38 protein-coding genes, 1 rRNA gene and 1 pseudogene are annotated in these 40,499 nt (G+C 56.6%); 29 read left to right on the top strand and 11 right to left on the bottom strand.

What is annotated here, in order from left to right; all coding sequences use genetic code 11:
* Positions 1-4: 4 nt before the first annotated feature.
* Positions 5-193 carry a hypothetical protein gene (locus tag F591_RS32945; RefSeq protein ID WP_019536290.1) on the bottom strand — a complete coding sequence of 63 codons (189 nt, stop codon included), beginning with the start codon at positions 191-193 and terminating at the stop codon, positions 5-7.
* 651 nt (positions 194-844) lie between these two features.
* Here F591_RS32945 and F591_RS0119450 point away from each other — a divergent pair.
* Together F591_RS0119450 and F591_RS0119445 are read left to right on the top strand one after the other, a co-directional pair.
* On the top strand, positions 845-1,069 hold the full coding sequence (locus F591_RS0119450; RefSeq protein WP_019536289.1) for a hypothetical protein: 225 nt from the start codon (positions 845-847) through the stop codon (positions 1,067-1,069).
* A gap of 140 nt (positions 1,070-1,209) precedes the next feature.
* The gene (locus tag F591_RS0119445; RefSeq protein WP_019536288.1) at positions 1,210-2,973 is read left to right on the top strand and encodes a B12-binding domain-containing radical SAM protein; all 1,764 of its coding nucleotides are present in this window, start codon (positions 1,210-1,212) and stop codon (positions 2,971-2,973) included.
* Between the two features lie 138 nt (positions 2,974-3,111).
* Here the strand turns inward: F591_RS0119445 and F591_RS0119440 are convergent, their stop codons facing one another.
* The 3 genes from F591_RS0119440 to mnmL all read right to left on the bottom strand — a co-directional run bounded on the left by F591_RS0119440 (position 3,112) and on the right by mnmL (position 5,760).
* Entirely contained in the window at positions 3,112-4,077 is a 966-nt protein-coding gene (locus tag F591_RS0119440) for a type I phosphomannose isomerase catalytic subunit (RefSeq protein ID WP_019536287.1), read from the bottom strand.
* A gap of 55 nt (positions 4,078-4,132) precedes the next feature.
* Positions 4,133-4,705, bottom strand: coding sequence for a tRNA 5-(aminomethyl)-2-thiouridylate-methyltransferase MnmM (gene mnmM / locus F591_RS0119435; RefSeq protein WP_019536286.1), 573 nt, complete (start codon positions 4,703-4,705; stop codon positions 4,133-4,135).
* A gap of 92 nt (positions 4,706-4,797) precedes the next feature.
* Complete coding sequence (mnmL, locus tag F591_RS0119430; RefSeq protein ID WP_019536285.1) at positions 4,798-5,760, bottom strand: tRNA modification radical SAM protein MnmL/YtqA; 963 nt, start codon at positions 5,758-5,760, stop codon at positions 4,798-4,800.
* A gap of 195 nt (positions 5,761-5,955) precedes the next feature.
* On the opposite strand from mnmL, the gene F591_RS28535 reads away from it, so the two are divergent.
* Both F591_RS28535 and trmB read left to right on the top strand, forming a co-directional pair.
* Positions 5,956-6,414: a WGxxGxxG family protein gene (locus F591_RS28535; RefSeq protein WP_019536284.1), complete on the top strand. Its 459-nt coding sequence runs from the start codon at positions 5,956-5,958 to the stop codon at positions 6,412-6,414.
* A 150-nt stretch (positions 6,415-6,564) separates the two neighbouring features.
* Entirely contained in the window at positions 6,565-7,269 is a 705-nt protein-coding gene (gene trmB, locus F591_RS0119420; RefSeq protein ID WP_019536283.1) for a tRNA (guanosine(46)-N7)-methyltransferase TrmB, read from the top strand.
* Positions 7,270-7,323: 54 nt separating this feature from the next.
* Here the strand turns inward: trmB and F591_RS28530 are convergent, their stop codons facing one another.
* A complete protein-coding gene (locus F591_RS28530; RefSeq protein ID WP_019536282.1) occupies positions 7,324-8,499 on the bottom strand; it encodes an MGDG synthase family glycosyltransferase in 1,176 nt (391 codons plus the stop codon).
* A gap of 57 nt (positions 8,500-8,556) precedes the next feature.
* Positions 8,557-9,084, bottom strand: a complete 528-nt coding sequence (locus tag F591_RS0119410) for a phosphatase PAP2 family protein (protein ID WP_019536281.1) — start codon at positions 9,082-9,084, stop codon at positions 8,557-8,559.
* Between the two features lie 868 nt (positions 9,085-9,952).
* On the opposite strand from F591_RS0119410, the gene F591_RS0119405 reads away from it, so the two are divergent.
* The 8 genes from F591_RS0119405 to F591_RS0119365 all read left to right on the top strand — a co-directional run bounded on the left by F591_RS0119405 (position 9,953) and on the right by F591_RS0119365 (position 18,326).
* On the top strand, positions 9,953-11,185 hold the full coding sequence (locus F591_RS0119405) for a glycosyltransferase family 2 protein (RefSeq protein WP_019536280.1): 1,233 nt from the start codon (positions 9,953-9,955) through the stop codon (positions 11,183-11,185).
* A gap of 242 nt (positions 11,186-11,427) precedes the next feature.
* On the top strand, positions 11,428-11,925 hold the full coding sequence (gene infC / locus F591_RS0119400; protein WP_026326743.1) for a translation initiation factor IF-3: 498 nt from the start codon (positions 11,428-11,430) through the stop codon (positions 11,923-11,925).
* A gap of 27 nt (positions 11,926-11,952) precedes the next feature.
* A complete protein-coding gene (gene rpmI, locus F591_RS0119395; RefSeq protein WP_019536278.1) occupies positions 11,953-12,153 on the top strand; it encodes a 50S ribosomal protein L35 in 201 nt (66 codons plus the stop codon).
* 61 nt (positions 12,154-12,214) lie between these two features.
* Positions 12,215-12,574, top strand: a complete 360-nt coding sequence (gene rplT, locus F591_RS0119390; protein ID WP_019536277.1) for a 50S ribosomal protein L20 — start codon at positions 12,215-12,217, stop codon at positions 12,572-12,574.
* A 570-nt stretch (positions 12,575-13,144) separates the two neighbouring features.
* The gene (ilvB, locus tag F591_RS0119380) at positions 13,145-14,887 is read left to right on the top strand and encodes a biosynthetic-type acetolactate synthase large subunit (protein WP_019536275.1); all 1,743 of its coding nucleotides are present in this window, start codon (positions 13,145-13,147) and stop codon (positions 14,885-14,887) included.
* Positions 14,884-15,372 (top strand): acetolactate synthase small subunit, encoded by a 489-nt coding sequence (gene ilvN / locus F591_RS0119375; RefSeq protein WP_019536274.1) that lies wholly within the window; start codon positions 14,884-14,886, stop codon positions 15,370-15,372. Before ilvB ends, ilvN begins: the two co-directional genes overlap by 4 nt.
* A gap of 198 nt (positions 15,373-15,570) precedes the next feature.
* Complete coding sequence (ilvC, locus tag F591_RS0119370) at positions 15,571-16,563, top strand: ketol-acid reductoisomerase (protein ID WP_026326742.1); 993 nt, start codon at positions 15,571-15,573, stop codon at positions 16,561-16,563.
* A 212-nt stretch (positions 16,564-16,775) separates the two neighbouring features.
* Positions 16,776-18,326, top strand: a complete 1,551-nt coding sequence (locus F591_RS0119365) for a 2-isopropylmalate synthase (protein WP_019536272.1) — start codon at positions 16,776-16,778, stop codon at positions 18,324-18,326.
* A gap of 109 nt (positions 18,327-18,435) precedes the next feature.
* Here the strand turns inward: F591_RS0119365 and F591_RS0119360 are convergent, their stop codons facing one another.
* On the bottom strand, positions 18,436-19,632 hold the full coding sequence (locus F591_RS0119360) for an aminotransferase-like domain-containing protein (protein ID WP_019536271.1): 1,197 nt from the start codon (positions 19,630-19,632) through the stop codon (positions 18,436-18,438).
* 32 nt (positions 19,633-19,664) lie between these two features.
* Here F591_RS0119360 and F591_RS0119355 point away from each other — a divergent pair, with 32 nt between their 5' ends.
* The 4 genes from F591_RS0119355 (at position 19,665) to gcvH (ending at position 22,602) form a co-directional block, all read left to right on the top strand.
* Entirely contained in the window at positions 19,665-19,904 is a 240-nt protein-coding gene (locus F591_RS0119355) for a hypothetical protein (RefSeq protein ID WP_019536270.1), read from the top strand.
* A 147-nt stretch (positions 19,905-20,051) separates the two neighbouring features.
* On the top strand, positions 20,052-21,131 hold the full coding sequence (gene leuB / locus F591_RS0119350) for a 3-isopropylmalate dehydrogenase (RefSeq protein ID WP_019536269.1): 1,080 nt from the start codon (positions 20,052-20,054) through the stop codon (positions 21,129-21,131).
* Positions 21,132-21,520: 389 nt separating this feature from the next.
* Positions 21,521-22,069, top strand: coding sequence for a peroxiredoxin (locus F591_RS28525; protein ID WP_019536268.1), 549 nt, complete (start codon positions 21,521-21,523; stop codon positions 22,067-22,069).
* A 149-nt stretch (positions 22,070-22,218) separates the two neighbouring features.
* Positions 22,219-22,602, top strand: a complete 384-nt coding sequence (gene gcvH / locus F591_RS0119330; protein WP_019536267.1) for a glycine cleavage system protein GcvH — start codon at positions 22,219-22,221, stop codon at positions 22,600-22,602.
* A gap of 171 nt (positions 22,603-22,773) precedes the next feature.
* Here the strand turns inward: gcvH and F591_RS0119325 are convergent, their stop codons facing one another.
* Entirely contained in the window at positions 22,774-24,744 is a 1,971-nt protein-coding gene (locus tag F591_RS0119325; protein WP_019536266.1) for a glycoside hydrolase family 15 protein, read from the bottom strand.
* Between the two features lie 235 nt (positions 24,745-24,979).
* On the bottom strand, positions 24,980-25,255 hold the full coding sequence (locus F591_RS28520; protein WP_019536265.1) for a KTSC domain-containing protein: 276 nt from the start codon (positions 25,253-25,255) through the stop codon (positions 24,980-24,982).
* 531 nt (positions 25,256-25,786) lie between these two features.
* Between F591_RS28520 and F591_RS0119315 the strand changes: the two genes are divergently transcribed.
* The 7 genes from F591_RS0119315 (at position 25,787) to F591_RS0119280 (ending at position 35,285) form a co-directional block, all read left to right on the top strand.
* A complete protein-coding gene (locus F591_RS0119315; protein WP_026326740.1) occupies positions 25,787-26,209 on the top strand; it encodes a hypothetical protein in 423 nt (140 codons plus the stop codon).
* A gap of 296 nt (positions 26,210-26,505) precedes the next feature.
* Complete coding sequence (gene sigI, locus F591_RS0119310) at positions 26,506-27,285, top strand: RNA polymerase sigma factor SigI (protein WP_026326739.1); 780 nt, start codon at positions 26,506-26,508, stop codon at positions 27,283-27,285.
* Positions 27,286-27,313: 28 nt separating this feature from the next.
* The gene (locus F591_RS29690) at positions 27,314-29,197 is read left to right on the top strand and encodes an anti-sigma-I factor RsgI family protein (protein ID WP_019536262.1); all 1,884 of its coding nucleotides are present in this window, start codon (positions 27,314-27,316) and stop codon (positions 29,195-29,197) included.
* A 304-nt stretch (positions 29,198-29,501) separates the two neighbouring features.
* Positions 29,502-30,518, top strand: coding sequence for an aldo/keto reductase (locus F591_RS0119300; RefSeq protein WP_019536261.1), 1,017 nt, complete (start codon positions 29,502-29,504; stop codon positions 30,516-30,518).
* Between the two features lie 381 nt (positions 30,519-30,899).
* Positions 30,900-33,104: a PAS domain-containing protein gene (locus tag F591_RS28510; RefSeq protein WP_019536259.1), complete on the top strand. Its 2,205-nt coding sequence runs from the start codon at positions 30,900-30,902 to the stop codon at positions 33,102-33,104.
* Positions 33,105-33,192: 88 nt separating this feature from the next.
* On the top strand, positions 33,193-33,771 hold the full coding sequence (locus F591_RS0119285; protein ID WP_019536258.1) for a sulfite oxidase-like oxidoreductase: 579 nt from the start codon (positions 33,193-33,195) through the stop codon (positions 33,769-33,771).
* Between the two features lie 329 nt (positions 33,772-34,100).
* Positions 34,101-35,285 (top strand): DUF4272 domain-containing protein, encoded by a 1,185-nt coding sequence (locus tag F591_RS0119280; RefSeq protein WP_019536257.1) that lies wholly within the window; start codon positions 34,101-34,103, stop codon positions 35,283-35,285.
* A 266-nt stretch (positions 35,286-35,551) separates the two neighbouring features.
* Here F591_RS0119280 and F591_RS0119275 read toward each other — a convergent pair whose 3' ends face one another.
* The gene (locus F591_RS0119275; protein ID WP_019536256.1) at positions 35,552-35,734 is read right to left on the bottom strand and encodes a hypothetical protein; all 183 of its coding nucleotides are present in this window, start codon (positions 35,732-35,734) and stop codon (positions 35,552-35,554) included.
* Positions 35,735-35,916: 182 nt separating this feature from the next.
* Between F591_RS0119275 and F591_RS0119270 the strand changes: the two genes are divergently transcribed.
* The 5 genes and pseudogenes from F591_RS0119270 (at position 35,917) to F591_RS0119255 (ending at position 38,625) form a co-directional block, all read left to right on the top strand.
* Positions 35,917-36,468: a glycerol-3-phosphate responsive antiterminator gene (locus F591_RS0119270; protein WP_019536255.1), complete on the top strand. Its 552-nt coding sequence runs from the start codon at positions 35,917-35,919 to the stop codon at positions 36,466-36,468.
* Positions 36,469-36,703: 235 nt separating this feature from the next.
* Entirely contained in the window at positions 36,704-36,958 is a 255-nt protein-coding gene (locus F591_RS0119265; protein WP_019536254.1) for an HAD family hydrolase, read from the top strand.
* Positions 36,924-37,292 (top strand): annotated as a pseudogene (locus tag F591_RS31600) (hypothetical protein); the annotation flags it as partial. The gene F591_RS0119265 and the pseudogene F591_RS31600, both read left to right, overlap by 35 nt.
* 76 nt (positions 37,293-37,368) lie before the next feature.
* Complete coding sequence (locus tag F591_RS33620) at positions 37,369-37,536, top strand: HAD hydrolase family protein (protein WP_083935559.1); 168 nt, start codon at positions 37,369-37,371, stop codon at positions 37,534-37,536.
* Positions 37,537-37,752: 216 nt separating this feature from the next.
* Positions 37,753-38,625 (top strand): pentapeptide repeat-containing protein, encoded by an 873-nt coding sequence (locus tag F591_RS0119255; RefSeq protein ID WP_019536252.1) that lies wholly within the window; start codon positions 37,753-37,755, stop codon positions 38,623-38,625.
* 42 nt (positions 38,626-38,667) lie between these two features.
* Here F591_RS0119255 and F591_RS0119250 read toward each other — a convergent pair whose 3' ends face one another.
* Positions 38,668-39,351 carry a class I SAM-dependent methyltransferase gene (locus tag F591_RS0119250; RefSeq protein WP_019536251.1) on the bottom strand — a complete coding sequence of 228 codons (684 nt, stop codon included), beginning with the start codon at positions 39,349-39,351 and terminating at the stop codon, positions 38,668-38,670.
* A gap of 892 nt (positions 39,352-40,243) precedes the next feature.
* Between F591_RS0119250 and F591_RS0119240 the strand changes: the two genes are divergently transcribed.
* A 16S ribosomal RNA gene (locus F591_RS0119240) occupies positions 40,244-40,499 on the top strand; the annotation flags it as partial.

Genomic DNA, 40,499 nt, shown 5'->3' with positions numbered 1-40,499 from the left:
ACCATCAGATGGTGAAAATGGGCAGCGGGCCCGGGGCTATTTCCACGAGAGCCAGCAAATGTTGTATTTTGTACAACAAAAATGGGGGGATAACCCCTATTTGCGGCTCAATGTTGTAAAAAGTGCAACAATTCGGGCGATATTCCCGGATTTGAAGCCAACCGCCCCTAAATTGTTGCACAAAATACAACATTCTCCTTCTTCTGGGGTGAAGAGGCCGGAAAATGTTGCATTTTTTGCAGGATTTGTCGCCTCATGTGACCGGTGTAGCCCTGGGTGGGGCCGTAGTGCCGGCGCTATTTTCAAGATAGACCCCCATGACGCTGGCGCGGCACCATCAGAAGATGAAAATGTGCCGCACCGCCCTGGGCTATTTTCAAGATAGACGCCTATGACGGACCATTTCTTTCGTCATCGGTCGTTACCTTCGGTGTTGAAAATTCGCCGATAAGCTTCGTCGAATTTTCAAGATAGCTGCTACTACTATACCATGGAACCGGGCTGCGTATGAATACGGTTAGTGACCATGACTCACCATGAAGCGGTTTTATTCTCGACAAGCGTTCGTCTGCTCATAAATGCCGCCAGCTGAACTCGCCGACGTCCAAGAGCGAGGCTCTGCTGCCCAGCGGTGGCTTGTTGCCGCCTTTACCGCGGCCAGCTTGACGCTCCAATGTCGGTGACGGACACATATTTTTCATAAAATCAGGAAAGGCTATCGTTATCGAAGCATACGATGAGTTTCGGAGAGTTTTTAACGTACCGTTGATGATTCTCTAATCTTGTCTTAATGTTCCGCTGTTACCATAAAGATATCGGAACGACATGCGAAAGGAAGATAGCCGTGATTTTGTATCAGCTTGCCAAACGGATGGAGCAGCGCAAGCAGCTTCGTCAGTCGATTGAGCATTCCGAAGGAGATATCCGGTCTCTCGTCACCCAGAAGGAGCAGGTGGAAGGGCAGCTGCTGGCCCAGGCCGCCGCTTGGACCGAGGAACGGCAGGACGAATTCGTGCTTGCCTCGATGCCCCAGGAACCAACCCCCGCACCGAACCAATATACGCTATAGCCATGGAAAATGGGACTGCTCAAGGTTCCATTTTTCTTTTTTTGTAATCGTCTCCCGATCCGTGTACAATAAGAGCATTGAACACGCACATCGGGCGGCTGCCTCGCTGTACCGCCTGCGAAGAGGAATGAAGACGAGCCATGAATATTGTCTTATCGACGCTAAACGCCAAATATATACACACCTCGCTGGCGCTGCGGTATTTGAAAGCGTACTGCCAGAGCGATTACCCGAACATCCGGATCGCGGAGTATACGATCAAGGACCCGGCCATGAACATCGTCTCCGACCTGTACCGGCACAAGCCGGACGTGATCGGCTTCTCCTGCTACATCTGGAACATCGAGGAGACGATCGTCGTCATCGGCATGCTCAAGAAAATATTGCCGGACACCGTCATCGTGCTCGGGGGCCCCGAGGTGTCCTACGATACAGAGTACTGGATGAACCGCTTGCCTGAGGTCGATTTTATCGTCATGGGCGAAGGAGAAGAGACGCTGAAGCATCTGCTCGACGAGCTGCGGGAGGGTCGGGCCTTCTACAGCGTGTTCGGCGCGGCGTACCGCAAGGATGGCCGCATCGTGATCAACCCGCCGCGGCCGAAGCTGAAGCTGGACGACATTCCGTCGCCGCACCGCTTCGCCGAGGATGTGCCGCAGCTGCCGAGCCGCGTCGTCTATTTCGAGACGAGCCGGGGCTGTCCGTTCAGCTGTCAATTTTGTCTTTCTTCTATTGAAATAGGCGTGCGTTATTTCGACATCGAGCGGACGAAGAGCGATCTGCTGTACTTGATTCGCTCCGGCGCCAGGCTGATCAAGTTCGTCGATCGGACGTTCAACATCAAGCGCGATTATGCGATGGAGATTTTTCGGTTTCTGATCGAAAACCACAGCGGCTGCGTCTTCCAGTTCGAGATTACCGCCGATATAATGCGTCCTGAGGTGCTCGACTATTTGGCCGAGCATGCGCCGCCGGGCATTTTCCGCTTCGAAATCGGGGTGCAGTCGACCAATGATCTGACGAACAGCTTGGTGAAACGGCGGCAAAACTTCGCCAAGCTGACGCGGACGGTCACGAAGGTGAAGGAAAGCGGCAAAATCGCGCAACATCTCGACCTGATCGCCGGGCTTCCCGAGGAGGATTACCATTCCTTCCGCAACACGTTCAACGACGTGTTCGCTCTGGAGCCGGAGGAGCTGCAGCTCGGCTTTCTGAAAATGCTGCGCGGCACCGGCATGCGCCACGATGCCGACAAGTACGGCTATATTTATATGGACCAGGCGCCGTACGAAATATTGGGCAACAACATCCTGCCTTTCTCGGATTTGGCCCGCATCAAGCGGGTGGAGGATGTGCTGGAAAAATATTGGAACGCCCACCGGACCGATCATACAGTATCGTACTTGATTCGACATGAATTTGCATCGGCATTCGACTTTTTCCAGGAGTTCGGCGATTATTGGGAGGAGCGGGGCTGGGGCAAAATCGGCCATCAGCTCGAGGATTTGTTCACCCGGCTTCGCGATTTCCTGACGGCCCGCGGCACGAGCGGCATGCCGGTGGCGGAGGGGCTGATGAAGCTCGACTATTTCCTCAATCACAAGTACCGTCCCCGCAAAGTATGGTGGGAAGTCACCCTGGGCAAAAGCGAGCAGTCCGCGTGGATGCGCCTGCTGGCGGAACGGCCGGAGGCGGTATCCGGCGCTTTCGCCTCCCTCGGGCTGACGGAGAAGGAGCTGCACAAGCATGTCATGCTTGAGTCGGTTCCGTTCGATCTCGACCGCTATTTGGCTGAAGGCGTGATTGACCCGTCGGCGAGCAGGCTGCTCATCGTTTACTATGCGCCTGACGCGCCTGGCAAGCCGCACGTGTACTCGCTGGCGCCGGAGGCGGCAACCGCTTGAAGGAGCCGGGCACCCGGCCGCCCGCGGTTCTTCTCTTCCGCCCCGCCAAGGCATGCCAAAACACCGCTTGCCCCGATTTGGAACCCGGTGCGGTTCCTTCAGGCAGCGGTGCTTTTATTTATTCGCGGATGATACGCCTTACGGCAAATAGCTGCGCAGCACCGTCATGCTGCCGCTAAGCGAGTAACGTCCCAGGCTGGCGGGCATCAGATAGCATTCGCCGGGCTTGACCGGCTTCTCGCCGCCATTCCAGGAAAGCGCACCTGCCCCGTCGCATACGATGAGAATCACGAAGCTGTCCGGCGTCGTCTCGAGCGCCCATTCGCCTTCGACCCGCCCTTTTTCCGTGATGAAATACGGAGAACGGACGAGCGTCAGCCAGTCGTTGCTGCGGCTCAGCTCCGTCTTCATATATTGGGCGCCGGAGCCTTCGTAAGCGATCACGTTCAACGAGTCCTCGATATGCAGCTCGCGCGGCTTGCCGTCCAGACCGAGCCGGCCGTAATCGTAGAGGCGGTACGTGCTGTCGGAATTTTGCTGAATTTCCGCGACCAGCACGCCGGCGCCGAGCGCATGCACCGTCCCGGCCGGGATATAGAACGAATCGCCGGCTTCTACGGTCACCTCGTTCATGCAGTCCATAATGCGGTTTTCCTCGATCGCTTTGGAGAGCGCCTCGCGGGTGACGCCTTCCTTCAGGCCGTAAATGATTTTGGCTCCCGGCTTGGCGTCCAAAATATACCACATCTCGGTTTTGCCGAGCTCTCCGGGCGGAAGCTTCTCGTAATGATCGTTCGGGTGCACCTGCACCGACAGATCGTCCTGACAATCGAGCAGCTTGATCAGCAGCGGGAAGCGTCCGTTTTTCTCCGAAAACCCTTTGCTGCCGAACCACTCCTTGCCGAATTGCTCGCGGATGCGGTCCAGACCTTGTCCGGCCAGCTCTCCGTTCATCACTTGGGTCGTGCCGTTCGGATGATCGCCGATCATCCAGCCTTCCCCGATAACGCCTTGCGGCAGCTCAAGACCGAATTGCTCCAGCGCCCGTCCTCCCCAGACGCGCTCTTTGAATTCGGGCTTGAATTGAAGCGGATATGGTTTCACAAGCACTCCCTCGTTTCGTCTATGGATTATTCTAGCAGCATTATAACAAAGGAAATCATCTTTTTTCTACTGCGATCAGGTACGGAGGATGATTGCGCTGATTGGCGAACCGGTACAGCAGCGCCTGATATTCCCGCTGCGGCAGCGCCTCCGCCCACCGTTCGACCGCATCCGCTTCCTCCTGCCCTCCGGGATGGCCGGTATACAGGACGATCGTCACGATTCCTCCGGCGCGCAGCAGGCGACAGGCGGCGTCCAGCGCCTGCACCGTCGTATTCGGCCGGGTTACGATCGCATGATCCTCTCCCGGCAAGTATCCGAGATTGAACATGACCGCGGCTACGCGGCCATGCTGCTCATCCGCGACGGCCGCAGCCATCTCGGCGTGGCTGCGCAAGTGGAGCCGGACCTTCGCGTCCGGCTGCTCCCTGGCGAGGCGCGCCGCCGTGCGCTCCAGCGCCTGCGGCTGAATATCGAAGGCGTGCACCTCCCCGGCAGCGCCAACGATCCGGGCCAGAAACAGCGTATCTACGCCATTGCCGGCGGTGGCATCGATCGCCGTCTCCCCCGGCTGCACGCGTTCGGCAATCAGGCGATGGGCGAACCCCAATATCGAAACGAAACCCACGGTAACGATACACCTTCTTCTATTCTGCTATAAATGATAGTTGGCCGTCGTGATGACGTCCCGAAGCCTTCGTCGTCCGGCCGTGCCTTCGGTTATTGCGCCTTTGCCGACCACTTTTTCCCTTGATACGTATCGCGTCTTTTCAGCTCGGCGTCGATGGCGTTGAGCACTTCCCACTTGCGCAGGCTCCACATCGGGCCGATCAGCAGCTCGCGCGGCGCATCGCCGGTGACGCGGTGAACGATCATCTCCGGCGGCAGCAGCTCGAGCGCGTCGACGACGAGCTTCACATATTCGTCCATCTCCAGAAAGCGGACGAGGCCGGCTTCGTACTGCTTTACCATCGGCGTCTTCTTCATTAAATGAAGCAGATGAATTTTAATGCCCTGCACATCCATCGCGGCGACGGCGCGGGCCGTATCCAGCATCATCTCGTGCGTTTCCTGGGGAAGGCCGAAGATGATATGGCTGCACACGCGAATGCCGCGCTTGCGCAGCTTCTCGACCGCCTCGACATAGCAGGCGGTGTCGTGGGCGCGGTTAATGAGCCGCGAGGTGTCTTCATGAATCGTCTGCAGGCCCATCTCGAGCCACAGATAAGTGCGCTCGTTCAGCTCGGCCAAATAATCGATCACCTCATCCGGCAAGCAGTCGGGCCGGGTGGCGATGGAAAGGCCGACGACGCCGGGCTGCTCCAGAATGACTTCGTAATATTCGCGCAGCTCGCTGACCGGCGCGTACGTATTCGTGTATGCCTGGAAATACCCGATGTACTGAGCGTCCGGCCATTTGCGGTGCTGCAGGTCGCGAACCTTGCGGAACTGGGTGACAAGGTCGTCGCGGCGGCTGCCGGCAAAGTCGCCGGAGCCTCTGGCGCTGCAGAAGGTGCAGCCGCCGATCGCGATCTTGCCGTCGCGGTTCGGGCACGTAAACCCGGCGTCGAGCATAACCTTGAACACTTTCGTTCCGAACTGCTCGCGCATTTCGTAATTCCATGTATGAAAACGCTTGTCCCCCCATAAGAGAGGAGAGATCGGCGCGTTTGCGCTTGACATGCCCATCACTCCTTTTGTCTTTTCCTATTGTAGCGGAAAAGCGGGGGGATTGCTATCAGGGCCGGCCCCCTGATTCCTGGCATAATTCAGGAGAATATGACAGCAGCCCCCTGCCGGGAAGCGGGATAAGATAAAGTCTCGGGGACATGCTATTTGTGCAACACCAAATAAGCGTTGAAGGGAGCAAACGAAAGAATGAACAAGAAGTTCAACAAGACGGTTCTGGCGTTAGCTTTGACAGCTTCTTTGGGATTCGGCGGACATGCAGCGTTCGCGGCCGGGACGCCCGCTGCCCCGAATGCGACGGGAGCTGGCAATGCTTCGGTAACCGGTACGGCGACCAGCACGACTTCCGGAACTTATAATGTTAATACGACCAACACAGGCGTAAGCGGCGGTTCGACAACGGGCAACGTATCGGGTACGGGCAACATGCGGACATATACCGACAATATGCTGGACCGCATGAATAACTACACCACTAACCGCACAGGATACGGTTATGGCGGCAACTACGATACGAACACGTACCGGACCAACAATTACCGTACGACGGCAACGAATAACAACAACTGGGGCTGGCTTGGCCTGCTCGGTCTGATTGGCCTGGCCGGTCTTCGCAACCGCAACGAAAGACGCGACGACGTTCGCTAACCTGCAGCCCTCGGCCCTTAACACTTTTCGCATATAGGCCGGTTACCCGCCGCTTGTCTGGCGCTGGCCGGCCTTTTCAATGCGCGTCATTCGGAGTATAATTTGTCAAGAAAATAACGAATGACCGAATGAGCGGTTGGAGGAAAGCATATGCGTTTGAGAGGCAGGAAAGGCATCAGAGAAGAGATTGAAGCTCAACCGGAGCTTATTATTTTGGATCCGGCGCGGCATCGCGGCCAGTGGAGCGCCTTGTTCGGCAATGATCGGCCGATTCACGTCGAGCTGGGCATGGGCAAAGGCAAGTTCATCAGCGAGCTGAGCGCATTGAATCCCAATATCAATTACATAGGCATCGATATGTACGACGAGCTGCTGAGGCGAGCTGCCGAGAAGGCCCGCGCATCGCGCGAAGAGCACGGGGGGGATTTGTCGAATTTGCGGCTTGTTCGGCAAAATATCGAATATATCGAGCAAATTTTCGCCAGCGCCGAGCTGGAGCGCATCTATCTGAATTTTAGCGACCCGTGGCCCAAGAAGAAGCATGCCCGTCGCCGCTTGACGCACCCTGGCTTCGTCCGCAAATATATCGACCTCTTGAACGATCGCGGCGAGATTCACTTCAAGACCGATTCCCGCTCGCTCTTCGAGTTCTCTTTGAATTCGTTTGCCGATCTGGGCTTGCGCATGCGCAACATCTCTCTCGATCTTCATGCCCAAGGGCCGCGCACGGATCTGATCATGACGGAGTACGAAACGAAATTTTACGAACAGGGACTGCCGATCCATCGGCTGGAGGTTGTCGTCGGCGAGCGGGCGCTTGCCGAGCATCTGGCCAGCCTGCAAGCCGGCGAATAATCCGCTGCAATCTTAAAAGGCCAGGGCCTTGAGACAAGAACGCCCCTCGCTTTCCTACAAGGAAAGCGCAGGGGCGTGTTGACTTTGGCCGATGGACGCCGGCCGGTGGTGTTCCAGCAGCTTGATAATGCTGTAGGAGCAATGGTAGGGACGGTAAGGCCGGTTGCCGCGCCCGGCAGCGGCATCGCTTCTTCGTTTGCTCAGCTCCGGGTACTGCTCGAGCAAGAGCCCGAACCAGTGATCGATCGTCTCTGCCGATTTGATCGGCTCGCCGAACCCGTGCTGGGTGAAGTACTGCAGGTTTTCTTCCTCCTGCCCCGGTATCGGCTTATAGAACAGCATCGGAATACCTTTGGCCAGACCTTCGGTACAGGTCATGCCGCCCGGCTTCGTGATCAGCAGGTCGGACACTTCCATCCACTGGTCGATCTCGCGGGTGAAGCCGAGCAGCCGAACGTTCTCATGCTGAAACCGGGGATCGGCAGACAGCGCGGCCATCGCCTTCTGGTTGCTGCCGAGGCAGACGACGAGCTGAATCTGGTCGCGCCAGCGCAGCAGATCCGGCAGAAACTCGCTCTCCTTCAGCAAGCCCCATCCGCCCCCCATAATCAGCACGGTCGGAATCGGCTTCAGGCCGTAATGCTTGCGCAGCTCCTCCCGATTATGATGCTTCCAGAAATTCGGATGCACCGGTATGCCGGTGACCTCAATCGCTTCCGGACGAACGCCGCGGCCCGTCAGCTTCTGCTTGACGCCCGGCGTCGATACCAAATATTTGTTGACCTCCGGGCTGACCCACGTTCCATGCGCATCGTAGTCGGTGATGACCGTGCACAAGGGGACGCCAAGACCGGAGCGCTTCAGTCTGGAGACGACCGCATTCGGAAAAGGATGCGTGCAGACGATCGCGTCCGGCTCCAGACGGCGGATCACCTCCGCCGTCTGGGCGTAGAACAGACGGTGCAGCGCCAGCTGCGCGAAGCGGTTCAGCGATTTTTTATATTGAGACCGGTACACCAGCCCGTAAAGCTTCGGCTGAGTCATGACCGTCTTGCGGTATGCGGTAAAAATCCATGGAGCCAGCGTCGGATGAAGGAAGCTGCCGAGCTCCAGCACGTGTGTTTCAATATCGGACGACAGGATGCGCAGGCTCTCGGAGAGGGCGTATGCCGCCTGTGTGTGGCCTGCGCCGAACCCTTCGGACAAAAGCAAGACCCTCTTTTTTCTCATGAGCGCTTCACCATACCCTTGCACCAAATGAATTACACAGTGATAACATTACAGATTTTATCCGAAAAAAGCAACGGCCGCGAAGGCGGTGACCGTACCGATCAGCGAGCCCGCCAGGCAATCGGACGGATAGTGCAGTCCCAGATATATACGTGACATGCCGACGAGACATGCCAACGGCAGCAAAAAGAGAAAGGTCGGGGACATATTCAGCATAAAAGGAACCGTAACGGAAAAGACGGCTGTCGTATGTCCTGAAGGAAACGAATGATCCTTCAGCGGGTTTTTGCCGGTAATCGTGTGCGGAAGCACAAGATAAGGGCGAAGCCGCGGATATTTTTTCTTGATCACAGCTACCGGCAGGTGGCTGACCGCCAGCGCGATCAGGCTTTGGATGGCGGTCGTGCGCCATTCCCCGCGCGCCAGCACCGCCAGGCCGAGCGTTATGGCTATCGTGGCCGACGCGCCGCCCAGATGAGTAATCGTGCTGAAGAACCAATCGAGCGCCTGATGGCGCAGCCGCTGGTTGATCCAGCGAAACAGCCGGTGCTCGTGATGCATCAGCCATGCGACAATACGGCTCAAGTTCGCTTTCGCCTCCCTTACTGGCAAAGATGGCATGGGATAAGCAGTCGCCTAACGTTCATATAAATCCATTGTAACCGCGATTTGTTATGCGAATATCAACGCGGGGCAAAGTTCGCCTGCTAATGAGACGCAATTTTTGGAAGCATCCCTTCACCGCCGCTCTCTCCGGCCGGCGGGCGTTGGCGCGGGCGCTGCTGCCCTCTCATAGTTAATTACGAGTCAAAGGCCCATGATGTTGGCAAGACAATTCTTATTTTTTTCTTAATATTATATGTAGAAACAATGTCAATGGAGGAATAGGACGCCCTTCCGTCGTCTATTACATATGCGGGAAACATTTCGGGAGAGAAGGGGATTCTCCTGGCGCGGCATCGGACAAGATGCTTTAATTCTGCCCGAAAGGAGGGGAAGCGTGCCGCGGGAAAACGGCTGCCGGACGGGGCGGGGGACTCTTTTGCAAGGCGCGCCGCTTTGTTGTATTCTGTAGGGGTGAGCGGGCAGCAGGCTTCCTTGCCGCAAATCGGTACTTTCGTCCTGAAACTTTAATCGGGACATGCACGTTATGGATATAGGTGCAAATTTAGCCTGGCAGCGATTATAAAAAGTTTGAAAAACGATGAAAATAAGAGCTAAAAAGATGGATGGGAGAGACTCCGAAGGGAAGGACCTTCTTTTCAGCGGAATTGCTTCCGTTCTGACGAAAGGGAGCGGCCAGCCGATTTTGACAAAACGATACAAAGATAGGAAAATCATATTCGGCGACCCACGGAAATCCAGAATCATCCATCGAACCAATATACATTGAAGAACATCCAAAAACAGAGACAGACAAAAGGGGTAAATAAAAAAAGGGGGTAGTAATACCATGCTGAACAGCATTCTGCTAGGCGCTCAGATCTTGCTGGCGCTGGTCGGCGCTTATCAGCTGTTTTTGACGTTCTTCGGTTGGCACCGCCGCGTCAAGGCGAAGCATCACGCTCCGCAGAAAACATTCGCCGTGCTGGTGGCGGCTCATAACGAGGAGCAGGTGATCGGCGCGCTGCTCGAGAACCTGAAAAATCTGGATTATCCGAAAGAGTTGTACGATATTTTCGTCATTTGCGATAACTGCTCCGACCGTACGGCGGACATCGTCCGCGAGCACGGGGTGCACGCCTGCGAGCGGCACAACCCGAAGCTGCGCGGGAAAGGCTACGCGATCGAGTGGATGCTCAAGGAGCTTTGGAGCATGCCGCGCCAATACGACGCCGTCGTCATGTTCGACGCCGACAACCTGGTCGGCACCGATTACTTGAAGCATATGAACAACGACCTGTGCGAAGGCTCGCGGGTGATCCAGGCTTACCTGGATACCAAAAATCCGAACGATTCCTGGGTGACCGCTTCCTACGCCATTTCTTACTTTTTCAGCAACCGCTTCTGGCAATTGCCCCGCCTGAATTTGAACCTTGCCTGCTACCTCGGGGGAACGGGCATGTGCTTCGAGACGAATCTGCTGAAGCAGATCGGCTGGGGGGCGACCAGCCTCGTCGAGGACCTCGAGTTCTCGATGCGCTGCGTCAAGCTCGGCGTGAAGCCGACGCTCAATTTCGATGCGAAGGTGTACGACGAGAAGCCGCTCACCTTCAAGGCGTCCGCCAGACAGCGTCTGCGCTGGATGCAGGGGCATTTTGACGTATGCCGCCGATACTTTTTCCCGCTGCTGTGGCAGGGGATCAAGGAGCGGAGCTGGACGAAGATCGACGCCGCGATCTATTCGGCCAACGTATACAACTTTTTCTTCGGCGCCATCATTACCGTGGCGATCTGGATTCAAGGAATGTTCCCCAAGTACGATTTCTTGAATCTATACGAGATATCGCCGGTTCTGATCAATGTGCTGTCGACGATCATTTACGTGCTGCTGCCGCTGGCCATGCTGCTGGACAAAGCTTCCGGCAAAACATACAAATATTTGCTGCTGTACCCGATCTTCATGTTCTCCTGGTGGCCGATTACGTTCTTCGCGTTTTTCACCCAGAATAACAAAACGTGGAGCCATACGCAGCATACGCGCGTCATTCGGCTGGAGGATGTGCAGAGCAAGCAGGCCAGCTAGCTGTTGACTTATGGCTAGCTGGGATGATATACTGTTCTAGTGCTGAAGAAGAAGCGCCCGCTTCTCACCTGCCCGACCTCAGGTTGGCTGGTTAGGAAACTAGAGTGAGTCTTATGTTGATATTCAGTCTGCCTGTCGGCGGGCTAGTATCCGTCACTTGAAGATCAGACGTGGGCGTTTCGAGTCCGCGTCTTTTTTGTTTCACATTCCAATGGAGGTGGCAGGTCATAAGTATCGATCACATAATTAACGAGGCGATTCGTGCGAGAGAAGTTCGGCTTATCGGAGCGGGAGGCGAGCAGCTCGGAATCAAGCCGATCCGAGAAGCGCTGCAGATTGCAGCTGATTTGAACCTGGATTTGGTCAACGTGGCTCCGACGGCCAAGCCGCCGGTATGCCGGATCATGGATTACGGGAAGTACCGCTATGAGATGCAGAAGAAAGAGAAGGAAGCCCGTAAGAACCAGAAGATCGTCGAGATCAAGGAAATTCGCTTGAGCGCGACGATCGACGAGCACGACTTTCAAACGAAGCTTCGTAACGTTGTGAAATTTTTGAAGGACGGCGACAAAGTGAAGCTGTCCGTGCGTTTTCGCGGCCGGGAGATCGCCCATGCCGACATCGGGCAGCGCCAGCTGGAACGGATGGCCTCGGAAGTCGCCGAGCTCTGCACCGTGGAGCGCAAGCCGAAGCTGGAAGGCCGGAGCATGATCATGATTTTGGCCCCGAAGCAGCAATAACGACAACCTTTAAGGAGGACCTAATCAATGCCTAAGATGAAAACTCACAGCAGCTTGAAAGGCCGTTTCAAAATTACCGGTACCGGCAAAGTGAAGCGCCATAAAGCATACAAGAACCACCTGCTGTCCGGCAAGTCCAACCGTCAGAAGCGCGTGCTGAGCACTTCCCCGCTGATGGCGGCCGGCGACGTTCGCCGTCTGAAGCAGCAGCTGGCTAACCTGAAGTAACACGAACGGACGTATTTGATACACAGCGCAATACGCTTAACATTCCAGGAGGTAGATGGTCATGGCAAGAGTAAAAGGCGGGTTCGTGCGCACGCGTCGCCGCAAGAAGATTTTGAAGCTTGCTAAAGGATATTTCGGTTCGAAGCATAGATTATTTAAAACGGCGAAGGAGCAGGTTTACAAATCGCTGTTGTACGCATACCGCGACCGCCGTCAGAAAAAGCGCGACTTCCGCAAGCTGTGGATCGTACGGATCAACGCGGCTGCTCGCCAGAACGGATTGTCCTACAGCAAATTCATGCACGGCCTGAAGCTCGCCGGCATCGAAGTGAACCGCAAAATGCTGGCCGATCTGGCTGTGAACGACATCGGCGCGTTCAACCAGCTGGCCGATGCGGCTAAGCAAAAAGTGAACGCTTGATGCTCATTGGATCATGAAGGCGCCCCTGCCTTGAGGAACGAGGAAGCGATGTTCCTTAGGGCAGCGGGCGTTTTTTTTGCTGCTTATCCTGGCATGATCCGGCAGCAGAGCGGCGGCCCGAAAGCTATTGACTAACGGAGCGATTCGACTTATAATGTGTAACAAGCAAGTCATACCTATGCAACGGCTATGAAGAGGACGAAGTTATAAGGGCTCTTATGTCCAGAGAGCGGCGGATTAGCTGAAACCAACGCCTTAATCCCTTATGTACGAGCTCACCTCGGAGCTGTTTCCCTGAAAGACGCTTGTTTAGTAGGGGGAATCGGTGCGGCACTCGTTATTGTGCCAAGGTAAGCGACGCATCATCAAGGTGCGCATTACCTGCTAAGGCTGTATGTCGCGAGGCATATAGCAAATTCTGGGTGGTACCACGGAAGCGACAACCCCTTTCGTCCCGTCAGACGCGCAATATGCGTCGGGGATGGAAGGGGTTTTTTAGTTTTCTTTTTTTCGGCAAGCGCCGATATCGCTCGCTCTTGCCGGCAAGCTTTTAACGAAGGAGGCCAAACCATGATCGTTCAAACCACACAAAAATCGAAAGAACAGCTGCGTGCCGAGCTGCTCAAGCCGGATGTCATCACAGGATCGGAAATGCTGCTGCGCAGTCTTTTGCTTGAGGACGTGGACTGTGTCTTTGGTTATCCGGGTGGAGCGGTCTTGTATATTTACGATGCGATGCACGGCAACCCGGACTTCAATCACCTGCTGACCCGCCACGAGCAAGGGGCGATTCATGCGGCGGACGGTTACGCCCGCGCAACCGGCAAGGTCGGCGTATGTATCGCCACGTCGGGCCCCGGCGCGACGAACCTGGTGACAGGCATCGCGACGGCTTATATGGATTCGGTGCCGCTCGTCATCATCACCGGCAACGTAGCCACCAGCGTGATCGGCACGGATGCGTTCCAGGAAGCGGACATTACGGGCATTACGATGCCGATTACGAAGCACAGCTACCTCGTGCGGGACGTGCGCGATCTGCCGCGCATCATCAAGGAGGCCTTCCATATCGCCTCGACCGGGCGGAAAGGCCCCGTCCTGATCGATATTCCGAAGGACGTCTCGAACGACAAGGCGCCGTTTTATTATCCGGAGAAGGTTGAGATTCGCGGCTACAATCCGACCGTTCAACCGAACAAGCTGCAGGTGGAGCGGATGCTCGAGGCGATCGAGGAATCGGAGCGGCCGATGATCATCGCCGGTCACGGCGTCGTCTCGTCTGACGCTTCCGCGGAGCTGATCGAATTCGTAAACCGCACCCGCATCCCGGTTGTGACGACGCTGCTCGGCTTGGGCGGATTCCCGAGCGCGCACGAATTGTGGCTCGGCATGCCGGGGATGCACGGGGCTTATACAGCCAACAAGGCGCTGCAAAGCTGCGATCTGCTGATCGGCATCGGAGCGAGGTTCGACGACCGCGTCACGATGAAGGTGAACGGCTTCGCGCCGAATGCGAAGAAGATCGTGCATATCGACATCGATCCGGCTGAAATCGGCAAAATCGTAAGCACGCAGATCCCGGTCGTCGGCGATGTGAAGGCGGTGCTCCAGCTGGCGCTGCAGAAGGCGAAGCCGGCCCGATCCGAGGCGTGGATCTCGCACGTGACGCGCATGAAGCAGGAGCATCCGCTGCGGTATAAGGATTCCGAGACGGAGCTGAAGCCGCAATACGTCATCGAGATGATTCATGAGACGACCAAGGGCGAGGCGATCGTTACGACGGACGTCGGGCAGCATCAGATGTGGGCGGCGCAGTACTACCGGTTTAACCATCCGCGCTCGTTCATTTCCTCCGGTGGCCTCGGCACGATGGGCTTTGGCTTCCCGTCGGCGATCGGCGCGCAGCTGGCCTCTCCGGGCCGCACCGTCGTATCGATCAACGGGGACGGCGGCATGCAGATGTGCTCCCAGGAGCTGGCGATCTGCGCGATCAACAACATCCCGGTGAAGATTGCGGTCATCAACAACCAGGTGCTCGGCATGGTGCGGCAGTGGCAGGAGATCATCTACGATAACCGGTACAGCCATATCGACCTGGCCGGCAGCCCGGATTTCGTCAAGCTGGCGGAAGCGTACGGCGTCAAGGGGCTGAGAGCTACGAACAAGGAAGAAGCGCGCCGCGCCTGGACCGAGGCGCTGGAAACCCCGGGGCCGGTGCTCGTCGAATTCGTCGTTCGCAAGGGAGAAAATGTTTATCCGATGGTCACTCAAGGCAATACGATAGACGATATGATATTGGGGGATTCGGAATGATTCGCAAACATACCATATCTGTACTTGTGAACAACCAACCCGGCGTGCTGCAGCGGGTATCCGGCCTCTTCGGCCGCCGCGGCTTCAATATCGAGAGCATCACGGTCGGGGAATCCGAAGAGAAGGGCTTGTCCCGGATGGTCATCGTTACGACAGGGGACAACCAGACGCTCGAACAGATCCAGAAGCAACTGTATAAGCTGATCGACGTGATCAAAGTCGTCGATCTGAGCTCGCACCCGATGGTCGCCCGCGAGCTGGCGTTGATCAAGGTCAACGCCGAGCCTGCGGCGCGCCCGGAAATTCTCGGCGTCGTCGAGACGTTCCGCGCGGCTGTCGTTGATATCGGCCCTTGCTCGCTGATCGTTCAAGTGGTCGGCGATTCCGAGAAGATCGACGCGATGGTCGAGCTGCTGAAGCCGTACGGAATCAAGGAGCTGTCGCGCACCGGCGCGACGGCGATGATTCGCGGCGCCGTCAAGTAAGCTCTTGGGAATCATAAGCCAGGCCTTATCGGGAAAGTTTTAAGTCGGTAAAGCTTTATAGCGCCATTATTTTTTAGTACAATGATCCTGTGTGCGGGGGCTTGAGCGGATGATTCGCTTCCGGCGGACTTGCAGGGCGATTCGTCCTCCCAGGCACCCGCTCACAGGGTTTCATACAAAAGGAGGATTATTCATATTATGGCAGTAACAATGTATTATGAGAAAGATGCAGACCTGAGCGTACTTCAAGGAAAAACGATCGCCATCATCGGTTACGGCAGCCAAGGTCATGCACAAGCGCAAAACCTGCGCGACAGCGGCCTGAAGGTCATCATCGGGCTGCGCCAAGGCCGCTCCTTCCAGCAAGCGAAAGAGGACGGCTTCGAGGTGTACTCCGTTGCGGAAGCGACCAAGCTTGCCGACGTCGTACAAATTTTGATGCCTGACGAAACCCAGGCCAAAGTATACAGCGAAGAAATCGAGCCGAACCTGAAGGAAGGTGCTGCGCTCGTATTCTCCCACGGCTTCAACATCCACTTCGGCCAAATCGTGCCTTCCGCGGACAAGGACATCTTCATGGTTGCTCCGAAATCCCCGGGTCACATGGTGCGCCGCGTTTATGTGGAAGGCTTCGGCGTTCCCGGCCTGATCGCGGTACAGCAGGACGCTTCCGGCAAAGCGAAAGATCTGGCCCTCGCTTACGCGAAAGGGATCGGCTGCACCCGCGCCGGCGTTATCGAAACGACGTTCCGCGAGGAAACCGAAACCGACCTGTTCGGCGAGCAAGCGGTGCTGTGCGGCGGTACGGCTGCGCTGGTCAAAGCGGGCTTCGAGACGCTGGTGGAAGCAGGCTACGCGCCGGAGATCGCTTACTTCGAGTGCTTGCATGAGCTGAAGCTGATCGTCGACCTGATGTACGAAGGCGGCCTGGCCAGCATGAGACATTCGATCTCCAACACGGCGGAATACGGCGACTACGTGACAGGTCCGCGGATCGTTACCGAGGAAACGAAGAAAGAGATGAAGAAAGTGCTTGAAGACATTCAGCAAGGCAAATTTGCCCGTGACTTCATCCTGGAGAACCAGTCCAACCGCGCCTTCTTGACCGCGACTCGCCGCCGGGAAGCAGAGCATCCGATCGAGCAGGTCGGTTCGCAGTTGCGCGAGCTGATGCACTGGATCAAGAAGTAATCGTAAGCGAAGCGTACTTGGAAGCCTACGACGTAAGGTCGGTTTGAAGGCGGAGCAACCGGCAGCAGACGCTTGATTGGCGCCTCTGCCTTGCTCTGCCTTCGGGCCGAGCTTTTGTGTTTTTTCGATCTTGCTCATTCGACGAGGCTTATCGGCGAATTTTCTGGCACTGCAGGTGACGATTCATCGCTTTTCTTCAGGAGGTGACCATCATGAGAAAAATTTATATTTTTGACACGACGCTGCGGGACGGCGAGCAGTCGCCGGGCGTGAACCTGAACATGCAGGAGAAGGTGGAGATCGCGCTGCAGCTGGAAAAGCTCGCCGTCGACCGCATCGAGGCCGGTTTTCCGGCCGCTTCCCCGGGCGATCTGGCCGGGGTGAACGCGGTCGCGCGCGCGGTGAAGAACGCGACGATCGTCGGCCTGTCGCGCTCCCGCGAGCAGGATATCGATGCGGCGCGGGAGGCGCTGAAGGATGCGCAGGACCCGTGTCTGCATCTGTTCCTGGCGACGTCGCCGATTCACCGCAAGCACAAGCTGCGCATGGAGAAGCATCAGGTGCTTGAGACGGCGGAAGCGGCGATTCGCTACGCCAAGAAATATTTTGACAAAATCGAATTTTCACCGGAGGATGCGGGCCGCACGGAGCTGGATTTTCTGTGCGAAGTGACGGAGATGGCGATTCGCGCCGGCGCGACGGTGGTCAACATTCCGGATACGGTCGGCTATATGACGCCGTCGGAGTTCGGCAATATTTTCAAGACGCTGAAGGAGAATGTCAAGGGCATCGAGCGCATCCAGCTTAGCGCGCACTGCCACGACGATCTCGGGATGGCCACGGCCAATGCGCTGGCGGCGATCCTGAACGGCGCCGATCAGATCGAAGGCACGATCAACGGCATCGGCGAGCGCGCCGGCAATACGGCGCTGGAGGAAGTGGCGCTGGCGCTTGAGACGCGGGCGGACTTTTTCCAGGCGAAGACGTCGCTGAAGCTGAGCGAGATCGCCCGCACCAGCCGTCTCGTCAGCAAGCTCACCGGCATGGTCGTGCCGGGCAACAAGGCGATCGTCGGCGCCAACGCCTTCGCGCACGAATCCGGCATTCACCAGGACGGCGTGCTGAAGGAGAAGACGACGTACGAGATCATCTCGCCGGAGACGATCGGCCTCAAGGAGAGCAAGCTCGTGCTCGGCAAGCACTCCGGCCGCCACGCCTTCCGCGAGAAGCTGGTCGACCTCGGCTATGAGCTGAGCGAAGAGCAGGTCAATCTGGCCTTCGCCAAGTTCAAGGACTTGGCCGACAAGAAGAAAAATGTGTCCGACGAAGATATCCGCGCTATGATCGAGGAGAAGCTGGTTGAGACGCCGGAGGTGTTCGCGCTCGAGACGATCCACGTCTCTTACGGCAACCGTTCTGTACCGAACGCTGCCGTTCGTATCCGGACGAACGACCGCGGAACGGTCGAGGAGAAGGCCGAAGGCAACGGCTCGATCGACGCCATTTACAAGGCGATCGATCAGGCGACGAAGGAAGAAGTCGAGCTGGAAGACTACTCCATCAAGTCGGTTACGCAAGGGAAGGATGCGCTCGGCGAGGTGCATGTCGTCCTGCGGCAAGGAGACTACTCGGCGCAAGGCCGCGGCGTCAGCACGGACATTCTCGAAGCGAGCGCCCGCGCTTACGTCGACGCGCTCAACCGCCTGATCGAGAAGCGCAAATCGCCGGCTCGCAGCAAGCGGGACAACGTCACGCTGATTTAGGCGGCGCCGCCGGGTACAGCCTGCCGGCAGCCAAACAACAAAAGACCGTCCTCCAGAAGCAGGGGAGGACGGTCTTTTGTTGTTTTAGGTCTGTGCGTTAACGGCCGGCTTACACCGTCTGCCGCATTTTGCTGAGGGCGCGGTCGAGGCGCTCGAAGGCCAGGACGACCATGTCGCTGTCGGTATGGGTAAAGTTGAGCCGCATCGAGTTGCGCTTCGGTTCATCCGCATAGAAGCTGGCTCCCGGCACGAAAGCGACGCCTTCCTGCACCGCCAGCTTGAGCAACTCCTGCGTATCGATCGATTCCGCCAGCTCGACCCAGATGAACATGCCGCCTTTAGGCTCGATCCAGGAGAGGCCTTCCCATGATTGCTGCTTGAGCAGCTCAAGCATTCCGCGCATTCTCGCTTCGTACGCTTCGCGAATGACGGCAATATGGGCGTAAAGATCGAAGTGGGCAAACAATTGATGCAGCGCCTGCTGATCCATCGTGCTGGAGTGAAGATCGGCCGCCTGCTTGGCGCGGGTCATGTTGCGGATAACGGTGCTGTCTCCGACGACCCAACCGGTCCGCAGCGCGGGAGCGACGATTTTGGAGAACGTGCTCGTATAGACAACAGCGCTGCCCTGCGGACCGTCGTCCAGCGAATAGATGGACGGCATTGGCTCGCCGTCGCCGAAACGAAGCTCGCCATAAGGATCGTCCTCGAGAATGAGCACGCCGTTGCGCTTGCAAATCGACAGCATGCCGCGCCTGCGCTCCAGACTCCACATTTTGCCGGCAGGGTTGGAGAACGTCGGGATGACATAGGCCATTTTCGGCTTGTACTGCCTGATCTTGCGTTCCAGATCGTCCAGGTTCATGCCGTCCTCGTCGCAGTCGACCGAGATCAGCCGTGCCTGATGCGATTGAAACACTTGAATCGCGGCCAAATAAGTCGGGCGTTCAACAAGAATGACGTCGCCTGGATTAATATAAATGCGGGCCAGCAAATCGATCGCCTGCTGGGAACCGGTCGTCAGCAGCATGTTGTCGATTTCGGCCTTCATGCCTTTGCGTGCGAGATGAGCGCACAGGTCTTCGCGCAACGGCGTGTAGCCTTCGGTCAAGCCGTATTGCAGCACTTGCCGCCCCTGCTCGAACACCCGCAGGAACGCTTCGCGCACGGCGTCAAGCGGAAAGTACTGTTCGTTCGGGAGGCCGCCGGCCAGCGAAATGATAGATTTGCCTTGAGTCAGCTTGAGAATTTCGCGCACCGCCGACGATTCGAAGCTGTTGATGGTGTCGGAAAAACGATAATCCATGATACAAGACTCCTTTTGGACGAGTTCCAAACATGCAGGAAGCGCCGAGAAATATGTTCATAAAAAACATTGTATTCCTTCGTAGCCATGAAAACAACGATTATTTCTTCAAGACAGCCGTGCGGAAAGATGGTAAAATATTGTACGACAAGCCTGCGCATACCGGTCGCTTGCTGCATCGCTTTGGCCGGGCCCGGACAGGCCGAGCCGAAAGTGAAAAGAGCGAATCCGCAAGCAGCCGCAATCGCCGTCCGGCGGCGGAATTGCTATAGTCTATTCCTATCAAGATGATAGATTTTATATCTTTGTCAATAGGGTACAAATATGTTACAAAAGAAATAGCGAACTAGCTGCAACCTGTGCCGCGGGCTTTGAGGCCAAGGCGCGGTTTCGGCGATAGTATGGAGGAGAATAGCGACATGGCAGACGTGAAGAAGATTGCCGTCATCGCCGGGGACGGCATCGGCCCCGAGGTTGTCGGCGAAGCGATCAAAGTAATGAACAAGACGGAGGAGCTGTTCGGCTACCGGTTCGAATTCGAGCACGGTCTGTTCGGCGGCATCGCCATCGATGAGAAAGGCACCCCGCTGCCTGAGGATACGCTGGAGATGTGTAAGCGCGCCGATGCGGTGCTGCTTGGCGCCGTAGGCGGTCCGAAATGGGACAACAATCCGAAGGAGCTTCGTCCGGAGACGGGCCTGCTCGGCATTCGCAAGGCGCTCGGCCTGTTCTCGAACATTCGCCCGGCCGTCATCTTCGATTGCCTGAAGGACGCTTCGACGCTGAAGCCGGAAGTGCTGGAAGGCACGGACCTGATCGTGGTGCGCGAGCTGACCGGGGGCATCTACTTCGGCGAGAAATTGCGCCGCGAATCGGCTAACGGCGAGGAAGCCGTCGACACCTGCGTGTACAATGTGAAAGAAGTGGAGCGCATCGTGCGCCAGGCGTTCGAGATCGCCCGCACCCGCCGCAAGAAACTGGCTTCCGTCGACAAAGCGAACGTGCTGGAGACGTCCCGCCTGTGGCGAGAGACCGTGAACCGCATCGCTCCGGAATACCCGGATGTCGAGCTTGAGCATGTGCTCGTCGACAACTGCGCGATGCAGCTTCTGCGCCGTCCGGCGAGCTTCGACGTCATCGTGACGGAGAACATGTTCGGCGATATCCTGAGCGACGAAGCGGCCATGCTGACCGGTTCCATCGGAATGCTGTCCTCGGCTTCGCTCGGCGAAGGGGCATTCGGCCTGTACGAGCCGGTGCACGGCTCCGCTCCGGACATTGCCGGGCAAGGCATTGCCAATCCGATCGCAACGATTTTGTCCGTAGCGCTGATGTTCCGCCTGACCTTCGGTTACCACGACGCGGCGGAGGCAATCGAGCGGGCCGTGAAGGAAGTGCTGGATGCCGGCCATCGGACGGCCGATATTGCCGTAGACAAGAGCAAGGCGATCGGCACGCAGGCTATGGGCGATTTGATTGTTGCAGCGATCCGCAAATAATACAGCATTGGAACGACTCCCGGGAGCGGAACGCTAACCTTTCCTGGGAGTTTTTTAATGAGCTTTGCACGGTTTTGTCTAAAATGTTACAATTAATATTAATTATAAAAAAATAATTATTATAATCTTGACTTTGTTTTGGGCGAATGTTACCATGAAAAATGTAAGCAATAGCTAGGTTTTCTGGAAAATTGCCGGTAATGAGCGGCGGTTTTCATCCATAGCAAACGGCGACCGATGACGAAAGAATCGCTCGTCATAGGCGTCCCCCTTGAAAATTCAGCGGCATCCACACGTTGAATTTTCGAGTACCGCAGGTGACGACCGATGACGAAAGAATCGCTCGTCATAGGCGTCTATTTTCACAATAATAAGGAGGAATTTTAACCATGACAGAACGTTTGGTAGGCAAACCGGCACCGGATTTCACCATGCAAACCGCGCTGGGCGACGGTCAGGAATTCGGCAAAGTTTCTTTGTCCGATTACAAAGGCAAATGGCTCGTGCTGTTCTTCTATCCGCTGGACTTTACCTTCGTATGCCCGACGGAAATTACCGCTCTGAGCGAAGCTTACAGCGAATTCAAAGAAAGAAACTGCGAAGTGCTGGGCGTATCTACGGACAGCATCCATTCCCACCGCGCCTGGATCAATACGCCGGTTGACCAGAACGGTCTTGGCAAGCTGAACTTCCCGCTGGCTTCCGACATCACGAAGACGGTAGCCCGCGATTATGGTGTCCTGATTGAGGAAGAAGGCATCGCGCTGCGCGGCCTGTTCATCATCAACCCGGAAGGCGAGCTGCAGTACCAAGTCGTGCACCACAACAACGTGGGACGCAGCGTGGAAGAAACGCTCCGCGTGCTCGAAGCTCTGCAATCCGGCGGCCTGTGCCCGATCGGCTGGAAGAAAGGCGACAAGCACCTGGTTGCGAAGTAATCCGGCTTATATCGATTCAACCGCCCCTCAGCCTGTCCTTGCGGCAGGCTTGAGGGTTTTTACATATTGCACGCACTTCGCCATATTGGCGGGGGGCGCCCGTGAATTTGGAGATGCACCGTGCATTTGGAAAGGAGAACAGCCCAGGGATGGAAGTGCCAAGCGAGCTGTTATACAGCGAGAATCATGAGTGGGTTCGTGTGGAAGGCAATCGCGCCGTTATCGGGGTGACGGATTTCGCCCAGATGGAATTCGGCACGATCGTCTTCGTCGAGCTTCCCGAGGAGGGAGACGAGCTGCAGGCCGGCGAGCCCTTCGGCAGCATGGAATCGGTGAAGACCGTCACCGAGATGTATGCGCCGGTATCCGGCAAGGTCGTGAGCGTCAACCGCCAACTGGCCAGCAATCCCGGGGAGATCAATATGTCGCCGTACGGGCAAGGCTGGATGATCGCGGTCGAGCTGAGCGACGGCAAGGAGCTGGAGCGGCTCTGGGACAGCGACAAATACAAGCAAACCTACGCGCAGGAATGAAGCGGCCCGCATGAGGCCGTTTTTTTGCATATCGGCGGCGGAACAGGCGCCTCTTGCCCGGGATCGCTGCCGATGGGATCGCAAACAAGCTGACGCTTGGCGGCTTCAAGCGCCCGTTTCCGGAGCGGGGCGCGGATTCGGCCCCTCATCCGGTCAGCGCAGGCCGGGACTTTAGCCTTGCGCTCCGGCCAGCGCCTGATACTTTTCTGCATATTTAACGACCGTAAGCACGTAGGTCGCATGCGACCAGGTGAGCGGCGCGACGGAGACGGGGCTGCCGTTGAACGGATCGAGCTGCTCGGGCAAAATGCCGCTTTCCATCGCGTGGCTGACGACCCATTCCAGCGTGCGCCGCGGTGATTCGAGGTCGGCGAGCGTCTTGGCGCAAGCGATCTCCCATTCGGCAATCCACAGCGTGCAGATGATCCACGGATTGCCGGGCACTGTGGCGATATCGGTGGAACGCTGGAAGTAGAAGTCCTGCTCGTACCGGGCGATGCCGCCGACGCTCGTCTTGACCGCAAGCCCGGCCCGGTTCGCCTGCATCGTCCGGACGACGCGTTCGTCATCAGCCGGCAGGACGCCGAATTCGAAGATGCCGTATACGCTGCTCTCCAGCGTTTTGTCCTTGATCCAGACGCCGTTGGCCCGGTACAGCCCGCGAATGAAGCGCCCTTCCTCTTCATCCCACAGATGCTTCAGAATGCCGGATTTAATCCGCTCGGCTGTATGGCGGTATCGGCTCGATCGTTCCTCGTCGCCGAACAGATTGCAGAAGCCTGCCGCCGCAACCAGGCCGCCGTACACCGCCGCCGCAGTGAACGTATAGATGCCGCAGCGTTCCTCCCACAAATCATAGCTGGGCTTGGGCAAATTCAGCTCCGCTTCGATGTATCTGTGCAGGAATCGCGCGGCCCTGCGGATGAGCGTCTGGTATAGCGATTGGGCCAGCTCGATATCGCCGTGCCGGAGATAGCTTTGCCACAGCGCGAACAGCACGAGCGCGGTCTCGTCCTCCTGGATCGGCAGCTGCAGCTCGCCGCCGCTGACGTACGGGTGCCAGCTGGAGCCGACCGTGCCGTCGGGGTTGTATTTATGATGCAGATACCCTTCCGGCGAGAGCGCATCGGCGCAAAATTGAAAGAACGGCTCGATCATGCCCTGATAGCCGGCCAGCGACATGGCGTAGGCGATCAACGCCCCGTCCCGCGGCCACATATAGCTGTAATGATCGCGGTTGGACTGCATGATGTCGGAATCGTTGGCGGCGATGATGGCGCCGTTCACATCCGTCTGCGTCCGCACGATGAGCAGGCTTTGCTTATACAGGCGCACGCAGTCGTCGTTCAGATCGGCGAACGCCATATTTTCTTTGTTGACCCAGCGCTGCCAATAAATTTGCACCCTGTCCAGCAGCTTGCCGGGATGGCTCTCCTTCACGTAATTGTCCAGCTTCTTGACTTCCTCCAGGTTTTTGCCTGCCGTCATCCAGTAATACAGCGTCTCGCTCGTATTTGGCGGCAAATGAACGCGCAGGCTGACCGTGCTGTCGACCGAGCCCTGGGCGATCGGATTGCCCGACAAGTGTCCGTCCTCCGCGTCGCGCCAAGTGCCTTCGGCATTGTAGAACCGCTTGATCCCGGTCGTGTATTGATCAAGCCCTTCGCTGCCGGCCAGGCCGTTAAACATGAAGTAGCGGTCTTTTTTATAATGAAAAATCGTATGGTTCAGCGGATAATAGGCGGCGGTATCGCCGACCTCGGTTTCGTTAATGAGCAAATCCTGATTGAAAAAGAGGCGCAGCTCGCGCACCGTCTCCCAATGGTTGTGGGCGCGGATTCTCTTCAAATAAATATCTTCGCGCTGATGGACGCCATCGTTGATGGTCAAGGTAATCCCCAGATGATAGTGCGATGCGATGACTTCGGTGACGAGCGAATCGCGGATATAGGATGCCTGAAAGCTCCATTCCGGCTCCGCCAGCCAGGAGAAGGCGCCATCCACCCATACGCCGATGCGACACGGGTAACCTCCGACGTGGTTGAGCTGACCGACGTAAGGATAGTACAAATCGCGAATGCATGTTGAGCGGTCCAGATTGATCAAAAACTTGCCGTTGCCGATAACTAGCGGTCTAGGCAATCCTCCCACCTCCTTATCCCCGCATCGAGACGGTTTATTTCCTCGGCTTTTCCTCCCCGAAAACGGCGAGCGGGCTGCCCGCCCGGTATGCGCCGCCACGAGAGCGGCTAAAGCGCGCCTGTTCTATGAAGCTGCGATGGCTGCGGCCGGGTTTGGCCCAACCGCTGCTCGCGTCAGGCGAAGCTCCGGGTGAATCGGAGGCTAGCCGGTGCAGGGGCTGCGCCGGATTCGCCCGCTACGTCCGGGATGCAGCGGGATGCGCGGCTGCGGCGACCGTGGGCATCGCTTCTGACGCTTCCGCTGCTTCCGCCGCTTCCGCCGTCTGCGCATCCGCCAGCCGCACGAGCATGTCGTATGCGTTGGAAGAAGCCAGCAGCGACTGGAATTGCTCCGGAGGAATGCCGCTATAGGTGCGGACCTGCCCCGTATGGTACAAAATATGCATTTGCGAGGACCGCTCGTCGTACCCGATATACGCGATTTGCTTCGAGCCGATCGGCATCAGCTGCATAGACGCTCATCTCTCCTTTGTCTGCGAAGTCGGAAGCAAAAAATCCGTTGGCGCGAATGATCGTGCGGGCCACCGGCAACGGATTTTTCGTCGATACCACACATATATGCTTTCAAGGCGCCGTTTAGAATGCGTCCATGTGGCAAATATCGGCTCTTTCGACGGCCGAATAAGACAGGTTCGGGTAGATGGTAACATTTACATACCGCTTTTCGGGACGAAAAAAAAGGGAATTTGCCGATCCGGGTCGAATGAGAAAAAGCGGCCTGTGGCGCAACTTTTAACCGTTTCCAGGCGTATAAGACGACAACGAGCAACCATGCTGCAGCGTCCTGAACGTCTCGGCCGACGCCGGAAGGGAAGAGCCGTACAGGACAAATCGTAACCGATTCATGTATAATGTATGGCTAGACAACCGATGACGAATGGATTCGTCGTCGGCCGTCACCTTCGGTCCGCTTGAAATCTTGCCGGCGATCGCCGCCAAATGTTCGAGCAGGGACCAATGTTTAATCACGGGAGGCGAGACCGATGAGCTTTTGCTGCGGTGCCAGCATGATTGGGACGAAAGGAACACTCAGACATATCCGTACGCAAATTCATAACGTGCCTCTGCTTTTCTGCCCCGTTTGTCACCGGGTGGAGGTACACCATCAGGTTGAGAATGAATACGAGATATTGGCCGAGTACGCTCACGGCGACGGAGCGTCCGAGGTCGATTTTAGCGATTATGTTGAACATGGTAAGGCAAGCGAAATGTTCGAGAATTGCGTGAATCACGAGGAGGAAGATCCGCTCGATATCGTACGCAGCCAGATTGACATGGCGCTCGATTTGCTGACGATCGCCAAGGACATCGGCGATGCGGAATGGGAAGCGCAGCTGAAGAAGCGTCTGAACGTTCTGAGCGCGCGGCGTACGAAAATGAAAAACAGAAAGACGCTGCGCGGCTGAGCTTTCGCTGCAGGCATCTTGTCGGAAGGCACATGGCATGATCTTATTCATCGTCCCTGACGGAGCGTTCCGGGACCTAGGGCAGCGGAAGCAGGCAGGCTGTCGCAATCGGGGAAATGCGGCCCGCTTGTGGGCTGCAGGCCGGCGGCCAGTTGCCCCGCTCTAGGTCGAAGAAAGCCGGAAAGGGACTTTTTTGCGTATGAAGACGATCATGAACAAAAAGCAGGGTACCCGGGGCATACCGGCCCCCGCAATCGATTTGGCCGCAGCGAAAATTGTAGTGTGAGGTGGAGCGATTGCTGCTCGTTTTATTCAGGAAGTTTCTAGGTAAACGTCAGACTCACCACCCGGAATCCTTAGAATCGCAGACGCCTGAACAAATTGTGATTCAAATACAGGAGGGTGATTTACGCCTTCGCAACCAGTTCATCACGGATTATCAGCCGTATGTGGCGAAGGTAACGAGCCGATTCTGCAAACGTTATGTTGACCCGGCGCGGGACGACGAATTCAGCATTGCGCTCGGGGCTTTCAACGAAGCGATCAATCAATATTCGTCTCAGGCGGGACGTTCGTTTCTCGGCTTCGCCGAGCAGGTGATCCGCCGCAGGCTGATCGACTATGTGCGCAAGGAGCAGCGCTTCGCGCAGCAAATTCCTTACAGCACGTTCGATGTGGAGGACGAGGAGGACAATGTCGTCAACCCGGTCGAAATCCACCAGGCGATCGAAAGGTATGAGACGCAAAAAGATATCGAAGAAAGGAGGAGCGAGATTACGGATTTAAACCGGAGCCTCCAGGAGTTCGGCATTCAGTTCTCCGATCTGGTGGACGCGTCGCCGAAGCACGACGATTCGCGGCAAACGCTGTTCGCCATCGCGAAGAAACTGTCAGCCGACCCGGAGCTGATCGGCATTATGCTGACCAAGCGGATGCTGCCGATCAAGGAGCTGCTCGGGCAGGTCGACGTTTCGCGCAAAACGTTGGAAAGAAACCGCAAGTTTATCATAGCGGTTGCGCTAATTTATTATGGGCCTTATCCTTATCTTAAAGATTATTTACAGATTAAGGAATGACGATATATGAGAAGGGGGGGACACGCGCATGAATAAAGGGATTGTCATGGAAATGACGAAAAAAAGCATTATTGTCATGAGGCCGGACGGCACATTCGACCGCTTGCCGCGCAGAAAACGCGAATGCGAAATCGGCGAAGAGATAGAATATGCCGAGCCGCGTTTTCGCTGGAGGACTCCATCCGCTGCCGGCAAATCGGCATTGGTGGCAGCTGTCGTGTTCGGGATGGTGCTGTTCGCCAGCTTAAACGGCAAGCTGTACAGCTCGGATGTTGTCGCTTACATTTCGATGGACATCAATCCGAGCGTCGAGATGGGCATCGATGCTCGCGAGACCGTACTGGAGCTGAAAGGATTGAACGAAGACGGCAGCCGGCTGGTTCAGTCCGTCCATTTCAAGGGCAAGACGCTGGAGGACGTGACGGAGGAGCTGCTGGACCAGGCCGAGCACGGAGTGCTCTCCCAAGGGGAGGCCGAGATCGTGATTGCCAGCACGGTTCTTGAGGAAAGCGAGCATTTCAGCGACTTGCTGATCGCCGAGAAGGTCAAGCAGACGGTGAGCGAGCATATTCAAGAGACCCATCCTGAGCGTGCGGCCGCGTATCAGGTGGCCGTCTTCGCGGCGCCGCAGGAGGTTCGCGAAGCGGCGAAGCAAAACGGCGTGTCCATGGGCAAGTATTCCGTCTATTTAACGGCCAAATCCAACGGAGCGCAAGTGACGCTCGACGAGATCAAGCAGACGTCGGTGCTTCAGCTGACCAAGAATAAGCCGGAAATCGCCAAGCTGATTATGCCGGACAAGACGCCGACCAAGGATCAGATCAGGCAGTGGGTGGAGGAAGAGAAGAACGGCCGTCTCGGCGTATTTGCCGGAGATTCCTCAGGCAATCCGAAGAACCCCACCGACGGTCAAACAGAAAATCCGGACGGGCAAAACGGCGGTTCGGAAGGAAACAATCAGAAGGATGGAGTCGACCAGAAAGGCGAATTGCATAATACGAGCTCCGACAATTCCTCCGATTCGGCGGCAGCCGGGTCGGAGGCGAGCGGCGCCGCCCCGGGCGGCAACGGGCAGCCGGGCGCCACGGAGGACGACAAATCCCGGAGCGGGAACGCTAGGAACAATGACGGCAGGGGCAGTGAGGGTTCGAAAGACGGCGACAATAACGGCAGCGACCGCAAAGGCCGGCCGGCGTCGACTCCATCCGCATGGCGGCAAGACCGCGGCGGTTCTTCCGAACCGAAGCCCGGGATCGTCTTCCCCGGCGCCCTGCGTCCTGCCGCCTTTGGCGATGCCGCCGACATCGCCGGCATCTGGTCGGACAGCCGCGATGGCAAAGCGGGGAGCAAGAAAGACCAGGAGAAGAGCAAGGAAGAGGAAAGACAGCAGAAGGAAGAGCGGAAGCGAAACGAGGCGAGCCTGTTCGGACAATGGCAGAAGCGCAGCGAGGCGAGCCCGCCGGGACTGGCGAAGAAAAGTGCGAATGAAGAGCGCCGGGAAACGGACAAGGAAGTTCATAATAACGGGCAGCAAAGCCGCAAGCCCGGCGAATCGGATCAGAGCGACAAGGAGCGCCGCGGCAAGGAGAGCAAGCTGAATCCGAACGGCCGTCAGGATCATTCCGATTCCGGCATAAGGAATGTCGGCAACCGCGCTAAGGAGGACCAGGGCGGGCAACATCATGACGATAAGAAGCAAGACGACAGGAAAGACGAGAAGATGGGCGGGAAAAACGGCGATAGCCAAAGCGGCGAGTCCGGCCGCAAAGCAGGCGAGCGCGACGAACGCGGAGGCGGCCCGGAGAGCCCGTGGCGAAACGGCGGAACTTGGAGCAATCCGAATGATGCGCCCCGCGGCGGCCATGACGGCAAGTCGGGATCTCGCGATGGGATCGAAGCGGCTGCGGCTTAACGTTGATTGACCTATCCGACCGTTCGCTGAAGAATGCGGCCAGCAGTTGCCGCATTTTTCGTTTTTTTGCGTTCTTTCGCGGTAAATGCCTTGCTGGAAGTGGAAAATCGCCCGGTTTGTTCTGTGCCGGGCGGCCAACCTGTGTTAAAATGGTAAAGGAGCAAAATGCCGTCGGAAATCTTCGGAAGCTTTGCCCGTAAAAGGCATTCGCTTCCCCGCTATGGCGGAAAGAGAGCAGCATTAGCAATGATCCATTCGATGAATATTTCATAACCTTAATCATATGCATGGGGAGGCGGCAGACATGCGGTACACGACGTTTGGCAAAACGGGATACAAGGTATCCTCTCTTGGTTTCGGGGCGATGAATCTTCCGGGAGTGCCCCTGGAGCAGGCGCGCGATGCGCTGAACTACGCACTCGACCAAGGCATCAATTATATCGATACCGCGGCGGGCTATCGCAACAGCGAAGAGATTATCGGGGAATCGATTGCTCATCGGCGGTCGGAATATTTTTTGGCCACCAAGACGAACAAGCGGGACTACAAGTCAGCGAAGGAAGAGATCGAACGCAGTCTGCAGCGGATGAAGACCGATGTGATTGACCTGCTGCAAATTCATTACGTCAACCATGTGCATGAGTTTCAGGCGGCGATGGCCGAGGACGGAGCATACAAGGCTGCGCTGGAGATGAAGGAGAAGGGCTATGTGCGCTTCATCGGCATTACCGGCCATCGGCCCGAGCTGCTGGCACGCTGGATCGGCAAGGGTCAGTTCGATCAGGTGCTGTTTCACCTGAACCTGGCTCAGCCCTTCGCGCTGCAGGAGCTGATTCCGGAATGCACGAGGCTGAATCTGGGCAAGGTTGCGATGAAGCCTTTGTCCGGCGGCTTTATACAGCCGGTGGAGAAGGCGCTTCGATATCCTTACAGCCAGGACGTGCATGTGACGATTTCCGGCATGGTCAGCGTCGAGGAAGTCAAGCAAAACATTGCGGCGCAGGAAACCGAGGTCGGAGAGGAAGAGAAGCGCGGGCTGGAGCTGCTCGCAGAGGAGCTGGGCGGCCATAACTGCCGCCGCTGCAACTATTGCAGCTGCCCGCTGGGGATCGCTATTCCCGACGTGATGATCTCCAGCCGCGTGCGCGATACGCTCGGCCTGCTGCCGAAGGGCCAAGGATTTTATGAACGGATGAAGGAGAAAATTACCTCCTGTGCGGATTACGAGCCCTGTAAGGAGAAGCCACTCTGCGAGGAGAAATGCCCGTACCATCTTCCGATGCAGGCGACGATACAGAAAGCGGCAATGGCTTACGCCTAGCCGCTGGCGTACCTCGGGATTTAAGGAAGCTTCACGGCTGTCGGCAGCGGCGCGGCGTCTCGCAGCTGCGGGGCGGCAAGCTTAATGCAGGCGGGCCGCGCTTCGGCCGCTTTGCCGTCAGCCCCCTGGGGCGTCTGGATACAGGCTTTGCCCCCGGTTGCGGGAGGAACGGGACGAGGCGAAGAGCGGCGCCATGACGCGCCGCTGGCTTGTTGGTTGTGCAAGGAGCATACATAATTCGGCCGGCCGCGGATCTGCACAGCTGTCAATCTGCGGCCGCTGCTTGGACCGGAGCAAGGCGCGCGGATGCCGGCATCTCGGTCTTGGGTAACGGGAGCGGGCTTGCTGCGGAAGCTTTGGTACAGGAGGTGCCAGTTCAAGATGAAGCGCAAAAGCTTATACGAAATCAGTTTCGACTACGCTCCCATCGGCATTTCGATCGTTTCGCCTAATGGCGAATTCCTGCAAGTGAATCCGGCGGTCAGCCGCATGCTCGGTTATTCCGAAGAAGAATTGCTGGGCGCAAACTTCCGGGATATTACGTACCCTGCGGATGTGGAATTGAACGAGTTTCATCTGCAAAGATTGCTTTCAGGCGCGGTGCCTTCTGTACAGTTTGAGAAGCGATATATTCACAAGCAAGGCCACCCGGTCTGGGTGTCTTTGCAAGTCTCGCTCGTTTCGGACGAAGCGGGCAAGCCGCAGTATATTGCTGCGCATATCATCGACATTACCGACCGCAAGCATGCGGAGGATCAGATGCTGGAGGCGCGGGCGATGTACTCGCTGATTGCGAGCCATTCCCAGGATATTATTTTCTACAGCTCCGAAAACGGAATTTGCCACTACATCTCGCCGGCGGTCGAGGCGCTGCTCGGCTACGAGCCGGAGTCGCTGATCGGCAGGCCCATCCAGCATCTGTACCATCCGGATGAAGTCGAGTGGATGATGTCCGGCTTTCAGCAGGAATTTAAAGCGGTTAGCCACCGTTTTCGTCATCGGGACGGCCATTTCGTCTGGTTCGAGACGACGATCAACAGCACCCGCGGCGAATGGGACGGCGTCAAGCGGTACATCGGCATCAGCCGCGACATTACCGAACGCCATCATGCCGAGCAGGCGCTGCGCAGGAGCGAGAACAATCTGGCTCAAGCCCAGCGGATCGCCTCAATCGGAAGCTGGGAATGGGATGCGGAGGAGCGAAGTCTGGTATGGTCCGACGAGATGTACCGTATTTTCGGCGTCGATCCGGTCGGCTTCCGCCCTTCGTTCGAGCAGCACTTGCTCCCGTTCATCCATCCGGACGATCGGGACGCGTTTCGCCGCGGCTGGGAAGAAGCGCTGGAGAAAGGGGAGTTTCAGTGCGAGTGCCGGGTGCTCCCGCAGGAAGGCATGGGCAAATATGTCCGCATCCAGGGCGAAGCGAGCTTGAATCGGGTGGGTCGGCCCGTGAAGCTGAACGGCACCGTTCAGGACATCACCTCCCACAAGTGGATTACGATGATGCTGGAGGAAAGCGTAGACCGGTATAATTCGTTGAAGAAATACAATATGGACGCTATCGTTTCGATCAGTCTGGAAGGCATCGTCACCTCGGTGAACCCTGCGGCCGAGAGAATCTCCGGCTACTCCGCCGAGGAGCTGATCGGCATTCATTACTCGGGGCTGATCCACGAGGAGGATCTCGAGAGGACGAACGGGCTGTTCCGGACGGCTGTCCGCAGCGAACTTACGGCGAGCGCCGAGCTGCGCATTCGCCATAAGCTGGGACATACCGTCGAACTGCTTGTGACCCCCGCCCCGATCTATGTCAGCAAGCGGATGATCGGCTATTACATTATGGCCAAGGATATTACCGACCAGAAGAAAAAAGACGAGCTCCTGCGCAAATCCGAAAAGCTGTCAATCGCCGGGCAGCTTGCCGCGGGCATCGCCCACGAGATTCGCAATCCGCTGACGGCGCTCAAGGGCTTCGTGCAGCTGATGGCCCACTCCTCGCAATATGCAGACAAATATTTGCCGATCATGAGGGAGGAGCTGGAGCGAATCGAAATGATCGTCAGCGAGCTGCTCATGCTCGCCAAGCCGCAGGACGCGCTGCTCCGGGAAGTCGATCTTGCGCATTTGCTGGAGGACGTCGTGACATTGATGGGGGCGGAGGCCCATCTGCAAGGCATCGAGCTCAAGCTCGTCCCGCTGTCTGGCCGCATTGCCGTTCGCTGCGATGCGAACCAGCTGAAGCAGGTGTTCATCAATTTTATCAAAAATGCCGTCGAAGCGATGCCGGACGGCGGGACGATCCGCATCGAAACGGAGCGGGCCCCGGAGCAGACGGCCATTGTGCGGCTGATCGACCAGGGCTGCGGCATTCCGGAGGAAAAGCTGCGGCAGATCGGTGAGCCGTTCTTTACGACGAAAGAGACGGGGACCGGGCTCGGCATGATGGTCAGCCAAAAAATCGTCGAACACCACGGAGGGCGCGTCGAAATCGAGAGCGAGGTCGGCGTCGGCACTACCGTGATGGTGCTGCTGCCTGCGGAGCCGGATAAGACGGAACAGGCGGTGATGGCAGAATTGCGCGGCTGATGGGGTATAATCATAACATACGGAATGGGACTGCCGACCGTATCATGCTCGTCACGCGGCAGCGGTTCCTGAATGAGGAGGTACATTCATGACGGAATTGACCAAGGATAGGGTGCCGCCGGGACAAACGTTAACGCAGGGCTTTCCCGTGCTCCATTACGGCGACGTGCCTTACTACCGGGATATGAGCAAGTGGGATTTGCGCCTCTTCGGCCTTGTCGAAGAAGAGGTGACCTTAAGCTACAGCGAGTTCATGGCTTTGCCGCGGCGGGAATTCCGCAACGATATTCATTGCGTTACCACCTGGTCCAAGCTGGATAACGTCTGGGAAGGGGTGGCGGTGTCCACGCTGCTGGAGCGCGTCAGGCTGAAGCCGGAAGCCCGATATGTCATGCTTCATGCGGAGCAGGGCTGGACGACCAATCTGCCGCTGGAAGATTTCATGCGGGAGACGACGTTTCTCGCCATTAAACATAACGGAGAACTGCTCACGCCGGAGCACGGCTATCCCGTCCGGGCGGTCGTTCCCCATCTGTATTTCTGGAAAAGCGCCAAATGGCTGCGCGGCATCGAGTTTATGGCGAAGGACAAGCCGGGATTTTGGGAGCGCAACGGCTATCACATGTACGGCGATCCGTGGCGCGAGCAGAGGTACGATTTCGACTGAGTTTTGAAGCGTCGAATTGGCCGGGGCGGTTTAGCCGCCCCATTTTGCATGCCAGCCGGATCGGCGGCATAGTAGTAGACTCTCGAATGATGCGGGGGACGGATCATGAGATACAGGCTCTGCGATAATTGCCCGGTGCAGTTGCAATAACTGGTAACCGACTTTGCCGGGCTTAAGCAACGGAGTTATCAGGCAGCGGCACCGCTCTGCTTTTTTTAAGACATCTCGCCGGCTTTTCCGTAGAACGCTGCTTCGAGCGGCTGTTGGAGAGCAAAAACCGTTCACACGCTAAACAAGATGGTTCGTCTTCTGAAGGAGGAGCATTCATTTTGCCTTATTTTACGATATTCGCATCGCGCAACGATACCCGGGATATCGGAGGGTTGGTCCGCGAGGTGTTCCGGGAAGGTTATAAAGTAGCTGCCTCGGGCCCCGACGAAACGTTGTTCACAGTTCAGCCGAAGGGCTGGTTCAAAAATAACAAAATCACGATTCGCGTGGTCTCGGAGGATTCCGATCCGGATTATTTTGCAAGCAATATTCCGGGGATGATGGGTTTTTATCAGCGCATCCCTTTCGAGGATGACGATTTGCAGCGCCGCGTGTTGATCCAAATTTCCGTGCTGAATACGATGCTGGCGATCGAAACGGAGAAGGATTACGGACAAGAGGATTGGAACCGTTTTGTGGAACTGGCCGGAAAGATAGACGGCATCGGCTTTATCCAGGACGGTACGCTGCTGGACCGGGACGGGCGGGTCATCGTCTATCCCGACGGAACGTCCGACGCTGCGGATTTCAGCCCGCGAGCCTGCACGCGAAAGATCCGGGGGGAGGATCGTACCACTCCGGAGGGCTGGCAGCGCAAAGAAACAAGCCTCGCCTATCTTAAGGAGAAGCAGGTTCCGTATCTCGAAAGCTTGCCCGAGTTGCCTCCGTTAAGCGAGCTGAAGGTTAGGTCAAGGGAAGAGATCGCCCGCCGGGCAGTCGCCCTGCTGATCGTCATCCAGTATGCGTGCGACGTCGCCCAGGAAGGAGATTTGCCGGCCTCGAAAGCTTTTGTGGCCGACCTGCTGGACAAATTCGGAGTCGCGGATGAATTGACCGGCGATGAGCGGGATTTGCTGGCGCAAGAAGAGCCTTCCCGCCAGGCGGCCATTAACATTGCCTGGCAGTACGAAGCGTATTGGGCGCTCCTCTGGGCGCTCGGGCTGCTGGATTCGCTTGATTTTCCGGACCATACATGCGACTGCGAGTTCGCCATTCAAGCGGTGTCCAGCTGCGACAGCTTTGCGAAGTTTTTGGATCAAACGACGTTGCGGCAACCAGAGAGCATTTTGGATGAGGCCGACAAAATCTACCGTCTGCACTGGGCCTGCGTCAACGACCGGATTCAGGGAAGAGAGCCTGCGGCCGGCCTGAACGAAAGCGTCGTGATGGAGCGGCGCAGAGCGCTGTTCTGGATGATCGGCTACCGGGATGAAGCGTGGGACGACATCCGTATGGATACTTGAATGGGAATGCTTTTGGACCTGTCCTTTGACAGGTCCATTTCGTTATTGCAGGGCCGTCAAGGGAAAGGCGTAACCCGATTTTCATCAAACGAAGCCGACCAGTTGGCATACGCTTCGCAAGTTCCGTTGCTAGTAGAGCAGGTTAATGTGAGCTGAATGCCTGTCACATTCCAACCCCGGGTTCATGGTGCAAAGTCCGTCACATGTCAAAAAGGTTGATTTTCGCCAAAACAACGGCTCCGGCGTCCGTCCGTTTTACGGTTGCATCATCTATACACGTTATTTCTGGATTCTCCTACTAGAATCTGCCTTCCCGAACCCAGTCCCGAACTCTTGATATCCAAAAGATCGTGAATGCAATCCACATCATAAGATACCGCTTCAGACAACCGCTTGGCGAGGGTGGTCTTGCCGCTAGATACAATTCCGCTAATAAGAATTTTATTCATATGGCTCTGCTCCTGATTGAATACTGTCTGCTACAATGCGAGCATAGGTTATATTTTCCAAACAATTAATTGATAAATAGGAAACCCGAAAGAGCCAAGTGCAAAACTTACATAGCCTTTACAATCTCTTAATTTGAAGTTAACAGTCAGGCGCTAGGATAACAGGAGAAGGAGGGGCATCCATGGCTGATTCGGCACAACGCGCATTGCCGCTCATCGCTTCCGTCACTAGGCCTGAGCAAATCGAAGCGGCGCTGAAAAGCAAGGTCGAGCGCGTGAATTTGATGACCGGGAATATTCTGAGCCTCGCTGACATCGTTCGCCAGTTTCAGGAGACGGGCAAACAGGTCTATATACATCTGGAGATGGTCGACGGGATTGGCCGGGACAGTTCTTCTGTTCTTTATTTGGCGCGAACGTTCCATATTCAAGGCATCGTATCCACGAAAAGCGGCGCCATTGCGGCGGCGCGTCAAGCCGGTATCCGTTCGATTCAGCGCATATTCGCCATCGATACGGCGGCAGTGGAAACGGCGGTGAAGATGATCGGCCAGGCTAGACCGGACGAAGTGGAGCTGATGCCGGGTCTGATGCCCCGCGTCATCCGGGATTTGAAGCAGCGCATCGGACAGCCATTGATCGTAGGCGGGTTGATCCGGACCGAGGAAGAAATCCGCACAGCGCTGGCAAGCGGCGCGGATTACGTATCGATCGGCGATAAACAGTTCTGGTAATAACAAATTCATAACCTCATGCGACGGGTGGAGACGTAGAGAAAACCCCAAAGCGCATACTGTTTGCCAAGCGATTTTATGGATGGGAAGCAGTTGCTTTTGGTCGTTTTTTTACGTCTTTTTTGTTTGCTTCTGCGAGGTGATGTTCATTGAGGTAATGAACAGCGCATTTTCGCATCATTACAGCAGCCGCGCCAGTGCATGGCAGGCAGCAGAATAACGGGAGAAGGCTGTCATGAGCGGAATCAAACTCATTGTAAGCGATCTGGACGGCACGCTGCTGCTGTCGCCTGACCATCAGCTTCGGGAAGCCGTGCTTGGCGTCATTCACCGCTTTCAGCTCCGAGGGGGCTATTTCACCATCGCTACGGGACGGCCGCTCCTTACGGCGCGCAGGACGATTGAGCGGCTTGGCATCGAGCTGCCGGTCATTCCGTGCAACGGCGGTCATCGCGGTGAAGGGCAAACCGGCCGAATTCCACGGCATTGACGCATGCGGTTTGGCCGGATTGCTGCGGGACGCGGCCGAAGCGGGGCTGAACGTGCTGCAATTTCGCGGCGATTCGATCGAGGTATTTCGCCGAACGGCGGCCATCGACCAGTTCGAGCATAAGGAAGAGATTGCTTGCCGAGTCGTTGCGCTGGAAGAGGACGTCTGGGCGCAAGGAACGCTGGAGAAGGTCATTTTGCTAGGAGACGTCCGGACGTCGCTCGGCGTCTGGGAGCGCTGGTGCTCCCGGCTCGGGCGGGCGGTCGCGGCTGTGCAGTCCGAGAGCGATTATTTGGAGCTCGTCTCCATTCGGGCCGGCAAGGGCGCAGCGCTCCGGAAGGTGGCCGGCATGCTTGGCGTGAAGTGGCACGAAACGATGGCGATCGGCAATCAGATAGAACGATCTGTCGATGCTGCAGGAGGCCGGAATTGGCGCTGCCGTAGCCAACAGTGCGGAATCGTTGAAGCAGGCGACCGATTACATATGCCGCGCCTCTTACGGGGAAGGCGTGGCTGAGGCAATCAAGGTTTGGGCGCTGGAGGAGAAGCGCATGATTGGACAAGCGACAACCTGGTAAATAACGGTTTAGCTGAGGCGAGGGCGGATGCCCCGCCTTTTTGCGCTTTCATCGTCATAATGGCTTCCATTTACAGCATGAAAATTAACTGCAATAATAAGTGATAGGATTCATTATTCTCGGGATAAAAGAACCTGGTATTGCACGACTTGCCTTTTCGATAGAACGACAGGGGAACACCGCGGCGAAAGCGGAACGGAGATGAGGTGATAAACCATGCTAACCAATGATGCAGGGGGCTCCCCCGCCTTCGGCCGTCCGGCGCTGCAGGCTGACTGCGAGCGCTGCTTCGGCTTGTGCTGTGTCGCGCTGCCTTTCGCGGCGACGGCCGATTTCGCCGTCGATAAAGAAGCGGGCAAGCCCTGCGCCAACCTGCGGCTCGACTTTCGCTGCGGGATTCACGACAGCCTGAGGCAGCAGGGGTTTCGCGGCTGCACCGTGTATGACTGCTTCGGCGCGGGGCAGAAGGTGTCCCAAACGACCTACGGCGGGCGCGACTGGAGACGGAACCCCGCATCTGCGCAGCAAATGTTTGACGTATTTCCGATCATGCGGCAGCTGCATGAGCTGCTTTGGTATTTGCACGAGTCGCTGACGCTGGAGCCGGCCCGGCCGATTCGCAAGGAGCTGCACGCCATGCTTGACGAAACCGAACGGCTTACCGGTCTTGAACCGGACGCCCTTCTGAAGCTGAACATCGCCGCCCACCGGGCCGAGGTGAACAAGCTGCTGCTGCAAGCCAGCGAGCTGACGCGGGAGCAAGCCGTTCGCGCGCTGAAAGGATCTGGCGGCCGCCGAAAAGCCTGCAGCCGCGGCGCAGATCTGATTGGCGCCAAGCTGAAAGGAGCCGATCTCAGAGGGGCCAACCTGCGGGGGGCGTATTTGATAGCCGCCGACTTAAGAGGGGCCGATCTGCGGGCAGCCGATCTGATCGGTGCGGACTTGCGGGATACCGATTTGAGCGGAGCCGATCTTACCGGCGCGATTTTCCTCACGCAATCCCAGGTCAATTCGGCCAAGGGGGATGCGGCGACGCGGCTTCCGCAATCGCTGACCCGCCCGGCGCATTGGACAAGCCGTCCCGGATAAACGGGCGGGAAACCGCCCGGCAGCACCATTTTTGCGTCTTCTCTACTCCTCTTGTTTCCTTCCGAAGAACACGGCGAAATCGAAATATTTGTACATGCAGTCGGCTTCCTGAAAGCCTGCCTGCTCCATCCAGCGGATCTGATCACCCACACGCGCGTTAATATTCAGTTTTCTTCTTTCCACAGACGCTTTGATCGCTTCTTGGGGGAGGCCGCTGCGATGAATGGCTTCCAGCCAGCGCTGTCGGTAATATTGGTCGTTCTGCGGGTGATTTCCCGCCACTTGGTCCGCGTTGACGAACAGGCCTCCGGCTCGCAGCAGCCGATATATTTTGACGAATAAGCGCTGCTTGGCCTCATGGGTCAAATGATGAATCGACAGGGACGAAATGACGATATCGTACGTTGACTCAAACGAGTAATCGGAGTAGTCCGCGATAATGTAGCTGACATTGTTCATCCCTCGGAACCGTTGCTGCGCTTTCTCCAGCATCGCTTCGCTGAAATCGATGAGCGTCAGCTGCGCCTCGGGATACTTGTGAAGCACCAGGCTGGAAAATAATCCGGTGCCGGCTCCCAAATCAAGAATGCAGGGGCGGGATTTTTCGCTCTGCACCAGGGACAGCGCTATCCCGTAAAAATCGTCGAAGCAAGGAATCAAATGTTTTCTTTCCCGGTCGTACTGACTTGCATTGGCGTCAAAAAGCTTTTTTGCCGATACGTCCATACTGTCCTCCTCCTTTGTCGCTCATTGTAAAATTAGTGCATTCATTATTGAAATATATAAAAGTAATAAATTTAATAGGATATATCTATTAATGGTGTATAAAGTGCTGGCCGCATCAGAAAAAAACCCACTGCAGGATCGAAAAGTATAAGTCGGCTACGAATATTTGGGTGGAGGACGGAATTCGCATCGGCTGAACGTCAGGTTCGCTTCCTGGCGTTCATTCTGGTGAAGGAGAATGAACCCTGAGGTTTTCGCTGAAATGTCTAAGGCGCTCTTTTATCATGCGGTAACGGGGGAAGGTTTATTCGCGGACAGGCCGGAGCCAGTCGTGAGAGATAGAGCCGCCCAAGCATCTCAGAACAGTTACACTGCGACATGCTCACAGCACCATCAAGATTTTGCAGAAGGGTTGCATTCCATGCGAAACCGTGATATATTAGTCGAGCTGTCTCTTTCAGATGGCGATACAATTTGATAGACACCAAGTTCGGCACAACAGGTTATAACGTCTGAGTTTAAGGGGAATCCTTATTTTTGGATGGACGAGCCTCTTGCAAACGAACGAGAGATGTGCTATAGTAGGGTTCCTGCCGGAGAGGCGGGAGAAACGTCAGGGCTCAAGAGAGCCTGCCTTCGGTTGTTGGAGCGATCCTGATCGGCTTGATTGCGAGCGACAATTGTGCTAAGTTAGAGCTCCGGCCGTGAGAGCGGCTCGGACAAGCAAGATAACTTGTCCTTTGAAAACTGAACAACGAGCAAGTGTTTGTGCGACTTGAAGCAAGTCAAAGCAATGAGCTGAATCAGCATCCAATCCTCGATTTTGATCGGGGTCCCCGAAAAGGAATCGGAATAAGCTTCGGAGCTATCGGGTCACTTTTTGGGGCAAAATTTATTGGAGAGTTTGATCCTGGCTCAGGACGAACGCTGGCGGCGTGCCTAATACATGCAAGTCGAGCGCTGGATGGTTTCCTTCGGGGAATTATCCGGAGCGGCGGACGGGTGAGTAACACGTAGGCAACCTGCCCGGAAGACCGGGATAACTACCGGAAACGGTAGCTAATACCGGATAGGTGGCTTCTTCGCATGGGGGAGCCAAGAAACGCGGAGCAATCTGCGGCTTACGGATGGGCCTGCGGCGCATTAGC

The organism is Paenibacillus ginsengihumi DSM 21568 (assembly GCF_000380965.1).
Classification (GTDB): Bacteria; Bacillota; Bacilli; order Paenibacillales; family NBRC-103111; genus Paenibacillus_G; species Paenibacillus_G ginsengihumi.
Note: the sequence above shows the minus strand (reverse complement) of the source record. Positions and strands in the feature narration are given on the sequence as shown.

Coding starts and splice junctions, on each gene's coding strand:
- F591_RS32945 (WP_019536290.1), bottom strand. CDS start 193: ATGTTGTATTTTGTGCAACAATTTAGGGGCGGTTGGCTTCAAATCCGG.
- F591_RS0119445 (WP_019536288.1), top strand. CDS start 1,210: ATGAATATTGTCTTATCGACGCTAAACGCCAAATATATACACACCTCG.
- mnmL (WP_019536285.1), bottom strand. CDS start 5,760: ATGTCAAGCGCAAACGCGCCGATCTCTCCTCTCTTATGGGGGGACAAG.
- F591_RS28535 (WP_019536284.1), top strand. CDS start 5,956: ATGAACAAGAAGTTCAACAAGACGGTTCTGGCGTTAGCTTTGACAGCT.
- trmB (WP_019536283.1), top strand. CDS start 6,565: ATGCGTTTGAGAGGCAGGAAAGGCATCAGAGAAGAGATTGAAGCTCAA.
- F591_RS28530 (WP_019536282.1), bottom strand. CDS start 8,499: ATGAGAAAAAAGAGGGTCTTGCTTTTGTCCGAAGGGTTCGGCGCAGGC.
- F591_RS0119405 (WP_019536280.1), top strand. CDS start 9,953: ATGCTGAACAGCATTCTGCTAGGCGCTCAGATCTTGCTGGCGCTGGTC.
- rpmI (WP_019536278.1), top strand. CDS start 11,953: ATGCCTAAGATGAAAACTCACAGCAGCTTGAAAGGCCGTTTCAAAATT.
- rplT (WP_019536277.1), top strand. CDS start 12,215: ATGGCAAGAGTAAAAGGCGGGTTCGTGCGCACGCGTCGCCGCAAGAAG.
- ilvB (WP_019536275.1), top strand. CDS start 13,145: ATGATCGTTCAAACCACACAAAAATCGAAAGAACAGCTGCGTGCCGAG.
- ilvN (WP_019536274.1), top strand. CDS start 14,884: ATGATTCGCAAACATACCATATCTGTACTTGTGAACAACCAACCCGGC.
- ilvC (WP_026326742.1), top strand. CDS start 15,571: ATGGCAGTAACAATGTATTATGAGAAAGATGCAGACCTGAGCGTACTT.
- F591_RS0119365 (WP_019536272.1), top strand. CDS start 16,776: ATGAGAAAAATTTATATTTTTGACACGACGCTGCGGGACGGCGAGCAG.
- F591_RS0119360 (WP_019536271.1), bottom strand. CDS start 19,632: ATGGATTATCGTTTTTCCGACACCATCAACAGCTTCGAATCGTCGGCG.
- F591_RS0119355 (WP_019536270.1), top strand. CDS start 19,665: ATGCAGGAAGCGCCGAGAAATATGTTCATAAAAAACATTGTATTCCTT.
- leuB (WP_019536269.1), top strand. CDS start 20,052: ATGGCAGACGTGAAGAAGATTGCCGTCATCGCCGGGGACGGCATCGGC.
- F591_RS28525 (WP_019536268.1), top strand. CDS start 21,521: ATGACAGAACGTTTGGTAGGCAAACCGGCACCGGATTTCACCATGCAA.
- gcvH (WP_019536267.1), top strand. CDS start 22,219: ATGGAAGTGCCAAGCGAGCTGTTATACAGCGAGAATCATGAGTGGGTT.
- F591_RS28520 (WP_019536265.1), bottom strand. CDS start 25,255: ATGCAGCTGATGCCGATCGGCTCGAAGCAAATCGCGTATATCGGGTAC.
- F591_RS0119315 (WP_026326740.1), top strand. CDS start 25,787: ATGAGCTTTTGCTGCGGTGCCAGCATGATTGGGACGAAAGGAACACTC.
- F591_RS29690 (WP_019536262.1), top strand. CDS start 27,314: ATGAATAAAGGGATTGTCATGGAAATGACGAAAAAAAGCATTATTGTC.
- F591_RS0119300 (WP_019536261.1), top strand. CDS start 29,502: ATGCGGTACACGACGTTTGGCAAAACGGGATACAAGGTATCCTCTCTT.
- F591_RS28510 (WP_019536259.1), top strand. CDS start 30,900: ATGAAGCGCAAAAGCTTATACGAAATCAGTTTCGACTACGCTCCCATC.
- F591_RS0119285 (WP_019536258.1), top strand. CDS start 33,193: ATGACGGAATTGACCAAGGATAGGGTGCCGCCGGGACAAACGTTAACG.
- F591_RS0119275 (WP_019536256.1), bottom strand. CDS start 35,734: ATGAATAAAATTCTTATTAGCGGAATTGTATCTAGCGGCAAGACCACC.
- F591_RS0119270 (WP_019536255.1), top strand. CDS start 35,917: ATGGCTGATTCGGCACAACGCGCATTGCCGCTCATCGCTTCCGTCACT.
- F591_RS0119265 (WP_019536254.1), top strand. CDS start 36,704: ATGAGCGGAATCAAACTCATTGTAAGCGATCTGGACGGCACGCTGCTG.
- F591_RS33620 (WP_083935559.1), top strand. CDS start 37,369: ATGCTGCAGGAGGCCGGAATTGGCGCTGCCGTAGCCAACAGTGCGGAA.
- F591_RS0119255 (WP_019536252.1), top strand. CDS start 37,753: ATGCTAACCAATGATGCAGGGGGCTCCCCCGCCTTCGGCCGTCCGGCG.
- F591_RS0119250 (WP_019536251.1), bottom strand. CDS start 39,351: ATGGACGTATCGGCAAAAAAGCTTTTTGACGCCAATGCAAGTCAGTAC.